41 protein-coding genes and 1 pseudogene (2 of these 42 only partly in view) are annotated in these 57,671 nt (G+C 42.8%); 13 read left to right on the forward strand and 29 right to left on the reverse strand.

The genetic code is table 11. The annotated features are described in order from the left end of the window. The 9 genes from OCW38_RS19560 to OCW38_RS19600 form a co-directional block, all read right to left on the reverse strand. Positions 1 to 740, reverse strand: partial view of a hypothetical protein gene (locus OCW38_RS19560; protein WP_261895826.1) — the 5' portion only. 151 nt of this gene lie to the left of the window's left edge; the window shows 740 of its 891 coding nt (coding positions 1–740); the start codon lies at positions 738 to 740; its stop codon lies off the left edge, out of view. Further along, a complete protein-coding gene (locus OCW38_RS19565; protein ID WP_261895828.1) occupies positions 740 to 2,206 on the reverse strand; it encodes an AAA family ATPase in 1,467 nt (488 codons plus the stop codon). Before OCW38_RS19565 ends, OCW38_RS19560 begins: the two co-directional genes overlap by 1 nt. A gap of 26 nt (positions 2,207 to 2,232) precedes the next feature. Beyond that, complete coding sequence (locus tag OCW38_RS19570; protein WP_261895830.1) at positions 2,233 to 8,556, reverse strand: DEAD/DEAH box helicase; 6,324 nt, start codon at positions 8,554 to 8,556, stop codon at positions 2,233 to 2,235. Further along, complete coding sequence (locus OCW38_RS19575) at positions 8,557 to 11,865, reverse strand: STY4851/ECs_5259 family protein (protein ID WP_136985371.1); 3,309 nt, start codon at positions 11,863 to 11,865, stop codon at positions 8,557 to 8,559. Between the two features lie 373 nt (positions 11,866 to 12,238). Further along, on the reverse strand, positions 12,239 to 13,435 hold the full coding sequence (locus tag OCW38_RS19580) for a restriction endonuclease subunit S (protein ID WP_261895833.1): 1,197 nt from the start codon (positions 13,433 to 13,435) through the stop codon (positions 12,239 to 12,241). Beyond that, entirely contained in the window at positions 13,432 to 15,027 is a 1,596-nt protein-coding gene (locus OCW38_RS19585) for a type I restriction-modification system subunit M (protein WP_261895835.1), read from the reverse strand. The genes OCW38_RS19580 and OCW38_RS19585 overlap by 4 nt, the downstream gene beginning before the upstream one ends. A 170-nt stretch (positions 15,028 to 15,197) precedes the next feature. Continuing rightward, a complete protein-coding gene (locus OCW38_RS19590) occupies positions 15,198 to 18,407 on the reverse strand; it encodes a type I restriction endonuclease subunit R (RefSeq protein ID WP_261895837.1) in 3,210 nt (1,069 codons plus the stop codon). After that, entirely contained in the window at positions 18,355 to 18,636 is a 282-nt protein-coding gene (locus OCW38_RS19595) for a hypothetical protein (protein ID WP_261895839.1), read from the reverse strand. Before OCW38_RS19595 ends, OCW38_RS19590 begins: the two co-directional genes overlap by 53 nt. Positions 18,637 to 18,712: 76 nt before the next feature. After that, a complete protein-coding gene (locus tag OCW38_RS19600) occupies positions 18,713 to 20,197 on the reverse strand; it encodes a sigma-54 interaction domain-containing protein (RefSeq protein ID WP_261895841.1) in 1,485 nt (494 codons plus the stop codon). Positions 20,198 to 20,385: 188 nt separating this feature from the next. Here OCW38_RS19600 and OCW38_RS19605 point away from each other — a divergent pair, with 188 nt between their 5' ends. The 5 genes from OCW38_RS19605 to OCW38_RS19625 all read left to right on the forward strand — a co-directional run bounded on the left by OCW38_RS19605 (position 20,386) and on the right by OCW38_RS19625 (position 26,441). After that, positions 20,386 to 21,570 (forward strand): TniQ family protein, encoded by a 1,185-nt coding sequence (locus OCW38_RS19605; RefSeq protein WP_261895843.1) that lies wholly within the window; start codon positions 20,386 to 20,388, stop codon positions 21,568 to 21,570. Further along, complete coding sequence (locus OCW38_RS19610) at positions 21,571 to 23,493, forward strand: type I-F CRISPR-associated protein Csy2 (protein ID WP_261895845.1); 1,923 nt, start codon at positions 21,571 to 21,573, stop codon at positions 23,491 to 23,493. After that, positions 23,477 to 24,538: a type I-F CRISPR-associated protein Csy3 gene (gene csy3, locus OCW38_RS19615; RefSeq protein WP_261895847.1), complete on the forward strand. Its 1,062-nt coding sequence runs from the start codon at positions 23,477 to 23,479 to the stop codon at positions 24,536 to 24,538. The genes OCW38_RS19610 and csy3 overlap by 17 nt, the downstream gene beginning before the upstream one ends. 2 nt (positions 24,539 to 24,540) lie before the next feature. Beyond that, positions 24,541 to 25,140 (forward strand): type I-F CRISPR-associated endoribonuclease Cas6/Csy4, encoded by a 600-nt coding sequence (gene cas6f, locus OCW38_RS19620; RefSeq protein ID WP_261895849.1) that lies wholly within the window; start codon positions 24,541 to 24,543, stop codon positions 25,138 to 25,140. Positions 25,141 to 26,198: 1,058 nt separating this feature from the next. Continuing rightward, a complete protein-coding gene (locus OCW38_RS19625) occupies positions 26,199 to 26,441 on the forward strand; it encodes a hypothetical protein (protein ID WP_261895851.1) in 243 nt (80 codons plus the stop codon). Positions 26,442 to 27,095: 654 nt separating this feature from the next. Here OCW38_RS19625 and OCW38_RS19630 read toward each other — a convergent pair. From OCW38_RS19630 to OCW38_RS19640, 3 genes are read right to left on the reverse strand one after another with little or no spacing between them, the layout of a single operon-like run. Further along, positions 27,096 to 28,085, reverse strand: a complete 990-nt coding sequence (locus tag OCW38_RS19630; RefSeq protein WP_102556634.1) for a TniB family NTP-binding protein — start codon at positions 28,083 to 28,085, stop codon at positions 27,096 to 27,098. Positions 28,086 to 28,096: 11 nt separating this feature from the next. Next, positions 28,097 to 29,908 (reverse strand): transposase family protein, encoded by a 1,812-nt coding sequence (locus OCW38_RS19635; protein ID WP_261895854.1) that lies wholly within the window; start codon positions 29,906 to 29,908, stop codon positions 28,097 to 28,099. Then, on the reverse strand, positions 29,901 to 30,266 hold the full coding sequence (locus tag OCW38_RS19640; RefSeq protein WP_261895856.1) for a hypothetical protein: 366 nt from the start codon (positions 30,264 to 30,266) through the stop codon (positions 29,901 to 29,903). The genes OCW38_RS19635 and OCW38_RS19640 overlap by 8 nt, the downstream gene beginning before the upstream one ends. A gap of 127 nt (positions 30,267 to 30,393) precedes the next feature. Here OCW38_RS19640 and OCW38_RS19645 point away from each other — a divergent pair. Further along, positions 30,394 to 31,928, forward strand: a protein-coding gene (locus OCW38_RS19645; RefSeq protein WP_391852436.1) for an IS3 family transposase whose coding sequence is annotated in 2 segments (ribosomal slippage) — positions 30,394 to 30,847 and positions 30,847 to 31,928 — 1,536 coding nt in all. Because the reading frame shifts where the segments join, the coding sequence is not laid out codon by codon here. A gap of 30 nt (positions 31,929 to 31,958) precedes the next feature. On the opposite strand, the pseudogene OCW38_RS23005 reads toward OCW38_RS19645, so the two are convergent. The 5 genes and pseudogenes from OCW38_RS23005 to OCW38_RS19665 form a co-directional block, all read right to left on the reverse strand. Beyond that, positions 31,959 to 32,231: pseudogene (locus tag OCW38_RS23005) on the reverse strand (TnsA endonuclease N-terminal domain-containing protein); the annotation flags it as partial. Between the two features lie 146 nt (positions 32,232 to 32,377). After that, complete coding sequence (locus OCW38_RS19650) at positions 32,378 to 33,421, reverse strand: GMP reductase (RefSeq protein WP_016786099.1); 1,044 nt, start codon at positions 33,419 to 33,421, stop codon at positions 32,378 to 32,380. Between the two features lie 867 nt (positions 33,422 to 34,288). Then, on the reverse strand, positions 34,289 to 34,726 hold the full coding sequence (locus OCW38_RS19655) for a PAS domain-containing protein (RefSeq protein ID WP_004731659.1): 438 nt from the start codon (positions 34,724 to 34,726) through the stop codon (positions 34,289 to 34,291). 1 nt (position 34,727) lies between these two features. Next, complete coding sequence (locus tag OCW38_RS19660; protein ID WP_010430576.1) at positions 34,728 to 35,732, reverse strand: response regulator; 1,005 nt, start codon at positions 35,730 to 35,732, stop codon at positions 34,728 to 34,730. A gap of 383 nt (positions 35,733 to 36,115) precedes the next feature. Then, positions 36,116 to 36,361, reverse strand: coding sequence for a hypothetical protein (locus OCW38_RS19665; protein ID WP_010430578.1), 246 nt, complete (start codon positions 36,359 to 36,361; stop codon positions 36,116 to 36,118). A gap of 201 nt (positions 36,362 to 36,562) precedes the next feature. On the opposite strand from OCW38_RS19665, the gene OCW38_RS19670 reads away from it, so the two are divergent. Next, complete coding sequence (locus tag OCW38_RS19670) at positions 36,563 to 37,000, forward strand: Spy/CpxP family protein refolding chaperone (RefSeq protein ID WP_010430581.1); 438 nt, start codon at positions 36,563 to 36,565, stop codon at positions 36,998 to 37,000. Positions 37,001 to 37,151: 151 nt separating this feature from the next. Here OCW38_RS19670 and OCW38_RS19675 read toward each other — a convergent pair whose 3' ends face one another. After that, positions 37,152 to 38,504 carry an MATE family efflux transporter gene (locus tag OCW38_RS19675; RefSeq protein ID WP_261895860.1) on the reverse strand — a complete coding sequence of 451 codons (1,353 nt, stop codon included), beginning with the start codon at positions 38,502 to 38,504 and terminating at the stop codon, positions 37,152 to 37,154. Positions 38,505 to 38,604: 100 nt separating this feature from the next. Here OCW38_RS19675 and OCW38_RS19680 point away from each other — a divergent pair, with 100 nt between their 5' ends. Continuing rightward, complete coding sequence (locus tag OCW38_RS19680; RefSeq protein ID WP_016767322.1) at positions 38,605 to 39,561, forward strand: LysR family transcriptional regulator; 957 nt, start codon at positions 38,605 to 38,607, stop codon at positions 39,559 to 39,561. 121 nt (positions 39,562 to 39,682) lie between these two features. Here the strand turns inward: OCW38_RS19680 and OCW38_RS19685 are convergent, their stop codons facing one another. Continuing rightward, positions 39,683 to 41,083 carry an alpha-amylase family protein gene (locus OCW38_RS19685; RefSeq protein WP_016792627.1) on the reverse strand — a complete coding sequence of 467 codons (1,401 nt, stop codon included), beginning with the start codon at positions 41,081 to 41,083 and terminating at the stop codon, positions 39,683 to 39,685. A 267-nt stretch (positions 41,084 to 41,350) separates the two neighbouring features. On the opposite strand from OCW38_RS19685, the gene OCW38_RS19690 reads away from it, so the two are divergent. Beyond that, entirely contained in the window at positions 41,351 to 42,250 is a 900-nt protein-coding gene (locus OCW38_RS19690; RefSeq protein WP_261895863.1) for a DMT family transporter, read from the forward strand. Positions 42,251 to 42,432: 182 nt separating this feature from the next. On the opposite strand, the gene OCW38_RS19695 is transcribed toward OCW38_RS19690, so the two are convergent. Together OCW38_RS19695 and OCW38_RS19700 are read right to left on the reverse strand one after the other, a co-directional pair. Then, positions 42,433 to 42,849, reverse strand: a complete 417-nt coding sequence (locus OCW38_RS19695; RefSeq protein ID WP_261895865.1) for a VOC family protein — start codon at positions 42,847 to 42,849, stop codon at positions 42,433 to 42,435. Between the two features lie 225 nt (positions 42,850 to 43,074). Continuing rightward, positions 43,075 to 43,998, reverse strand: a complete 924-nt coding sequence (locus tag OCW38_RS19700) for a LysR family transcriptional regulator (protein ID WP_261895867.1) — start codon at positions 43,996 to 43,998, stop codon at positions 43,075 to 43,077. Positions 43,999 to 44,119: 121 nt separating this feature from the next. On the opposite strand from OCW38_RS19700, the gene OCW38_RS19705 reads away from it, so the two are divergent. After that, positions 44,120 to 45,676, forward strand: coding sequence for a carboxylesterase/lipase family protein (locus tag OCW38_RS19705; protein WP_261896524.1), 1,557 nt, complete (start codon positions 44,120 to 44,122; stop codon positions 45,674 to 45,676). 103 nt (positions 45,677 to 45,779) lie between these two features. Here OCW38_RS19705 and OCW38_RS19710 read toward each other — a convergent pair whose 3' ends face one another. The 7 genes from OCW38_RS19710 to OCW38_RS19740 form a co-directional block, all read right to left on the reverse strand. Continuing rightward, the gene (locus OCW38_RS19710) at positions 45,780 to 46,673 is read right to left on the reverse strand and encodes a DMT family transporter (RefSeq protein WP_010430612.1); all 894 of its coding nucleotides are present in this window, start codon (positions 46,671 to 46,673) and stop codon (positions 45,780 to 45,782) included. 155 nt (positions 46,674 to 46,828) lie between these two features. Continuing rightward, positions 46,829 to 47,593 (reverse strand): Fe(3+) dicitrate ABC transporter ATP-binding protein FecE, encoded by a 765-nt coding sequence (fecE, locus tag OCW38_RS19715; RefSeq protein ID WP_016784219.1) that lies wholly within the window; start codon positions 47,591 to 47,593, stop codon positions 46,829 to 46,831. Between the two features lie 2 nt (positions 47,594 to 47,595). Beyond that, complete coding sequence (locus OCW38_RS19720; protein ID WP_261895870.1) at positions 47,596 to 48,567, reverse strand: FecCD family ABC transporter permease; 972 nt, start codon at positions 48,565 to 48,567, stop codon at positions 47,596 to 47,598. Further along, positions 48,567 to 49,601 carry a FecCD family ABC transporter permease gene (locus tag OCW38_RS19725; protein WP_016789638.1) on the reverse strand — a complete coding sequence of 345 codons (1,035 nt, stop codon included), beginning with the start codon at positions 49,599 to 49,601 and terminating at the stop codon, positions 48,567 to 48,569. Before OCW38_RS19725 ends, OCW38_RS19720 begins: the two co-directional genes overlap by 1 nt. Next, positions 49,598 to 50,575 carry a Fe(3+) dicitrate ABC transporter substrate-binding protein gene (locus tag OCW38_RS19730; protein ID WP_010430638.1) on the reverse strand — a complete coding sequence of 326 codons (978 nt, stop codon included), beginning with the start codon at positions 50,573 to 50,575 and terminating at the stop codon, positions 49,598 to 49,600. Before OCW38_RS19730 ends, OCW38_RS19725 begins: the two co-directional genes overlap by 4 nt. 87 nt (positions 50,576 to 50,662) lie before the next feature. Further along, entirely contained in the window at positions 50,663 to 52,792 is a 2,130-nt protein-coding gene (locus tag OCW38_RS19735; RefSeq protein ID WP_261895873.1) for a TonB-dependent receptor family protein, read from the reverse strand. A gap of 206 nt (positions 52,793 to 52,998) precedes the next feature. After that, the gene (locus OCW38_RS19740; protein ID WP_016791191.1) at positions 52,999 to 55,035 is read right to left on the reverse strand and encodes a TonB-dependent receptor; all 2,037 of its coding nucleotides are present in this window, start codon (positions 55,033 to 55,035) and stop codon (positions 52,999 to 53,001) included. Positions 55,036 to 55,244: 209 nt separating this feature from the next. On the opposite strand from OCW38_RS19740, the gene OCW38_RS23010 reads away from it, so the two are divergent. The 3 genes from OCW38_RS23010 (at position 55,245) to OCW38_RS19750 (ending at position 56,583) form a co-directional block, all read left to right on the forward strand. Then, complete coding sequence (locus OCW38_RS23010) at positions 55,245 to 55,451, forward strand: hypothetical protein (RefSeq protein WP_010430647.1); 207 nt, start codon at positions 55,245 to 55,247, stop codon at positions 55,449 to 55,451. Between the two features lie 182 nt (positions 55,452 to 55,633). Then, positions 55,634 to 55,900 carry a DUF3081 domain-containing protein gene (locus OCW38_RS19745; protein WP_010430650.1) on the forward strand — a complete coding sequence of 89 codons (267 nt, stop codon included), beginning with the start codon at positions 55,634 to 55,636 and terminating at the stop codon, positions 55,898 to 55,900. A gap of 47 nt (positions 55,901 to 55,947) precedes the next feature. Further along, on the forward strand, positions 55,948 to 56,583 hold the full coding sequence (locus OCW38_RS19750) for a CIA30 family protein (RefSeq protein WP_261895876.1): 636 nt from the start codon (positions 55,948 to 55,950) through the stop codon (positions 56,581 to 56,583). 99 nt (positions 56,584 to 56,682) lie between these two features. Here the strand turns inward: OCW38_RS19750 and OCW38_RS19755 are convergent, their stop codons facing one another. Further along, positions 56,683 to 57,671 carry the 3' portion of a zinc-binding alcohol dehydrogenase family protein gene (locus OCW38_RS19755; RefSeq protein WP_261895878.1) on the reverse strand. 37 nt of this gene lie beyond the right edge of the window, so the window shows 989 of its 1,026 coding nt (coding positions 38–1,026); its start codon lies off the right edge, out of view; its stop codon occupies positions 56,683 to 56,685.

Here is a 57,671-nt window from a genome sequence, read left to right on the forward strand (position 1 = left end):
GCAAACCCCCTGTCGTAGATCAAACCACCCTTGGCTGTGAATAAACCTCTAGAATGTAAAAAACCCGAACCATCATCATCTGCGCAATACCAGTACAACTTAATGTTCCCAGGCATAACAGCTTTTAGTTCCATTAGAGCTTGTTCTGTTTGCCCCCAAGCTGGTTTTCCGTCTTCTTCTGAAAAAATATGAAACTCGACTTCAGCCTTTTTACATAACTTCATAAGTTCAAGCAGCGTTTTACGATAACCCGACTTAGTAACACAAATAAATGGGTCGTAAATAGTAACTTTCTCCGCACCAAGTAAGAGTGCCGTGGCTGCTTTAGCTAGAGACAATGCATCTCGAGGAAATTGAGAGTTGTAATTAAAATCGGGATCTTCTAATTCAGTAATCGAAGAAACAAATATTGGCAACTGAGTAAATGATTGATCGACTAATCTATGAAACGGCACATTTCCATGACTTACTGTTGCTGCATTTGCCCAGCTACCTTCTCGATACGTTCGAGTAAACGTAACTGTCTTATTATTTTTGAAAGTTCTAAGTCGCTCTGTTGCTTTATCCAGCGAAGTTCCATTGTGCGTCTGCCTTAATTGGTCAGAGACATCTCTAAACCAAGCTTTCGGAAAACCAGACAACACAGCCCCACGGTCAAACCCTAGTCGCGCATCCAACAGAGCCAAGTCGGCCAAAGAGTTGACTTCAGTAGGCGCAACTGCAAATTCCAAATGTAGCATCAGAATAGCTCCTCTCTTCTTTCTTCAAAGAAGCCATTTGGCCAAGGTGCATCAAACTCACCCTCGTCAGTTGTTTTGATTGGAATTAAACGAGTTTTACCCTCGGATTGCTCGCAGAAAACTATCTGTACATCACTTTTCTTACAACCAAACGGTTCGTATTCGATCTCTTCATCTGCGGTTTGGCGGCGACGTTTTAACAGCCTCAATAGCAAATGTTCGCTGTGGGTCTCAACTAAAAACATACGGTCAGGATTTTTCTTAGTTGCCTCTAGCATCATGTCCCCTAAAGCCAACTGCCATTTAGGATGAATATGCAGTTCGGGTTGCTCGCACGATACGATAAGGTCTTGTTCAAGTGATGTGGCAACAACGAATGGGAATACTTGAGAAACGCCAACACCTACGCTTGATGGCAATAAATGTATGCTTGTGTGCGAGTCTTTGAGGATAACGGTTTTCTCAATCAAGCTTGCTTCACCGTGATTAGGTGCTTCAAAACAATAATTGGTGCCAAAGAAATCATTGTTTGTAAATTTCTCATTGGTCTTAGCTTTAACACTTTCATTCGAGTAAGCGAACGTCTCCCAACCCGCAGTCCCATCATACCAACGCTGTGGGCTGGTTTTACTGTTTAACACTATCGAACGATTTGGCACAACACGTAGTGGCCCGATATGAATGAAGTCTTCTAGCTTTTTCACCAACAATTTCATGGGCGCTAATATCGCTTGAGAAGATGTCGCTTCTGCAAATAACTTTGCAGCTAAAGGATGATCAGGAAAAACTTTATTCCAAGAGAATGGAGCATTAGATAGATCTAGACGAGTATAGATATTAGGTAATGCGTCCTGACCTTTCAGGAACATTTCTTCCCATTCTCCCGAATCAAATAAGTTGTTTAATGAGAACGATTCATCTACTTCCCAATGAGGTAACGGTTGATAATGAGTGATGCTACTTTGCTGTTTACCTGGTTGCGATTCTATACGACATAACTCATTTCCTTTACTGTTACACTCATAACGGCTGACGAATGTCTTCTGTTTAAGGTGATCCCATCTAATATCTAATTCGAAATTAAATTCATCCGCTTCTGAATCAGGAGTAAAGCCTAAATAAGATTCGAGTAACCAACGCTCAGAATCAGACAAGTACTCATCCCAAATATCCGATGCACCATCCCTAAAATCAAGAGTGGCACCTATAGTAATAGTGCCATTTAAGTCTTTGCCATGAACTAGGTTTTGAAATCCACCAAAATAGAGGGCCTCGCCCGCTATTGAACTATGTTGAGCATCAAAGTTCCGCTTCGCGACTACTTCGTACAAATATAACAACGCATGCAAAACAGTACTTTTACCCGTACTGTTCGCACCAAAGAAAAGCGTGATAGGTGCCAACGGAATGACAGCCTTTGTCTTTATTCCCTTAAACCCACCAACAGTCAGTGACGTTATTTTCATATTTTACCTTTTAACATTTGAAATGCTTACAACACGTTAACTGCAATCCAAGTAGACCAACTGGCACTATTAGACACCTTCGCCAATTTATAAACCTCAATTAGCCTCTTTATCTGATCGTGTGTATCTCTCATGAAATCAAATCGATGCATCCCGCCAGCGAGATCTAAACGCCAATATCCAAAACCTTGATCTAGAGTTACTTCAACGATATCACCAGTAGAAAAATGCAATTGTATTGCTCTTCGGTGCGGTACTTCGCGTTTGTTATCAATTATGTTGGTATTTACTTTTTTGCCTGCCATATGAGTCAACCACGCATTAAATATAGCGTCATAATCGTAGCGCTCGTTCCAATCATGATTAACAGCAAATGGGTTTCTATTTTGTTCATCAAAGCAGCTGTTGACTTCTATTCGGCAATCCGATGTTTCTCCTAGTACTTTGAGAACCTCAGCTAACAACAACAAAGAAACTGGACTTTGGAGATACCTATCTGAATATGAAACACTCTTCAAATCACCTTCTTTAAGCAGCTTTGCTAATCGCTCATCTTTGTTTTTCAATAACTTAATAAAGCCACTACCGAAGTTTGATAGCGGTCCATTTAATTCAGTCGTGAGATCAACATGAACAGCTCCTAACAAGTGAGTTGGCTCCATCGAGTCTAATTCGAAAGGAGTTGTCGCTATTTCTGGTTCACTATAAGAAATAATGGAAATATCTTCCGCTGTAAGCCAATACTCTCCAGGGGTGGTTGCTTTAATATCAAGGTTAGCTAGTGTTGACCAACCGCTACCGGTTAAGCCTTGAAAAACAATCGCCCCACACTCTTTTCCATATCTAAGTTGAACCCCGATTTTTTGTATTTCCCTTAAAAAACTCAGAATTTCTTCAGTAAAATCAACTTTCGGGACGACTATTGAAACAGCTATATTCTTCGCCAATAGTTCATGTAATTTTGATTTCATCAAGACAAGAGATGTATCCCAACTTTCGACTTCAGAAGAAAGAACAAACAAACATTCCGATACTTTCTCATTGAGTAAATCGGTTAGTTGCGCCTCAATAGTTTGAGGGCAGTATTTTCCATCATTGATAAGGTTTTGGTGCTTAGTAGCAAGTGATACGTAGTGCTTAAAATCATCTCCTAACCATTCTATTGCTAACATGCGATCGAGTTTATCGGTATCGTGTCTCGAATCCGACTCTAAAAGACATTCAGGACAAAACGCGTCACAATGCTTCCTACAATCAAGTTTTCCAACTAATCCATTTAATATCTTAGAGATATGAAATGGCGCGGAAGTCGAAAATCCGGCACCGCCGCCCACGCTGTCGAACAGTTGTAGCACTAATGCGTGTTGATTCTCACCAATAACTGTTGGCCTAACGCTATACTGAACCTCATTGGTAGACACTCCAAGTTGTTCGATTAGACACTTTCGTAATGCCACAGCTAATGTAGTCGCTACTTTCCGACCCTGCTCATTATCAGGTATGTATTCACCCGTTTTGGGATTTTTAATCACCAGCTCAAATACATCGGTTCGAGAGTTAATACCTAAATGAATTGAAGACATTATCTTGGCTGACCCATCACAATCAGCGTGTCGACCTACTTCATCTTTATCGAACTTACTAGGACGCGGGGGCTTATGTGTTTTTTCAAAGTTAAGCGCATTTGGCAACTCACCTTTCGCTGTCATCGACTCTGCGCGGCCACAAGCCATACATAACGCGTATCCTTTACCGGACAACCCAGAACTATGATGGAAGACCTTTCCATTAGTATCCGCCACCATATAACCAAGTGCAGGCATGGGTAATGGTGTCGCTGTACCGGATGCAATAACCCAAGAAGGTTGTACTGGAACATAATTATTATTCGAAATATTATTTGTTGGCTCTCGATAATAATCAGTGACAAAACCTGTAGGTTGAATCACTTTTTTTCTACAGTCAGTATTATCAGGGATACTTTGTCCACAAGCGATATTGGTACACACAAGAGAATTTGAATCAGATTGTATTTCCAGATCCGTTTCGTAACCTGTCTGGCCACAACCAGGACAACGCCAAGCTAAGTCAAATTTCTGTGAATCCTTCGCGCCATCAACGTGAATTTTCTGCCAGTTAAGAGAAATGCCTGCCGCCCGATGTACTCGCCCATCAAGAACTATTTCTGAACCTGGGGCGTATTCTCGAATTGCAACAGCTAGATTTCGGCTTGGTAACCCTCGATTGATAGAAACATTATCCTCTCGATCAAGTTTGCTTAGATTCCTAAATTGAAGCTGCCTTCTAAAATCGACGATATTATCGGTATCCAAGTTTACGACATCAGTAGGGAATCCATATCCAGGCAGGAACGCCCTTGTCGCTAAATCCCGTAGTAAGTACTCTCTACATAAACGGGACTTTTCACTATTTAGCTTAAAAGCATAAGGACCATCGGGATCAACACCGACCAGTTCATTTTCTATGTATTGATACTCTTTTAGCCAACGCGTGGTTATTTCCTCTATTTTCTTTGCCGAGCGCTTACAGATTTGTGTCAAAGGAATTTTTTTCAACTCAGTACCTTCAATTAGAGTAGATAAAGCTGATTCAAATCTCTTATCACACGTTTTTAGCCAATTAATATAACGTTCTGCTATAGATTTTTCACCGTTAAGCTTCGCATTAAACCACTCAAGATCTAAGTTAAATTTCTCTTTATTCGTTAATCCAACCTCTTCAATTAAGAAGCGTCCCATCAAAAATGAATTCACATGGCGCTGCACCAATTTCTCAGACGAAAATTCAACATGAGGAGCTGGTATAACGGTAGTAAATGGCCATTTTGGGTTATTAAAAACCAACGTATCATGAGGGTTACTTTTACACAGCGTATAACTTATCGCTCTAGATTCTTTAGAGCGTCCAGCGCGACCTGCTCGCTGAAGATAGTTCGCAGGGTGTGGCGGCACATTGTTCATCACTACCGCTGTAATACCCCCGATGTCAACGCCCATTTCCATTGTTGTTGAGCAATTGAGGACATTTTTCCTGCCAACTTTAAACTCATCCTCATAGATTTTAAGTCGCTCAGCGGATTGTTGCGCAGAGTGTTCTGCTGAAGCATAGTAAAAACCACCCTCTACTGTTCGGTCATTAATGTCCGTCCACAAATTCTGCTCTCTAAGTGATCTCACTTCCGATGATTTTTCAATATCCTTGCGCGTTAGAATCAATGAAAGTAAGAAGTCGTCACTTCCTTCAAAAGCCCATACCGCGGGAAGTTTCACTTTTTCACATAGGTTGCTATCTAACTGGCCTTTAAACGGAATATAAGGAGTGATCCCTTTAAACGTAGTGTCCAACAGCTTGTTCGTAATCGGGCATATATAAGCCGAATTCATCAAAGAAAAGCTGACATTAGTCAGGCTCAAACTATATTGTTTGTCTGCTGTTGAATCTTGTAAAATTTTTGATCCAGTTAATGCATTCCATGCAGAAATCAACCAACCATTAACCGTGTCTTCCCCTAATGTACTCGTAATATCAATTCCCGTGGCAACAGTGAGCAGAGTGATTATACGTTGTTGACGTTTACTGCCTTTTCGCACTAACGGCCAACTCTTCGCTCTGTTTTCATCGACATCACTAGCATCCGGCCCTAATAATGTTTTAGGTGAAAAGTGCATACCGATCCAACGAATCCATTCACGATCAATGGTTATATAAGAGTTTTCGCGGACAAAAAAATCCAAACAAACTTTAAGGTAATCACGCCAATCTTTTACCGTTAGGCCGTAATTCTCCCAAAGCTCCGGAACAACATCGATTTTATCCAATCCTGGGTAGACTATTTTGACCAACCCCTGAGTCTCTAGACTGTTTCTATTTTTTGGCCGTCTCGCAAACTCTCTCGTCAATAGCATTTGAGTGAGTCGTAAAGGTCCGGTCGAGTCATCGAAAATTTCTGGTGATAGCCGCTTGTTCTCTTTTAACATCGACTCTTTTAGATCGTTATCTTGCTTAATAACAGCTGCCAATTCAGACCAAGGAATCGTTTGAGGCAAAGGTATAGCAACCGAACTACTGACAACATCAATATATTCTTTTAGTGCCTTTGCATCTTCAGGCATGGATTGTTCGATGGATGGCAACATGACTCGTAATTTGTCGATAGGCATACTCAAGTAGTCCTTTACGCTGTCGAGTAACGCCTCATCTATAACGACTTTCTCTTCAACATGCCTGCGAAGCTCCTTAAATACTAAACCTCGCAATCGAGAGCGCTCTGCTTCTTGCTGCATTCGAATGGACATTTTTGCCGTTCCTTGTCGGCTATCGGTAAAAGTAATTAACCGACGCCCTCGACCCGGGACAGAATTAGGACCTATTTTGGATTCTTTATCGACTTCAATATCCGGACAGTATTCTAATACTGTTGGTACCGCATTTGCTGTATAAAATGGTGCACCCAACAACCCTCTTCGTAACGCTTTACTATACTGACCTCTACCTGAGTAACCACATTCGCAACATTGTAGTGATTCATTCATCGACTTCGATAAGTGAATTGAACTATTATCCAAAAACTCTTCTCGACCTGCATTATCAAAGCCTGTTAATAGGTAATCATCGTTCTGCTTTGAGCCAATAACGACTTGAGTATCACTTGCCGTTGTCTTTTTGGAAAACTGATCTGAGCGCTCCTCATCTACCTCTTTTTCTTCTTCATCAAGTAGCGAAAATTCATCGCTTATTTTCCCGGTACATTGTTGCAATTGACCATTTTGGTCTATGGCTAATAGGTGTGGTTCATTACAATCATTGCAAAATGTCAATTCAAGTACTGCAGACCCACAATGACATTTCTGACGATGTTCACTATAAACAAGACCAAATGGCCATGCGCCATTCAGTTTAGACTCTTTCTTATTCTCACAGTTTGGGTCAATACAGCACCACAAACCATGCAATGTACGCTGAAAATAATGAGCTCTAAGCTTTAAAAATGCCTCACTGCTATGAAACTGCTTGGTTCCGGTACAGATATCTAGCCATCGGCATAATTCTGCTTCGTTTAAATCATAAGGTTTTAATTTATCAAGCAATTCAGCGTAATGTACCGGACCTATATTGTCGCCAGCTAACAACTCTCGTATTCTAACGGCTAGTTTGGAACTCGCTAAAGCAGAGTATCGACGCTCTGATACTTCCGAGTTTTGACTTAGCTTCTTCTCTTTAGGTTGTTCACCTTCTGGATCTATCGCTTCTATTTCACTGATGGTTAGGTTTGCTGGTGTTACTTTGGGTAAGCCCGGAACAACGCGTCTCCCCCCAATGACGGCTACCTGCTCTACGCCGACATTAGCTAGCCTAGCGAGGTATTGTTTAAGTTGCGTTTCTGCTTCAGCGCCCGCAATTGTTGCGGACGTAGCAATAAATCGAATATCCTCTGGCTTAACATCAAAAGCTTGCATCACACGTCTTAGCTGCAAAGCAAGTTCAGCGGCTTGGGAACCAATATACGTATGCGCTTCATCTAATACGATCCAACGCAGCTTGCCCTGCGATTGCTGGATAATGGGAGCATCTGCTTGCCTCACCAACATATACTCCAACATGGTTCCGTTGGTGACCAAAATAGGAGCTGGGTTGTCTCGCATCAACTTTCTCGAAAGCACTTCCTGAGGCTGATTTTTTTGCCTTTGCCTATCTTGAGCTTTAAGGTCATTAGGCGTATTACCGTTATACAGACAAAAACGAATATCACCGTTAAAGTGTGTCGTCCAAGCATTCAGTCGTTCTTTCTGAGAGTTTATTAACGCATTCAAAGGGTACAAAAATAGCGCTCTCACCCCGGTTAGCGAACTGTTGGTCTGTTGTGTTTCTCGATACAAATCTTCGAGAACTGGTACCATGAAACACTCTGTTTTACCCGAACCTGTACCACTGGTGATAATTTGGGATTGGGGGCGAGGGTCAAGCAAACCTCTCCATGCTTCTAGTTGATGTTTGTACGGCTTTATCTCTCGATTCAGAACATACTTACACTTGCAGCTACTGTCTCTTTTACACCCCTCTTTATGCGGTGCGACATCTAGCGCGTCTAGTAGCTCTGGGCTGAGTAGGTTGTTATATTCAGGGGTAGAAAGGTCTTCTATCGTTATTTCGTCTGCTTCCCAAGAGAACATTTGCTCAAACACCGGACCGTGAACAAATTTTTCATCCGTTTCCATTCTCTCGCTTAAATGGTTTCTAAGCGCCGGGTTATTGATACCCAAAATACTTAAAGTTGACTCTTTTGCTCGGCTATTAGCTTGTTGTTTTAGCGTGGAAAAATATTGCTTCATTTAAGCTTCCTCTTGGGAAAATACGCACAATGCACTCTGAAATACGGGGTTAAACCAATGACGGTCAAACTCGACAATCTGTCGTAGATGGAAATAGTCTATGGGATAAAGTGACGGTGACAATTCTTCCAGTTGCACTTTTCCACACGCCACTGCAGCGGCAAAAATAGGGAAATAAAGCACACTTTTGTGTGAACTTCGGTTTACTTCAAAATGAATAAGCGATTCGCAGTGTTTCTGGCACCATGTTTCTAAGTCATAACCAAATGCTTTAGGCCATTCACGATCAGACAAGTGAACTCGCATCAAGTCTTGGCTCCATTCTGGTAAAAAGTATTGAAACACAACTGATAAATTGGTTGTTTGCTGAGTAAATTGCTCGTCAATTAGTGCTCGGCACTGCTTTTCAAACAATGGGGTAAATTCAGAAAGAGTTTCTAGCTTGCTCTTAACTTTGTTATCCACCACTTTTTCAGGCAGCCCTATATCTAGCAACATCTTGCGATATTTAACAGTATGTGACCGCCAAATACTCAGCGGTATAAGCTCCCAAATAACATTGAATTCAACTTTCAAACGTTCCATTAATTGCGAGGGTTTATCTGCTTTAAACGCAAGAGCCGATAAGCAAGTCGTATTTGTCACTATTGCTTTCCACACTTCAAAGGTCGCCATTGGAAGGTGCGAGTAATTAGCAAACAAATCGTTGATAAATCGCCAGCTACTGTGATTAAAGTCATTCGCTAACATTGGGAGCACATCGGCTATCGCATTAGGGTTAGTTACTGGATGAAATAACGCAACTGCCTTATTTAAAGTTTTAACATCACTAGAATGTTCAATAGGTTCACTACTCGGAACAAACTTCGCGCGAAAAGCCAACTGAGTATTGTTTGAAGGAACGATTAAAGCTGGCTGAGATAACCTTGTATTTAGCTCGAATACGCCTGTCGCTACGCCATTGGAATATCTTTGTTGAAGGGTGTGCGGTTTTTCTGCTGGGTCAGCCAAATTAATCAATTCAGGCTTAATAAAGAGCTCTTTCTCCAATTTTACATTAAAGCTCACAGTATCATTTAGCTGTTGAGCTTCTGTGGCATATCGCCCAATGATAGTTTGTTGTTCTCGACAACCCGACCCTCCAATAACCATTCGGATTTCATCATCAAGTTCACCAGATGCTGCCAATAGTTCGCGAATTCGATGGCGAAACTCATATAAGCTGACCTCTAAGACTTTATCTGCAACCTTGTACTCCCAATAATAAGACGCATCACGAGACCTCGCCGGCCCTTTTAATTCAATATGATAACTTGCCGCTACATCTACACGTGGGAAAAACTGAATACGCGCACCTAATAAATCATCGATGGTGATACGATTGGCTAGACGGTTACCATGTTTGTCAAAGGTTAACGCTCCTGATGCAGGAAAAGGTACCCGTATCTTTATTGGATCAGCCATCAAGTTAGCACTGATAGAGATAATAATATCAGCTGGCGGTGACCCTTCAGCTGTCACCGTTATTCTCTTGCCACCTTCTATACTGGTTTGTTTATAGGAGACCTGTTCGCCTTCTATGGATACAAATAAGTTCCTTTCACAACGAAGATCGACAAAACCACTATTAGCCTGCTTAGACGGCTTAAGTTCAATGCCGAATGATTGCGGAAGAATAGCGAGGCGTTTACGAAGCATTGTTCGATTACCACTCGCCTTTAAACGTACTGATTGGATACCAAACAAGCCAGCTTGATGCGTTTCTCCTAGTGGTTTATTACCTAACCATAATTCTGTATGCGCTTCTTGGCTGGTAATGGTTGGCAACCCCAGATAGATAGGTTGTCCAGTACTTGAGTCATATTGTAATTTGACACCTCGAACGCTCACTTGCTCTGCTAACACTGCAGACTGTCGCGTTGATATTACATAAGTATCATGCTCATCATCTTCAGTATAATAATCAACCTTAATTTCCCCACTAAAGTGGACAAACTGGCAGTGTTCTGTCGTTACTGATGTGCACAATTCTGGAAACTCGGCAGTGTACGTCGAACCTTTTGATAAGATAGCTTTCAGTTGATCTGCTTTAACATTTACACTTCCTTGTCCAAGGACCCAATCATGCTCACCGTCTGACTTAAGTACAATGGGCATCTCATTAATAGCGAGATCAGAATTAGCGATTTCTTCACGATGAAGCTCAACACCGGCTTGCAATACGACTAAGTACAGATCTTGCTCTATGGCTTGGCGACGAAATTCACAAGCAGGGGTTCGTAAAATAACCTTCGTCGTTTCTCCTTCAAAGGTTGTATGACCAATGCCTAGCTCTGCAATTACTTTATTGCCTTCTTGTATGAACAACTCAACTCGACTGTTAATCAATGCTTCACGTTTAAAAGGCATAGGTATCGCCTTCATCAATTTAATTTGAGCAACAAAGCTCAAATCACCATTGTTGGAAAGCCTTTGTCTGCAAATAATTCGTTTTGTTTGTTTTGATTTGTCTTTTCGCTGAACGGAGGCTGAAGTCAGCAAGCCAGTGAGAAATTCACTTCCGGTGTCTACATCAAGCGGGATTGGAAATAGATCTCGCCAATTGGGTAATTGGGTGTCTAAATGATTGGCTGGTTGCTCTTGTTGTTGCAGGTTGTATTCGTCAGTTAAACGCAGCAATAGCTCCGCCATATTAGTGATTAGATCAACCGTCGTTTCTTGTCTAAATGCCTCAGGTAAATGTTCAAGGCCCTCCGACACTAACTGAAAAGGCGATTGACCAAATTCCTGAGCGTCGTCAAAAACCCTAAGAATACGTTTAAAGATTGTTTGGAAACGGCCGCCTTCACTCGCTAGCAGCCCATAGGGCAAACCGCCCTCTCGAAATACTGAACCAAGAAAACTATGCCTTTCATCGTTATATTGGCTAACCGTACGCTGCCAATATTTAAAACCTGTTTTTATTACTTTACTACGTTGGTTAGCATCTAACTCAAACTCTAAGCTGCTTGATATACCACTCCAGCTCCATCCACCTTGATATTGGCGTCGATACCATTCAGCACTAAAAAGGCAAAAAGCGGCACACCAGCTACTATCTCCGTGCAATCTTGTTGGCAATTTTTGGTTTTTTAAACTGGTTCGTAAGTGATGATATTCGGATTCTGATAGCTGATAGGTAAAGAGCGGCTGACCTGTTGGCTGAGATAGTTCTCGCTTCGTCAAAATGGCTCGTAGGCAACCATTAACCGAAGTAGAGCCGAGTATCGCACTTGTAGGTTCAAGTGCACTGGGGGACGTAGTATCCATTAATAACCTAACCTTATTTACTTAACCTTAACTGTAAGCCGGCCAAATACTTCGCACTTAGCCATTTTTATACAAGCCAATGCATTGCAACAAACATTCCAATTAGTAACAAGTTGATTTATCAAGGAATAAGTCGGTAATCACACTTTAACTTTGGAAGTTAAATTACCAATGTGTAATTAATTTTACGGTTAAGTTTAGGGAGAAGACGTTATTTCAATAGGCACGAATGTGATGGTTGCTAACAGAGTCTAGGCTTTATTTTTAATTCCTCTGAGACCACCAATGATAAGTGATGTGATTTCCCGTTGTTTAAAAGAGAAAGAACCTAACCTTTGATCAAAAAAGAGGTATCCGAAGATACCTCTGAAATTTATAGTTGGCCTGAGAAAGCTTTTTGGGAAAGGCTATCGAACAAAGGAAAAGCGACTTGTTTATTAGTTTTAGTATCTATATCTAAGACTTTATCAACAATATCGCAAAATTTCTTTTGTAGTTCCATCGGAGGAACTATTAAAGTTAAATTTTCAACCTGCTGTTTTGTTAAAGCCTCTCGTGTAGCGCCTCCAGATGTAGCGATTCGCATCAACATTTGCTTAAAACTCGTCGAGGTTATTAGCCTCTTCGCAAATTCTGGTAAAAGTAACGCCCTATCAACACGTATTATACAAACGTGTTGGTTTACTCGAGCGGGTAATACGTTGCTTGGAACCATTGTACAACGACATACGGATGCGCCTGTAATATTCAAAAGAATATCTTGCTCTTGAACGACTACATTTTTAAGCTTTTCAGCCTGTTCGTTTGATATAAATGCAAGATCTTTATAGATAAAGGTATTATCATGCACATTAAGGCTTCTTATGAGAGAAATCCCGGCGCTCAGATAAGCTTCCTTCCCTCCGCGTGGAGTTGACCCACTACCAAGTTTTGATGTTAAATCTTGAAGCTTACGAACACCCCACCCCTTCGGATTCGTTACCGGATCACCAAACATATCCAAAAACACGCTACGTAAGAACTCATCGGCAAGGTCAATGGCTTGCTTGCGTTTCTGGCGGATGGCATCGGCTTTATCCAAAATGGCAGCGATGCGTTTTTGTTCTTCTAGTGGGGGGAGTGGGATCTGAAAAATTTTCAAATCAGTTGCTGATAGATTCGGTTGAGCAGCGCCATTTTCATATAATTGAATCTCTCTTTCGCAAAGAAAGCTACCTAAGTAGTGCTTCAAATAGTCGATGTGTATTTTCTCATTCACGCGAATGATCACAAGAGATGAAGCTATTGCCCCTTTCATATCTGAGTCAACCAATGCGAACTTACCTAGAGAGCCTCGCAAACAAAAAAGGATATCCCCTTTTTCGATTTTCCCGCTGTTCAATGAATTGAACTTATCCTCAGTTATGTAATTGAGCGCATCTGCATAAATAGTATGAACAAGGCTTAGATTACCAGCATTAATAAATGGGATACCCTCATCAACAAAAGAGCCTTTTGATGGGTAGTTTTTCCCTCTATCACCATTAATAAACTGGGCTACGTCTCCAAAGCTTACGACGGGCCAACTCATAGCATCAACTCCAACTCATTTAGGTCAGCTAGAATGTCATTCTCGAGGGCTTTGAGTTTGCTCAGAATCACTTTCGGTTCTTCATAGCTTTCTTGCTCGTACACCACTTCTTTATAACGGTTGATCGACAGGTCATATTTGTTCGACTTAATATCCTCTTTATCAACCAAGAAGGCTTTTTGAGTTTTGTCTGCCCATTGTTCGGTTGACTCACCTGCCATTACCGCCGCTTGATACGCTTTGTACTGAGTAACAAGATCAGGTAAGTCGTTATCTTTGATTGGGGTACGCTTATCGTCTAACGAACGGCCATCGGCTTGCACGTCGTAGAACCAAACCTTGTTTGTGCTGCCACCTTTGGTGAAGATTAAAATTGCGGTAGACACACCAGCGTATGGCTTGAACACACCGCTTGGTAGCGAGATAACAGCTTCTAACTGGTTATCTTCAATTAGGTGTGCACGAAGCGCTTGGTGCGCTTTAGAACTGCCGAATAGAACACCGTCAGGCACAACTGTTGCGCTACGACCACCGACTTTCAGCATGCGTTGAATCAACGCAACAAACAGCAGCTCGGTCTTTTTAGTTTTCACAACTTTTAGAATCGCAGGATCGACGTCTTCTTCATCTAGGCTACCCTTGAACGGTGGGTTGGCAAGGATGATATCGAAGCCATTTTTAGCCTCATCGGGGAAGCGTTCAATAAAGCTTTGGCTTAATGTATCTTGGTAGTGGATATCCGGCTGTTTTACACCGTGCATCACCAAGTTCATTGCCGCAACACGCAGCATGGTAGAGTCAAAATCAAAGCCGTGGAACATGTCGTAATCGATATGGGCGCGGTTTTCAAGCTTGTCACCTGCGTACAAACAATTAAATACCGGATTACCGTCAATATCTAATACTGGCTTGCCTTCTTCGTCAAACGCTTGCTCTTTCTCGGTGCCTTCTGGTGAAGAATATTTCTCTAACAAGTATTCGTACGTCGATGAAAGAAAGCCGCCAGTACCACAAGCAGGGTCACAAATGCGGTGTGTTTCTTCTACATCGAGCATTTCGATCATGGCTCGAATGATATGGCGCGGTGTACGGAACTGACCGTTAATACCAGCGGTGGTCAATTTTGAAAGTAGGTACTCGTACAAATCGCCTTTTACGTCTTTGTTTTCTAGCGGTAGCTCACTCACCAACTCAACCGCCTTCACCAATAGCGATTGCTTTTGAATCATTAGCTGAGCATCTTTCATAAACTCAGCAAACAAGGTGTCATCGCTGGTCAGCTCTTTAAAGAAGGGAAATAGCTCGTCTTTAACCAATGGGTAAAGCTTTTCCGCACCTAAATGACGGAAATTTCCCCAGCGGATATGTTGCTTGTCCTTCTCTTTATCTTCACTAACAGGAAAGCGGCGATTAAATGGCTTACCAGTACGAGCGCTACGCTTCTCATCGTTACGCTCATTCATGTCTAACATACGGGCATACATCAAGTAAGTAATTTGCTCAACGACGGTTAAAGGGTTGGTGATACCACCGGTCCAGAACTCTTCCCATAGCTTATCGATTTGGCTTTTTAGTGCACCTGATGTAATCATTATTCATTCTCTTAATTTTTCGCTTGACTGCTTGCTTAATTCTTCAGCAAAGCTAGTTCGGGAGCAACCGACGGCGTATTCGGAGCCTTAATTCAAGGCCCTAATTCAAGGTAGTAGCCGCTGGTTTTTAATGGTTGTAGTGTAATCAGCTTGCTGGCTTAACCAAAGGGCTAATTCACTGCTTTCTCGACGCTTGATTGTTTATTACCCAAATGCACGCTAAAGCGACGCACAAATTGCTCAACTACATCTGCTTGAGCTGGGTTCGGGAACACGCCGTCTAATCCCGCATCGTCAATTTGATTAAATGGTGCGTCATAAAGAGCTTCAATATCAACGCTGCCATAACGACATAAGTGATTCTTGAGCATGCCGATAAAACGCTGCTGTCTTGCGTTCAAGTGAGTATGAACTTGTTGAACGAATGCGGTAAATTCATGCTCAATTTGTTGTTCATCCATCCCTACAATCGTTCGTAAAATTTGGTCTAATTCGGCGGTTGATTCAGGGAAGAACTCTTTGAGTGTATGTAAATCCACATTTGGGTTTTGTGTATGCACCAGTGCATTCAGTGTTGATAAATCGGCTTCTGTCACCGCTTGCCCGCCACGTATTTTCTGTAGCACAGTGTTAGATTCAAACAGTGGCGTAAGTGTCTTTTCAACTTCTTGACGATAGATCTCGTAATCCACAGTGATAATGTCGGTTTTAATCTCATCTGTTTCATAGAGCGTTGGATCTTCACGTAGGTCAATAATAGGCGTTTGCGGCGCAGGAGGAGCTATGCCTTTATCACGCAAGTGGATAACCGTGCGTAAATTATGGCGACACGCTTCTACCGCAAAATAATCGGCATCACTCAAATAGTTGGGTTGTTGAATCTGCTTGATCGTTGCCGCTTTACTACGCACTTCATTTAGATGCATCGACAGACTGATGACCTTGTCTAAGATCGGCGGTGCCTCTAACTCAACTTTACTTGGCTGCTGCAGTTTGGTGAGTTGCAATTGTAAGAATTGCAGGTCTAAACGCAGCGCTTCACTTTCACCAGTAGTCTTCTTCCACTGCATCAGAGGTGCCATTTCATCAAAGAGTAACGCTTTAGTATCTGGCGCCATCTGCATTAAACGTTTTTCTTCACTCAGCTGTGCTTTTAGTTTCCATTTCTCTCGTACCGCGATGGTTTGATCATTTAGAGAATCAATGTCTGCCTTAATCTGCGGTATAACGTCGGCAAAGATTTCCATCTCCGCTTTCTTAAGCGCTTCGACGGCAAGCACTAATTTGGCTTCAAATACTTTTTGCGCCAAAGATTTACTTTGCGTTCCTTCATCCTCATCTGGGTTCATTTTGAAATGCTCAAAGTTGCCCCAGTGGTCGAAGATGAGAAAGTGCTTTTTATCTAACCCTGGTCCGTACAAGTTTTCACATAAACGAGTACCACGCCCTACCATTTGCCAAAATTTCACTTTTGATTTGATAGGCTTAGCAAAGACCAAGTTAACACATTCAGGTACATCTATACCGGTGTCTAACATATCAACTGAGACGGCAATGGTAACTTCATCATCGTTACCTTCAGTACTTTTGAAGTTGTCGATAAGTTCTTCTGCTCTCTCATATTTTGAGTGGATAACTCGGCAGAAATTTCCACCCATATCTGGGTACATTTCACTAAACAACTCAGCTAGCAGTTCGGCGTGAGCTATGTTTCTTGCAAAGATAATCGATTTACCAGGAAGTTGGTCATCCACATCTTTTAAACCCTTTTCCATTAGGTTGCGGATGATTGCTCGGTTGGTATCTTTATTGAATATAGCTTTATCAACCTGCTTCGCATCGAAATCCAGAGTGTTTGGATCAATACCTTGGTCTTCTAGTTCTGCAATCTGCTCATCCGTCAGTTCGCTTGCCTTAATGCCATCACGTAAGAATTGAGTTGTGTGAGTGACGACTTTAAATGGAACTAAGTTTTTCTCTTCAATCGCTTGCTCAAGTGGGTAGTTCGCCGTGGGCATTTTGTAGTCGCAGCCGAACAACTGACTGGTTGAGCGCGAAATCATCTCAACAGGTGTCGCGGTTAAACCTACTTGTAATGCATCGAAATATTTGAATAGCTCGCCGTACTTGTTGTAAATCGAACGATGCGATTCATCCGCAACAATTAGGTCAAAGTGACCAACATCATACTCTTCATAATTTTGGATCATGCCCGGATAGGTCGCGATAACAATACGCGCTTTTGAAGCTAGTTCTTTCTTACTTTTACCTTTGATGAATAGCGGCTCTTTAGTGTGTTCATTAAACGCATTACCTGCCTGTTTACGTAGCTCTTTTCGGTCACATAAGAACAGAATACGTTTCGCCCAACCTGCATCTAACAAGCGCTTAGCTAAAGCAATAGAGACTCGCGTTTTACCCGTCCCTGTTGCCTGTACAATAAGAGCCTTTCGATGTTTGTCTGAAAAGCGCTCACAAATACGGCTGATGCTTTCCATTTGATACAAACGGCCCGCAACTTTTGTATCAATGGGTGTGCTGTTTAAATCTTTCTTTATTTCTCGTTGAAGAATCAGATACTGAAGACTGTCTTTTGAGTAGTAGCCAAAAATTAACCTAGGAGCGTAACCTTGAGCATCATCCCAAATATAGATTTCGTAGCCGTTAGTGTAGAAAATGACTGGGCGCTGGCCGGTATTTGCTTCTAGAGCGTCTGCATATAATTTTGCTTGCTCACGACCTGCATTAGCATCTTTTCGAGTTCGTTTAGCTTCAATGACAGCCAGTGGCTTTCCATTGTCATCCCACAGAACATAGTCGCAAAAACCTTTACCTGTTGTAGTAGGCTGCCCATCGACTTCATACTCTTTTGACACCTGTTCCGTGCTTTCATTATCAAGAGCGACATCCCAACCTTCACTGCGTAATTCAGCATCAATGAGACGCTTACGAGTTTCGGCTTCATTAAAGTCAAAACTGCTTTTTAGTGACAGGGTATTAGTGCGAATTTTATCGGCTTTAACGTGGTCAGTTTGCTGCTTCAGCTGAGCGGCTTGTTTCTGAGCTTCTAACTGCGCTTGCTTTACTTCTTCTAATTCTTTTAGCGCTTTCTTAAGAAGGTCATCATTTTGGTTAAGCTTCTGCTGCAACAGTTTGTTCTTTCTCTTGAACTCAGCTTTAGACTCTTCACCCGTTGGTGCATTGTCTGGAACAGTAAATTTAGGGCAACCTTCTATATCACCGTCGCCATAGGCCATATAGAGCCAGCAACCAATAAAGTAAGACTCTTTCAACAACCAAATCGAATCATGTTGTGAGACTTTCCCTTCATGAGCAGCTTTGTTGCCCCCCCTTGCGAACAGCGTGAAACTTATCAGCAATGGTTTTGTCAACAACCGAGGTAAAAGCGCCACTGACAAGTTTGTCGTGCATTGAAGCATTGGGAGCAACAGGTAGGTGAAGTTCTTGGTATAGGTAACCAACAATTTTTTCAACATAACAACGTAGCTTAACGAGAGCACTTTGCGGATCAACAACGGCATACGTTTCAGCAAAAGCACCAAGCTCAGCTAACTCGGGCCACTGTTCTCTTAAATGTTCAAAATTCATAGACTTCTTCACCTTTCTGCCTCCTAAGATGAGTGATACTTTGCAACGTTTACGCCAATTTCAAACTTGGTTGTTTTTATGATTCTAAATTGAGCGTTTTCAGCCAGTTATTTAGCGTTTGATGATTATTTAAACCTAACGATTTTGCAGCTTTAGATTTGTTTCCAGCAGCATAATCCATCGCAGACTCAATTGCACTTTTCTTTATATTATCAATATGTTGCTGAAGGTCACCAGGAACCCTAAATTCACCATTGTTCGCCGGATTTAGGTCACGACTTATTATCGCAACGTCCAAATCTTGTTTAGTGATCTCTTTACCTTCCGACCATAATACGGCTCGGTTTAATGTGTTCCATAGCTCACGAATATTACCCGGCCAGCTGTATATTTCTGCAAATTCTATTGCAGACTTGGAAATATTCTTACTCTCAAATAAGGGATGAGTCTTCATCTGCTGGTTTATCTCGATCATCAACTCTTCGATCAGGAAAGGGATCTCTTCTGAACGCGCCCTTAGCGAAGGCAACTCAATCACTCCAACGGCTAGCCGATAGAAAAGGTCTTCACGAAAAGACTCGTCAGAAACCATTTTAAAAAGGTCACGGTGTGTCGCAGCGATAATCCTCACATCAACACTTTTCGTGGCAACGTCTCCCACCTTTGTAATTTCCTGCTGCTGCAATGCCCTAAGTAATTTCACTTGAACGGCTAAAGGGAGTTCACCAACTTCATCAAGAAACAATGTTCCACCATTTGCTTGTTCAAATAGACCTGCATGATCTTGGTGTGCCCCTGTAAACGCACCTTTTACATGACCAAACAAAATGGAATCAACCAAATTTTCAGGTAAAGCACCACAGTTAACAGCTTTAAATGGCTTATCAGCACGAGGACTGGCTTTATGAATACCTTTTGCCATCACTTCTTTACCGGTACCACTTTCTCCGAGTAGCAAAGCCGGTAGATCAGCATAAGCCAATCGTTGCGCTTTCTTGATGACGTTCTGCATGACAGTAGATTTGGCCGTAATCGAATCAAAAGCACTATTGAGAGACGGTGTTTTTGAAGCAAGTTGAGCAATAGCTGTTGACGAAGATTTTTGATACTCAGCAGAAAAGTCTACAGGTACATCAACTTCGATTAACTGACCTTGAGGGGTAGTTTGAACTAACTGACATTTCGCAATACTCTTTCCAAGTAGAACAGAAACGACTGTCATTGCAGGCGTACCAGAGGTCAGGTTTAGAAAAACACCATCAGCCTGATCAGAGACATAAGCCAGTTGCTTGTGCATGACTTTGGTAATTGCAGTGTAATCAATTGGAGATGACAACCTGATACGTTGAATCTTTACTGAAGTATTGGAACGCCCGGCACAAGCAAGTTTTTTTTCAAGCCACTCTTTGTAATCATGCCATTCATCTTCCCATGTACTAGCCAGAATCACGACATCATCAATTGCTGACGCTTTTAACGCAATAGTCGCAATTGAAGCTGTTTTATCTAGCTTCATCTGATCAAGGTCTGTTCTTCCAAGCCAACTAAGCAAGGTTGCCATTCTATCTTCCGTAATTATCTTTACTTATTGATAAATACTTTACAGCAATAGTCTCTTAGTTGATATTCAATTAAGTGAAATGCAGATCCAGATTACACAAAATGGAAACTTGTCTATAGCGTCTCAATCTGAAGTAAAACTCGGTTAATCATGTTGGTAACTCCTATATTTGGATTAGGAGGAGCTTAATGCTTTTACAAAGACCCAAACCACACAGTAACGAAAGCTTGGAGAGCTTCTTTATCCGAGTTGCAAATAAAAATGGCTATGAAGATGTGAACCGTTTTCTTATGGCCACGAAACGTTACCTTCAAGATATCGACTTCTCAGGGTTCCAGACCTTCCCTACTAACATCTGCAAGATGAATCCTGCGTCAGCCAAAAGCAGTTCCAGTGCCCGTACAGCCTCACTCCTGAAACTCGCTCAATTAACGTTTAACGAACCTACCGAGTTACTTGGATTAGCAGTTAACAGAACAAACTTAAAATATTCTCCATCAACTAGTGCCGTGATCCGTGGCTCAGAAGTTTTTCCTCGCAGTTTACTCCGGACAAAGTCCATACCCTGCTGCCCATTATGCTTACAAGAAAATGGTTACGCTTCTTACCTTTGGCATTTTGAGGGTTACGATCACTGCCATATCCATAATGTACCTTTACTCAACAGCTGTCGCTGTGGTGCTGAGTACGACTATCGAGTGTCTGGTTTAAGTGGAATGTGCGGCAGTTGTGAAGCACCTATCGCCATAAAGAGTCGAGAAAAAAGTCATAACGCAACACTCTCTGTTGCGAATTGGCTAGCGGGTAATGAATCAAAAGATCTGCCAGATCTCCCTCCAAGCTACCGTTGGGGCTTAGTACATTGGTGGATTCATATCAGCAATGATCCGTTCGAGCACCTTTCGTTCGTCCAATTTTTCTCGAACTGGCCAAGTTCGTTTCACTCCATAATTGATAGTGAGATCGAGTTCAATCTAGAGCACGCCATTGTTGGAAGAAGTGAATTACGGATAAAAGATCTCCTAGGGCGGATATTGTTTAGTTCTGTTCGGTTACCTGATCGCAATCTTAAACACAATATCGTTCTAGGAGAGCTTCTAAGGCACATAGAGACTTGTTTATGGAATAGCAATGGTTTGATCGCTAATCTTCGCATAAACGCTTTGGAGATTGCGGTATTCCTTAATTGCAGTATTGATGAAGTAGCCTCAATGGTAGAGCAACGCATCTTAAAGCCAAATCGTAAAACTAAACCAAACGCACCTCTTGAGGTTAATGATTACCTGTTTTATTTCGGTGACATCTACTGCCTTTGGCTGGCTGAGTTTCAAACTGATGAGTTCAACCGATCTTTCTATGTATCGAGGTGGTAAATGGATAGTTTGAAAGAGTTGATACGATCGAATCCAGATGATTTGAACAAAGAATTAAAGCGAGCATTCCGGCCTCTTACTCCACATATCAAGATCGATGGAAGGGAATTAGATGCTCTCACTGTATTAGTGAACTTAACCGACAAAACAGCCGTTCAAAAAGATCTACTTGATAGGGTTAAATGCAAGCAAAAGCTTAGAGACGAAAAATGGTGGGCTCGCTGTCTAAAAACGGTTGAGTATAGACAAAGCCACAACCTAAAGTTTCCAGACATACGCTCTGAAGGTGTTATTCGCGCGACTCCTTTGGGGCAGTTACCTGAATTTTTACTCTCATCTTCTAAATTAAAACCACACCACTGGGCGTACAGCCATGATTCCAGCGATGTTAACAAAAGCGCCTTATTAACCAATGAATTTAGTTGGAATTGTGTGATTTCATGCCTTGGGGATTTACTTAAAGATGTAGAACACCCGTTGTGGCAAAAACTCAATACGCTTGGCTGCTACCAGAAAACACGTAAGGCTATCGCTAAAAAATTGGCTCCGATTTCTCAAACAACGATTAACGTCAGTCTCGCTCCAAATTACTTAACTCAACTATCTTTGCCTGATAACGACAGTTCTTATATTTCACTCTCGCCAGTGGCTTCTCAATCGATGCAAAGTCACTGTTATCAAGCGCTAGAAAATGAGTATCGCTATACAGCGTTAACCCGTTACAGCCGCAGTACTAACATGGGAGTATTACCTATGACATGTGGTGGTACTTTGAAGATGTTGAAAGCTGTCCCTAACTTTTCCCTTACACCTCATTATCAGATAAACATTGGAAAATCTTGGTTGACCTCAAGTCATATTCAATCGTTAAAACAGTACCAAACGCATACTCAATATTTAATGCCAAAAAACAAGCGAGTGGCTTACCACAGAACAGTCAAAAACGAGATACAAGAGATGGTTAAGGCTTGGTTGCTTATACAGGACAGGACCATGGATATGAATACTCTTGTCCAACATCTAAACCATGATCTATCCCGCTTCAAATCAGCTAAGTGTTTCGCATACGAGCCGAGCATTACTAAACTACTGCTTGGGCTTATCAAGCGTGAACTAACCGAACCTACAGCCGCTTCAACTAATATTTGCCGCAGTGAAGAAAAGGATTCATTTTTCGCTATTCCAAATATAAGAGTTTGCGGGGCAAGCGCATTGAGTTCACCTATCACGGTCGGCCTTCCATCACTCACTGCTTTTTTGGGGTTTAATCACGCGTTTGAGCGGAATTTAAAGGGCTATTTTCCTATGCTCACAATCGATTCGTTTGCCATCTGTATCCATCAACTACATATTGAAAAACGTGGTTTAACAAAAGAGTATGTGCAAAAGGCAAACCACACCATATCGCCACCCGCTACACACGATGACTGGCAGTGTGATTTGGTATTTAGTTTAGTGATTAAATTTGATCGTAGCTTGAGCATTGATGAAAGTACGATTGTTCGAGCTCTGCCGAGGCGGTTTGCCAGAGGTTCCGCTAAAATAACCATTGCAGATTTCAAATACATCCGTTCATTTTCAACGTTAGAAAAGACGATTCAATCCTTTCCTCAGAAAACCGGAAAATGGCTATCGATGCATACTGAACCTATCGAAAACATGAGTGATATTTTATCGGAAGTTAAAGAGAACCGAAAATTAACCCCAAGCTGTGTTGGGTATCATTTTCTTGAAGAGCCGACCGACAAACCTAACTCTCTTCGAGGTTATAAACATGCTTTTTCTGAGTGCATCATTGGTCTGATTGAGCCAATCACTTTTGATCAAAACACCGACATAAACACTATTTTGTGGCATCACAAGTGCTATCAAAACTACCTTTCTGTGCAGCCAAGGAGTACCTATCATGGAACTACCGACTAACCTAGCCTATGAACGCTCTATTGATCCTTCTGATGTGTGCTTTCTAGTTGTGTGGCCAGATGGGCGAAAGACCCCCTTAACCTACACTTCTCGTACTGTACTAGGACAAATGGAAACCGCAGCCTTAGCTTATGAGCCGTCGGGGCGGACCAAAGAGAGTGCAACCGCTGAAAAACTGGCTCAAGGTAACCCACATCAAGTCGATTTTTGTCATGCTCCTTTCGGTGCGAGCCACATTGAATGCTACTTTTCGGTCTCTTTTTCTTCTGAGCTACGCAAACCTTACAAGTGTAATTCGTCTACGGTTAAACACACACTAATGCAGCTAATCAAAGCGTATGAAGAAAATATTGGTTGGAATGAATTGGTTTCTCGATATCTAGTCAATATATGTAATGGTTCATGGCTGTGGAAAAATACTAAAAAAGCCTATTGCTGGGATATAGAGTTAACTCCTTGGCCCTGGGCGGGAGGTGCTGTCAAATTTCAAGACATAAGGGCTAACTACCTTGAAAGAAGTGACTTTGAGAACCATAAAGATTGGGAAGCTATTGCTCAAATGACCAGAAATGCTTTTTCTCACTCTAATGGTTTGGCCATATTTGAAGTAAAAGCCACCTTGCGGCTACCAACCAATAAACAGGTTTTCCCGAGCCAAGCATTCACCGAAAATGAAAGTAACAACACTAATAAATCAAAGAAACAAAGCAAGGGACGAATTTTTCAAAGCACAACGGTTGACGGTGAACGGAGCCCAATATTGGGTATTTATAAAACTGGTGCCGCCATTGCGACCATAGACGACTGGTACCCCGATGCAACTGAGGCACTACGTGTCGGTCGGTTTGGGGTTCATAAAGAAGATGTCACTTGCTACCGTCACCCTTCTACGCAAAAGGATTTCTTTTCTATCCTTCAGCAAACAGAGTCTTATATTAAAGCACTCACGTCTTCAGATAAACCAAGTCAAGAGACCATAAACGACCTGCATTTTTTGGTCGCAAACATCATCAAGGGTGGAATGTTCCAACATAAGGGGGATTAAGTATGAAATGGTACTACAAAACTGTCACTTTTCTGCCAGCGCGTTGTAACAATGAATCATTAGCCGCTAAGTGCCTTCGGATTCTTCATGGCTTTAACTATGAGTATGAAACAAGAAATATAGGCGTTTCATTTCCTCTTTGGAGTGACGATACCATCGGAAATAAAATTTCTTTTGTGAGCACAAATAAAATCGAGCTCGATTTGCTACTCAAACAGCACTACTTCACCCAAATGAAAGAGCTGCACTATTTTGATATATCAAATACAAAGGTTGTCCCTGACGGTTGCGAGTATGTTTCATTTAAGCGTTGCCAGTCGATAGACAAAGCAACACCTGCAGGACAAGCTAGAAAAGCGAAAAGATTAAAAAAACGTGCGGAAGAAAGAGGTGAAGAGTTTGACTTATCCTCGTTCAAACAACACGAAGTTGTTGCACTCCATCACTACCACTCGCTTGAGGAAGACAGCAAAAGTCGTGGCGGTAGCTTTCGACTCAATATAAGAATATTCAAAGAAGCTCGCTTAGACGGAGATGCACTATTTAGCAGCTATGGGCTTGCGAATACTGAAAACACATCTCAATCAGTACCTTTAATTTGACCCTTTTTTACTGCAAGAATGTAAAGTATTGAAATAGCGTTATTTTTATCTAGCATCTAAAAATAGGGGCAAAATGCCTTTTATGAATTAACTATCTGATAAAACTGTACTATTCTTTATTTAGCTACAGTGTACTGCCGAATAGGTAGCTGATTAGTGGTGAGGTACTTGAGTTATATCGTGGTCAAGTGTACTGCCGAATAGGTAGCTAGCTAAAACCACATCAATAATGTAACTTTAATCACAAGTAGCCAAATGGCTGTTTGTGCTGCCCACCAATGAAGACCATAATCCTCATTACTACTGAAATAGTAGCTGATAATAAACGAACCACATTTATTCGAGTTCAAGATCAATATACTGCTGAATAAGTAGATTTTTAGGGCGACGCTGATTTTACGGTAATAGCTCTAGTTTAGCCGACGACAACAGGTGCCAACCTAACTCCCCCCTCAGTAAACCAAAATCCTGGGGGCAATCAAAAAACGCCTACTAAACAACGGCAGTTGGAAAAAACACCACCTAAAAAACTATAAGTAGTTTTATCTCGGAGACCATGTACTGCCTGGTTGAAACTGGAATGCCCTAAGTATAAGTATTTTTAGAGCCGAGGTTACTCTGACAACCTGCTGCATTAGTGATAACGTGAAGGTGAGCAACCTTCAAATTGACACTATTTCGGTTTAAAACGTCTCTTCAAAGTTAATCGAAGGCTAACAAGATGCTAGTCGATCATGGTTTAACTTTGTTCGTTACCTTAATGGTAGGCAAATTGGGGCTTGAGGCGTTTTTTTGCAAGGCCTGTTACTATATGGTTAGGAATTTCAGGTTTTAGGTTCGGTATTAGTACATTTCACAACAGTTAAATCAATACGACAAGAGCTGAGATTCCGAGTAAACAGCAGCTTACAATAGGTTTAAATTTAACTTAAAACCAATAAAAATGCTAGATATGCTGACGATAGTACTTGCGTGTGACCGATTCTTAATTGATGGAGTCAATGAGAGTGCTTTGATAGTTTTTGGGAAATATATTTAAAGGATAGTTGAGGTGATAGATGATTACATTAAATGTTTATTTTGATTCTGTTAACGCCCCGTATATTTCAACATCCGAGCTTTTGAGCAGCGTTAAGGACAAATACCCTACACTCTATCTTGAGTTTTTAAAGGATGAAGGGGTGCTAGAGGCAACAACAGTAAGAATTATCGATAAAGAGTATGTTTTTTACCCATCAGATATAGAAAAAATCGCCCTCCGGTTCGGTATTAATATTGAACTTAAGCAAGTAGTCCTATGACTTATAAAAAGGGACTGGCCCAAAGTCATATTAATGATCAGAAAGAATCGAAGCCGTAAATACTACTGTAATAATGAAACCTGACTATTCGTAACCTCCCTCAAGTTTCATATCAATGTACTGCAGTAATGCTGAAGCACCATATTTGGTTATAATGTCTTGAGGCGTTATATGCCCGTAACTGGCCACCAAATGGGAGGTATACCAAGTTACATAATCTTCACCTAGATGACACAGCCTGTCCATAATTAACTCAGTATCTACGCTAGAAACAACCAGTCTAATGTTTTCCAATGGACTTTCAATGTCCTGCCCTTTAGATTCATTGCTTCTCATAGTAAAGGCCTTCTTCAGTGATTGAGGGGGGGTGAATCATCTCTAACTTATCTATGCTCAACTTCAATTTTGTGTAGCAATACTATGAAAAGTCAAATCTAAAATTGTCCAACTTGACCATCCAATTTAATGTCTCTGATTTTTACCTATTACGGAGTGACTGCTTCAGTTATATTAGACACTCCCGTAAGTAACTTTTTCCATACTTTAAATCATCCACGCTTCGCCAAATTAGCGATCTTTCTAAAACGGAATTGTCCAAAACCTTCTTAGAAAGTGAACTCTTTTCATGTGATCACCAAGCGATTCTGTAGTACCTTACTCAAACATGTTCCCCCCATTGCGTTTCGCATTCAGGGAGGTAACGTGATGATAGTAGTCCTCCCAACCAATATCTTTAGGCGGTGATCTCAACATGCCTTCCGTCACTTTAACACCCTTCTCAAATGGGTTTTCCCAACGATCACTTTTGTCCCCCGAGGTCAACTTAGATGCAAAAATGAGATCTTGTTCAGTGATCGTTTCATGCTGCTTATCAATTGCCTCAACAGATGCTTGGTAAATGAGATTTCTCAGAGAGCGCATATTGCCCTGAGAAAAAGCATATAATTTCTTCTGAAGGCCTTGTTCAACCAAGCCAACTTCCTTTTCAAAGGGTAACGCTTTATCTAAGTGTTCCAAGAATGTCTTGAACACACCTTCCCCATTTTGGTAACTAAACGGTCGCAGTTCAAACTGAATTGAGAATCGTCCATGTAATTGTGAGTTTGCTTTCAATACAACCTTCGAATATGGCATGCCGAAAAGAACGATTGGGCACTTAGTTTTATTGAGTATCATTTTGATCCAATTGGCTACCTGCGTGAGGACACGATTTGACCTCTCTTCAACTAGATGCTGAAATTCATCGATAATGATCAACTTAACACCAATCACGGGTATTAGATCAGTTAACCTTTTCGTCAATCTTGCCAAATCAGTCTCATAAAGCGCTAGTGGATCTCTCATTTCAAGCAACAGCTCTCGTGCTGCATCAACAGGCTTCGCGTTGTCTGGTAGCTCGATATGCAAGACAGGAACTACGTCTCCCCGAGCTTCTGAATCTCGCTTGTTTTGACTTAAATATTTTTTGATAATTGTCGTCTTACCCACTCCAGATGCTCCAAAGACCATCATACATGTAGGCTCGGATTCAAAGTCAGATAATTCTCTACACCTATCCATATAGCCCAAAATTTTCGTAACACTTGGCGTTGATACAAATGCTCTTTTGGCTTTTGAGATGCGTGTTTCTCGATCTTCATCCATCTGATGATTTCTCAAACATAATCAATATCCCAATCTTCATTATCTACAATTACAATTTCTTCTTCGTCTTTCTGGGGTGGGACAAACTTAGTATTGCTGATGCTCTTTGCTCTTGCGCTATTTTCTTGATGCCTAGCTCCACGCCTACGAGATCTAATTTTCTTTGTTTCAAGAATTGAACGGTCAGCAATTTCTTCAATTTTAATCTCCGCATCGATTTCCTTATCTTCGTCATATTCTGCTGAGTTTAATTCTGCTTGATATTTCATATTGTATTTATGCTGCCATAGAGAGACTCTACGAGCAGATTCATAATCTATAGCATTAACCGTAAAGTATTCGTTCACATCTTCATCTAACACCCAAATGACCGCCATACACTCTGGATTATATTTGAACTGCACTTTATGATTCCCTTTTTTACCCATATACCCAGCTAAACGTTCACTGCTATATGTCAGCCCTTTAGAGACGGTTATACCTGCTTTGGTTAGTTGTTTATGATCTTCAATAGCAAACTTAAAGTCCAACTCATCTCTAGAACCCAAAAACTCCTCAGGCTCCCAATTTTGACAACCTTGTCTCCAAGCAACATTAGGACAATTAGTCCCCCTTTGATTAGGCTTTCGATGATATATGTCTACCAACCAAATCAAGTAGATCTCTTTAATTTCATCTAATGTAAGAGTTGCTTCACTTACTGAGTCGTAACCTTCTCTCTGAAGGTACTGACTGAAAGCTTTACCAGGTAGATCATCTAACAGCGAAGTATTGATAGTGCCGTAATTACGTTCGACATGCGGTTTATTATCGGGCGTTTCTACTTTGTTTTGATGTACATTGATCAACAGAGATTCACACGCTTTATCAAAAGCTTTTGACAAAAACTCTTTGCCATTGTCAGTCACTAATAAATCAGGAATCCCGTAGCAAAGCCATTCATTTTCAATTGATGGATATGAGGATAAAAGAGTGTCTTTACGTTGTATCGCATTTTTTAGAGCTAAAGAAACCGACATATAGCTTGGAGGTTCAAAACCTAAATAAAAGCCAATAACAGCCTTACTATAACAATCTACTAACTGAGTAAGCCAAGGTCTACCCAAAGGGATTCGATGCTCTTCGTGTACTGCAAAAAGATCCAAGACAGTGTGGTCTATCTCAACTCTCTCTAGTACGCTAGACGTAATGATCTTTCTCCCCATTCGACGAAATTCTCTTTTAGCGACTCGCTCGCCTTTCTTTGCAGCTAATATTTCGAAAGGTGTTTTCTTTTTGACCCGTATCCGCACAGACTCATATTCGGGATATTTATATTTCGTACTGTGCGTTAAGTTATATTGTCGGACTTTGCGCTTAACCCGTCTATACGCCGAGTTAATATTGATTTTTCGACCAGAAATAACGCTTTCAACCGCTTGTTTCATAATAGCATCAACAATAGGTGCAACTTTCGGGTCTCTGTTACCTCGACTCTTGAAGTCGGGAGCTAAACTAACTGGATTATAATCTGATTCTCGGAAAGTAAGCCACCATCTGTAAATTGTAATTGCACTTGGAATTTTTCTATCATGGCTCCGTTGTAGGTCTACGCGATGTGGTTCAATTGATTTGGGGACAATCTTTTCACATTTCCGCCCTAATAAACGAAGAATGCTTAACCTAAAAGTAATCTCTACAACAATTTTCTCAGGAAATGCTGATATATCTTTATATGTTGCTTCAGCGACATCGTTGATATCAACAACCCTATCATTCTGCTCAAGCTTTTCTTGATGAAGTACTGACTTCCTATGAAAACTCGAAAATGATTTCTTAGTCATAACAAACCAATTCAAATTCAGACTCGAGTGATAGTGGGGTCTCTAAGTTCGTTTGGAGGAGATTTCGAGAGAGCAAATCACACAGGATTGGTAATATTTTTCTTCCACTTAGGCCAAGATGGTGCCCTAAACTCCTGGCTGTTTGGGTACCATTCGGTTTTAAAGTAGAGAGGAGAGTTTGATGGAAGTCGTTCAAGTGATCTCTTGAGGCATATCTATGCAAAAGCTTCAGGTTGCTAAATATGACCTCATTCAGTATTTCTTCCTCTGTAACCAGTTCTAGATCTAACCCTATGCCAAACGCACCTTGAACTTTTGCTTCCCATTCACAATGAAACTCCTCTTTTGAGCTTTCCATATCGGACTTTACCTCGTACAACTTATAATCACCGGTATCAAATTGAACTAGAAAGTCTGGAACGCCCTATCTGGCAGGGTAGTTGTCACTGTTAAAATTTAACCAGTCTGGGCGATAAAGAGTAATTGTGTCTCGTATCTCAATAGAAAGAAAAGAAGCTATATTGAAGAAGCTATTACCTCCCTATTCGATGTCAGTTAAAGAAGTGTCGGAAGAGGAAGGAATCAGTACTGCGACCCTGTATCATTGGCGCCAGCAACTCAGACGTTCAGGAGCCGCCGTGCCAAATAGTAACACTTCATCAGAGCAGTGGTCTGCTCAAACTAAACTAGCCATTGTCGCTGAAACCTACTCAATGACAGAAAGTGAACTCAGCCAATATTGTCGTGAAAAAGGCCTTTTCCCAGAACAAATCCAAAGCTGGCGCAGCGAATGTATGCAAGGGTTTAAGTCGAGTAAAGAGCACGAAGCTGAAGCAAAGAAGCAGGCTAAAGCTGACAAACTTGAAATCAAAGAGTTGAAGAAAGATTTACGACTCAAAGAAAAAGCACTCGCTGAAACGGCCGCCCTCTTGGTACTAAGAAAAAAGCTGAGAGCCTTTTACGGGGAAGAGCCAGAGGACGACTAACCTCAACCGATGAAAGGCAGACCATAGTGACTCTTATCCTTGAAGCGAAGCAATGTGGATGTCGTTTAGAGCCAGCTTGCCATGAAGTTCAAATCGACTTGAGAACATATCGTCGCTGGTATCAGCAAGGAGAAGTACAAGCTGACAAAAGGCCAATATGCCTCAGGCCTGAGCCTGCTAATAAGCTGTCGCAGGAAGAGCGTGATGCGATAATCGAGGTGTGTAACCGCTCAGAGTTCGCAAGCTTGCCTCCAACTCAAATCGTCCCGACATTGCTTGATAGAGGTGAGTACATCGCCTCTGAGTCGAGCTACTACCGAGTGTTGAGTACGCAGGGGCAACTTCACAAGCGAGGTCGTCAGCGGAGCAGACAGAAGCAAGCGAAGCCAACCAGTTACACAGCGACGGACTCGAACCAAGTCTATACTTGGGATATCACTTACTTACCCTCAAAGGTTCGAGGTCAACATTATTACCTGTATGTCATTGAGGACATCTACAGTCGAAAAATTGTTGGTTATGAAGTGTATGAGCATGAATGCGGTGAGCTGGCGTCACAACTTCTGCAAAGGACGTTGATGCGAGAGCAGTGCTTTAATCAAGCGCTGGTTCTTCACTCGGATAATGGTGCGCCAATGAAGTCGTTGACGTTCAAAGCTAAAATGGAAGAGTTAGGTATTACCTCGTCATATAGTCGCCCAAGAGTCAGTGATGATAACCCTTATGTCGAGTCATTGTTCCGTACAGTTAAGTACATGCCAAACTGGCCAACAAAGGGCTTTGAAAGTCTCGATAGTAGCCGAAGTTGGGTTGAAGCCTTCGTACTCTGGTACAACACCGAGCACAAGCACAGTAAGCTAAATTACGTCACGCCTTCAGAGCGTCACAATGGAAAAGATAAAGAGATCTTGAAGCGTCGTGTAGAGGTATTGTTCGCTGCAAAACAGCGAAAGCCTGAGCGGTGGTCTGGTGATATCAGGAACTGTGCGCCTGTTGGTGACGTTCATCTGAATCCAGAAAGAGAAGCTGCTTAATAAGCAAGCAAATGATGACAACTACCTTGAAAAACACCGAACGTAAGTATGGGTTTTGCCGTTTAGGCAGTATGAAAATCTTATCGGCTGAGAACAAAAGCGAACGATACTAGGTTCGAAATCAAAATGATAACAAGCAGCACATTCTAAAAAAGACTCTACCGTAACTCTTTTTCCCATCTTAGCACTGACGTAACGGTGTATGTTTTTACCTCGTGACTTGGTTAGGCTTCGGGCAGGAGTATAAAACGCACTTTCAAGCGCTATTAGGGTGGCTGTAGAAAGGGAGGGGAGAGCAGACATAATATTGCCTCTTCACGATTTTGTCGTAAACTTACATAAGTTTAGACCATGAAAAGGCAATATCAAATTATGGTTGTACCAAATATCAATATATGATTGTAAATATCAATTTATGGTTGTATCAACACTATTCGAATTTGTTCAGATTACTCTTTACCGAATACGTTGTTCTCTTGCTCTTGTACACGGATGAAAGTTGTACGCTTAGTTAGCTCTTTTAGCTTCGCTGCGCCGACGTATGTACAAGTTGAACGTACACCACCAAGGATGTCAGAAATTGTGTTGTGAACAGAACCACGGTATGGAAGTAAAACAGTTTTACCTTCTGCCGCGCGGTACTTAGCAACACCACCTGAGTGCTTGTCCATAGCCGACTGAGACGACATGCCGTAAAATTTCATGTATTGCTTACCGTCTTGCTCTACAACTTCACCGCCTGACTCAGAGTGACCAGCTAGCATGCCGCCTAGCATTACGAAGTCAGCACCACCGCCGAACGCTTTAGATACGTCACCCGCACATGAACAGCCACCGTCACCGATGATCATGCCGCCAAGGCCGTGTGCTGCGTCGCCACACTCGATGATTGCAGAAAGTTGAGGGTAGCCTACGCCTGTTTTAACACGTGTAGTACAAACTGAACCTGGGCCGATACCAACCTTAACGATGTCTGCACCCGCTAGGATTAGCTCTTCAACCATATCACCTGTTACAACGTTACCTGCAGAGATCACTTTGTCTGGGAATTCAGCACGTACTTTTTGTACGTACTCAACTAGGTGCTCTGAGTAGCCGTTAGCGATATCAATACAGATAAATACGAAATCTTCGCTAAGAGTCATGATTTGCTTAACTTTTTCGAATTCAGCTTCAGACGTACCCGTTGATACAAATACGTTGCTCAGTGTTTTCTTGTCTGCTGTTTTAGCGAACTCAGCCCACTGCTCTACTGTGTAGTGCTTGTGTACTGCAGTCATAACACCGTGCTCTGCTAGAGCAGCTGCCATTTCAAAGCTTGCTACCGAATCCATGTTAGCTGCAATTACTGGAGTACCAGACCATTGACGACCGCTATGCTTGAATGTAAAATCGCGGGTTAATTCAACTTGAGAACGGCTTTTAAGGGTAGAACGCTTCGGACGGAAGAGTACATCTTTGAAACCTAACTTAAGTTCTTGTTCGATACGCATGGTGTTTTCCTTGATTCATAAAATTATGTGTCTCTCGCGAAATGCGTAGTAAAACCGTTGGCAGACGAGTTTACTTTTCTTCGGACACAAAAAAACCGGAGCGTTGGCAGACGCTCCGGTTTTCAGCATTATAGGTCGTGATTTAGTAACAGCAAGTCTGATATTTCACTTTTTTTTATGCTATCCTCTCAAAGATTCCATACCTGCTTCAAACCCCTCAGCTTTACTTTTCCACTAAATTCTTATTAATTAATAACTTAGCGAACTATTCACGCAAACGCTGTCGATTTATTGCGCAATCGTTTTCCTCCCTATTTCACTCAATATCACCCTCATTAAGCAAATATGTGAAGAAAGTGCCTCGAAATCACATAAAAATCACACTTTTCTCCAACAAAAAATTGTCTTTTTTCTTAAATAAATTCGATTTTTTCCCAAATTTTCTTTGCTCTCGACCAAATTAGGTAATCTCATCACCTTGCCAACTAGCCCCAATTTGGAAAAGCACTGTGCAATGGGTTCGATTTTGAGGTCGAGATTCATTTGGGTTTGAGAATCCAGCCCTCGCACTCCATTAAATAATGCTTTCAAGCTCAAGCTTTATAAATCTAATTTCTATTAACCCGTAGCATTACCGTTCCAAAAGCACATTTCGTGGCTGCCCTTTCGTTCATTTAACCTGGAAGACTCTGCAAAGCGCACAGAAAAAGAAGATTGGTTGACGTGTAAAACTGGGGGGAAAGACAAGATTTAAAGAATAGAAAGCAAAAAAATGGCTAAAGTGGTTAACCTTAGCCATTTTTATTCGCTGATCAGACTGATGCTAATACGCACATAGAAAATTGCTGTTTAGTGAATAGAGCAGTGCTAGTTCTTTTGAGAAACTAACGCTTCAGCGGTCGCATCTTGAATAGATAAGAACAATGAGCTGACTTGCCCTGTTGGTGAGCGCATTGGGTTCAGGGTCACGTTCTGATACATGAAATCGGCTTGTTGGGTTACTGGCCTAACGTTACGACACTTAAACAGATAAGGCCTTTGTTGCCATGTAATGAAGCTGCGGCAACCTAGGTCATAGACTGGCTTGGTTTTCAGCCTAAACCACTCTTCAGGGATCTCAGGGAATAACTCAAAGATCGACTTACCGATCGCATCATGCGATTGCTTACCGCTATGGTGCGTCATGAAGCCATTCCAAACTTGTACCTGAAAGTCACGATTAATGACCACCAGCCCCATATCGACGTTTTGAACCATGTCCACCATCCAGTGGAACTGTTCAAATTCAGCAGGAAGATTCAGCATATTAAAACTCCTCCATTAGGTAGGCCAATTTGTTGTCTAGAAGAGGCAGAGACTCATCGACAAACATAAACAGAAGGTCACAACGGATAGAAGTGCCATCAATGTTGTAGCTGACTTCGAAAGTCATGGTCTTCTTAAATGAGCCACTGGTATTTTCGATGACCGAATCGATCGAGATGTGTTGCCCGAGCAGTACAGGAGAGCTCTGGAAGAAACGAACTTCAGATTGCTCCCCTAGTCCATTCAAGAATGAGCCTACAAGGATGTTAGATACATCCATCAGTAGCTCTAATTCTTCCAACTGTTCGCTTTCGGTTGGCACTTTCATGAGCTTTTTAAGGTCGCTCACACTGGAATCGCTCAACAAGACTAATGCTTCGCCTGCGATGCCTTCTCCGCTGAAACCTTGGCAAACACCCGATACTTGGTCGTTGTCTGCTAGGTCACGAAGTGCCATGTGCAATTCACTCACTTCGAAGATGTTAACGTTCGGCAGTGGTAAATGAACAAACACATTGAAGTGACGAGCCAATGCATCCGCTGCACGACCAATCGCTACGTTCGCAACTTCCATGTAGATGTCACGTCGGCGAAGAATTGGGAGTTCTAAAGGCGAAGGCGTAATGAGTTGAGGCTGTTTTGGTGGCTCAACATGCTCACGTAAAATGGCTTTTAACGCTTCTTTATCGATCGGCTTTTGCAAAAACGCTTTAGCACCAAGGTCCATTACCTTCTGTTGCGCTTTTGGCTGGATATCACCAGAAACAACCACAACAGGCGTGGTATCACCTAAACGTTGCATCTCTTCCAATGTGCCATAGCCGTCTAATTCCGGCATGGTGAGGTCGAGGAACATAAGTTTGAACTGGTTTTGAGCTAACTCTTCAAGTGCATTAAGCCCATGAACAGCAAAAGTTATATCTGCATTTAGAGAACTAGGCAGTGACCGAGCCATTTGCTTCCTTGCTAACGCAGAATCATCACATATAAGAACTGGGAACGACATAAATGCACCACCGACAAATTAAAGCTAACTGGCACGAGTGTAACAGATCATTATGGTATCAGGTACGGGGTGAATAGATTTATATGTAGATTATTAGTAAGAATGATGAAACAGGCAGGTAAGCTATTATTTGACATTATTCTTTATGAAAAACAATATGCTACAAAGGTAATAACAAACTGTAATTATAGAGTAATAGCACTTTTTTGGGTGAAACAACGCGGCGAATTTATGAAATGCCAGCCTTAATAAGTGGGTTTATTATGGCTCGAACGACTCATACATTTATCGCCTTTATAGGTCCAACAAACAAGCGCAAACAAAGTAGCACTGACCCACAAGGCGAGTATCCAAAAGTTAATGTAAACGCTATGGGAAAAAAGCTAGAACTGATAGGACGGCCATAGAATCAGTAACGCAAAACGTATGATCACGGCAAAAACCAATAGAGCGATCCCTAAACGGTACCATTTATATTCAGCTATATTCATTGGGATACGCTTGTAAAACATCGTAATCACCCCTTTCCAATCGCTACTGCGCCTTCCATATTGCATCATGCTTGTTAAAACAAACAGTGCACCAAGCACCAACATTCCTTTTTCAGCCCAGAACAATCCAACTTCCATTTGTGCATTCCTTGATAAAACATTAAGCAACTCGAATCATTCTAGTCACCTTTTAGCTCGGTTTCTGTAAGACCAAGGTCTAACTCGTTTTCTGCTTATCTAAACATAGTACTGAATTGAACGCAGTTAACTGAACGGCGTGTTCATCTCGAGTTCAGCTTGGCTACCTATACTCATGTTTCCATTAACAGGAGAAACTCAATGAAATCACTGAAAAAGTCGCTTTGTGTCTTAACTGCTTCAGCTTTACTCGTTACCGCTCCGTTTGTGAGTGCTTCATCACCACAACAACTGCCTCAGCCAGTATTGAGCCCGCTACAAATGGTCATTGCTTCTTTAAACCTAACCGAAGAGCAACAAGCAGAAGTGTTCTCTTTTGTAGAAGACTATCAATCCGATAGAACAGAGATTGATATGGATAAAGCAATAGAGCTTAAGAAGAAACAGATCAGCCTTGTGACTCAACCGGATTTTGATGAAGCTGAAATGGAAAAGGTCATCGACACGGTTCAAGCAACCGAGAAGTCGATGGTGATGCAAGAAATGCGTCTTAAGAACAACATCTATAACGTGTTGACTGAAGAGCAGAAAGAGCAATTCAAAACAATGATGAAGTCCGTGTTGTCTGGTAACAAATAGACGCCACTCTTTGCCTTGATAGCGATAGGTTAATCCTTGCCCGTAGATACATATCGCATGCAACATAAGACCGAATCAGAAAAATGAGAACAGAAAAAGCCGCAGTCGTTACGATGACTGAGGCTTCTGTGTTTAATGTGTAACTAGCGGCTCACGAATAAACATGATTCGATAGATCCGGGAACTTGCTGTTCTTTTGAATGACACGCATCAGTTGGATGAGCAGCAGAATACCTGTCACACCCAAACCAACACCGATTCCGCCCCAAATTCCTGCTAATTCGAACTTAGGCATCAAATACCAAGCAGCAGGTAGTCCAAATACCCAGTAACCAATGGCAGTCATTACGGTTGGCATCGAGACAATCTTCATGCCTCTTAACAGATTAATCGCCAACAGTTGCCAAGCATCAACAATAAAACACAGAGCGACGACCCAAATAACAGAAGCCAGCAATGAAGTCATCGCCCCTGTACCATCATCCAATTTGAAGATAGAAGCGATCATTTCCGGCCACAGGATAAACACGGCAGATAACACCACGCTCAATACCGATACTAAAATAAAGCTCTGAATTGACGTTCGTTTAATTCCTTCAAAATTACCCGCACCATAATCGCGTCCCACCAAAATTGCGGCTGCTTGCGAGAAACCGAAATTGAAGTTCCAGGTAAAGCTTAAACATTGAAGCAAGATTTGATGCAGCGCCAACGAGGCAATACTGATCGTCCCCGCCATTAAGGTGCCGCCGTAAATAAGCCCATGCTCAAGCAACGCCGCCAAGCCGATAGGTAAACCCATTAACAACAACGGGCTCATCAACTTGATTGAGTACTCTTCTGTGTTTAACCAAGGGGCGAACTGCTTGAATTCATGACGCTTAAATACCCAAACCGTGTATCCAACCATCACGATAAATGCCGCGATAGCGGTTCCTAAGCCTAAACCCGTTAAGCCCATATCTAACTGGAACGTAAGTAAATAACTCACCGGCACATTTAAAATTACGGTGATAATAGACATCACAAGAATAGAGCGCACGTTACCAAACGCACTGGTTAAGCCACGAAGAACCAACAATATAAGGGAAGGCAGCATCACCCATTTCAGAGCGTGTACATATTCCATGGCTAAAGTGATCACTTCTGGTGGTTGCTTGGCCGCTTCTAATACCAGTGGCGCAAACCAGAAGCTGGCCATTAAGGTCACACTGAGCACGAATGCCAACATGGTTGCGCCTTTCACCGCTAATCTGATTTGAGTATTACCAAACTCTGGGCGAGCGACTCGCTGACCATAAGCAATAGCAATCAAGTTCGCGACACAGCCTACCGTACTGCTCGCAATAATGAAGATGAAGAAGTAGATAGAGGCCCCTAATCCACCAGCCGCAAGCGCCGACACACTGATGCGTGACATCATCCAAACATCAGTAAGGACTAGAGCCATGGATATCAGCTGTGAAATGATCAAAGGGAATGCAAGAGTGAGTATTTTTTTCATGAGCGCCTCAGTTAATTTCGCCCAAAATACGATCGATGGGGCTAGCGTTCAATTGATAAATTTGCGACTCTAACATTCCATAAACTCATGCGAACGAATTATGACCCCATATCCGAGCTTGCCATCATCACATAATGGTTTGAAAGCCTTTGAAGCTGCAGCAAGGCTGATGAGCTTTACGTTAGCTGCCGATGAGCTTCACGTAACACAGAGTGCGATCAGCCGTCAGATCAAACAGCTTGAAGATGAGCTCAGCACATCACTGGTTGTTCGCAAACACAGAGCAATTGAACTCACACCTCAAGGGCATGATTTGTATAGAGTATTGCGTGAGAGCTATGGAAATATCGAAGCGGTAATGGCGTCTTGGAAAGATCCCAAGCAAAAACGAATCGTGATTAAAGCCACCTTGAGCTTTGCAACCCGTGTGCTGATATCCAAAGTGCGCGAGTTGAATGAACGCTACCCCGACTATGAGATAGTGATTGTTCCAGTAATAGAAGAAGATGAGGCAATCAATAGTAGTGAGTATGATTTATTGATCTTTCACACTCGCTTCAAAAAACGTTACGACAACGCACCAGATATTACCTTCTTACGTGAAGAGTTTATGGCTCCGGTTTGTTCCACGAACGTTATTACTGAGGACACCGATTTAACTTCCATTTTAACGATGCCTCGTATTCACCCAACACTCGATCACCACGACTGGAAAGTGTGGTTGGCTGATGTCGAATCCCCTCCAAAGAAGCCTGTCAGAAATACCAGTTTCTTATCGTTAGATATGGCACTCAGTGCCTGTTTATCGGGTGAAGGTGTCACGGTAACGGATCTCCTTTTGGTCTTAAAGGAACTGCAACGTGGCTTTTTATATTGTCCGGAGCACGCCAAACTACAACACAGTGCTTGGACGTATTACATTCACCAGCGCACTCATACTCCTGTGATAGACGATATTATTGACTGGCTCAGAGAAGAAACAGCAAAAGAGATTGAGTTACTCAAGCAATTGGCACTGCAATACCATTGGTCTGGCGTAATTAAAGCGCAAGATTAACTCAAAAATAGTAAGCAAAAACCTCAAAACCAGACACAAATAAGCCGCAACTCTTACTGCGGCTCATGCTTTCTGAACAGTCATGTTTAGCTTTTATTCTGGCTTTCCAGATAACTGAACACTACAACTTAAACATACGTGCGCTGCGTGGTGGCAAATTGAAAGTGTGATAACGAGAAGTAACCGTTTCTGTTGCAGTGCTCAACACATCTTGGTATTGAACATTCCAGTTAAATTCATGCTGGTAGGTATCTACAGTAACTCCACGAGTTTCACCACACTTGTTGATACCCACAACCCCTTCTTTACCACGCTTGAATAACAAGGTGCACTGATCGCTCGAAAGCATAGTCATGGTTTTGCCCTGCATCGCATTATGGAAGCTCAACATGCTCTTCATCGTTGAGCTATTCCAAACATTGCCCCAGCGACCGTTATCCTTATCTTCAGAATCAGGAAGATCATCACTGTAGATCAACGGCGTACCGCCATCTTTGCCAAGAATGTAAGCGTAAGCAAGCTGCTCATCTTGTGGATCCATAATTTGGTAACGGAAACCATCATTAGTTGGAATATCGTGCGTGATCGCAAAAGTAATCGAACGATTGTCATCGAGCGCTTGCCCATAAGCTTTTGGATCATGCAGTTGGTTTAAACTTCCGTTCATAGAGAAGGCCGAGCGAATCGAAGCAAACAGCGGGAAATCGTACGCGGAGTGATTAGTATTGTTTAAATAAGGTGCTAAGAAGGACTCATAGCCACTGTTGCCTGCCCCACCGCTGGTAATCACCTCACCAAACACATGAATGTTCGAGGTAATATCAGACGTGAACACTTGATCGATCTGGTACTGACTCATGTGCTTTACGGCATCAATACGGAACCCTTTGACTCCCATATCTTTTAGAGCTTTTAGGTATAGACGTTGCTGTGAAACCACCCAATTGTTTGGATCCAAATCAGGAAGACCAACATCACCATCTGCGCCACACAAACGCCAATACTGAACGTGACCAGGGTCGTTCCAATCCGAAATACAGCCTGCTGGGTGGAAATCGTTAGCCGAGACAAAACCTTGCGCTAAGTTGCCAAACAAAGTCTGGTCAGCATAGTAGCTTGAGCGGCCGGCATAGTCGTTTAGCACTTCTGTGCCTGGGTAATCCAAGTCACTTCGCTTCCAGCTTTCATTCGCCATGTGGTTGAGTACAACATCAGCGTAAACATCAACACCCACACCTTTGAGTGCAGTGATCATTGCGGCTAAATCTTGCTTGTTCCCCAACGGAGAATCAATGGTGCGCAGATCTTGTGGTTGATAACGTGCCCACCATTGGCTGCCACTGGATTTCATTGCCGGTGCAACCAACACTTTCTTATAGCCAGCTCCGGCTATTTGGTTGGCGTTGGCCGTTACGTCTGAGTACTTCCAGTTGAAAGCGTGCAAAATGGTATCAGCGTAAGTAGCTGAACTGAAAGAACAAGCGGCAAGTGTGGATATGAGTAAGGTATTTATTGGTTTCATAGAACATATCTCTCATTATAAATTCACAAGAATGATATGAGTGGGTGTAATAATTAAAACGTTCGATAAATCAGAGTTGAATTAACGTCACTTTCTGTTGGTGTGGATTTTATAAAATTGAGCGATGGACGATATTATGTGAGATAAAGGCACGTATAACTGAAATGAGAATTAATTGAGTCAAGTTGACTATTACAAGACAAAGACTTTGGTCGGCGCTTCTAAACTAAGTTATGATTCCTTCTCCCTCAACCGATTGATATTTTTATGCCTTCTTTCTCTTTTTCTCAAATCCCTGTTGGGGTTCGATTCATGATTCTCTCCGCTTTTGGATTCGCACTGATGTCAGCTTGTGTGAAATACATTAGCAACTATGGCATACCCGTATTCGAAATCGTTGCAGCTAGGGCGCTGGTGTCGTTGATCATCAGTTATGTCGATGTGAAGCGCAAACGTATTTCGATTTGGGGCAACAACAAACCACTCTTGTTCGTGCGTGGTACTGTCGGTACTGCGGCGCTAATGTGCGTTTACTATGCCGTAACCACCTTACCATTAGCAGAGGCGACCATTTTACAATACGTGCACCCCGTATTTACCGCACTACTGGGCGTGTTATTCCTCAAAGAACGCATCCAAAAATCGACCATGATCTGCATTGCATTCTGCCTAGTGGGATTATTGGTAATGGTACAACCGAGCATGAACATCGGAGCGAGCAGCGAGTTGCCATTATTCAGTATTATGCTGGCATTATGTGGTGCGTTTGGCAGCTCAATCGCCTATGTAATTGTGAGAAAGCTTAGCCAAACTGAAGACAGCTCGGTGATCATCTTCTACTTCCCACTGGTTGCTCTACCAATCTCAACCGTTCTTATCTGGAACGATTTTGTGTGGCCGAGCGTGTTCTTAACATTGATGTTGATTTTAGTAGGGATTTTCACACAGATAGGCCAATACGGCTTAACCAAGGCGATGCAAACCCAAGCAGCAGGCAAGGCTTCGGCTTACTCTTACGTTCAGATCGTATTCTCGGCACTGTTAGGCGTGTGGATATTTAATGAAATTCCATCAGTTTGGACTTACCTAGGTGGTGGGCTGATCGTGACAGGCGCACTAATCAATGTATTTGGTAAACAGTTATTGGTGCCATTTAAAGCTAAATAGCTAGCTGTTTAGCGTTAGACTTATACGCCGTTAGGCAAACAGACAAACAAGTAAAGATTGAAAAAGGGCATTGCGGAGTATTCCACAATGCCCTTTTCTGTAAGTCTTTCCTAGCACCCTTTATTAGACGTTTTATTTTGAACAAACTCGCTCTAACAAACCAAGACAATTAACGAGTTTTATTACGTGGCATTGCGCAGTTTGGGATCATCGCTCAAGTATTCTACGAACTCGATTTCAAAACCAGCTGGATCCACAAAGTAGACGTTTTTGCGATAAGGTTCTTCCGCTCCGGGTTTGGCTATTGGGAAGCCCGCATCGATAAGGCGTTCAATCACACTCTCAATATTATGGGTCACATAAGCGAAGTGAGCGAGACCAACGGAGTGTCCGGCTAAGTCTCTATTTTCAACCTCACCATGGTCACTCAATGCAATATATTGATACTCATCGCCAAAGTGCAACCAGTTACGTGGCTTACCTGACCACTCCCCTTTTCCCTCATCACGGACATACCAATGAGGGAATGCCGCTTTATAGAAAACCAGCATTTCTGGGATGTCTTTTACCACTAAGTTCACATGTTCAAGTTGGATCATTCTTCTCTCCTTAAAGTATTCTCGTAAGCAACGTTGTATATCCTAATACCTCAAGTTAAGTTGAGGTAAAGCACTAGTTTGCATTTATTTCGAGAACGTTTTTAGAGCCCAAATTGCCGTACTTCGATAACATACAGACCCTAAGTTTAGACGACCTTCTCTAAGGTGACTTCTTTGGCACCGAGCTTACTAATTCACATGCTTTAAGCTAAGCGACAAACAACCTCATAAATAAATAGAGTCGACTTGTTCGTGCTTCAACGATAAGTCTTGTTGTAGAAAATCCAACAAGTATCGATGTAACTTAGGCTGGTATTGTCTTGAGGGATACAGCGCCCATATGCCAACAGAGTTCACTTGACAGTCTGTTAGCAGAATAGTGAGAGCTCCAGTTTGTGCTTCATTGTCAATAAAAGGCAGAGGTAAACACGCTATACCTTTGCCATTAATCGCTGCATTAAGAAGTATGGAACTATCATTTACAGAGTAGTTACTTGTGACCGTTACATTAATAGGCTGAGCAGATTTAGAACCGGCTTTAGAAACAAACAGCCAATCATTGCCTATTCGTTTGTGGATCAAGCAATTGTGATCGAGTAAATCTTTGGGAGATAAAGGAGCCCCATGTTCCGCTAGGTATTGAGGGGAAGCGCAAACCACCGATGGACAATCAGCCAATTTCTTTCCAATTAAAGATTCGGGCAGGTCATTACTCAACTCGATTGCCATATCAACCCCATGTTTTATCAAATCCAGTGACTGATTCGACAGCGTGAGATCAACTTCTATGTCAGGGTACTTAAGCATGAATTGTTCGATAGCTTGGGCAAGATAACCCTGACCAAACGAAATGCTAGTAACCAGTGAAATTCTTCCTTTAGGTTGAGAGTGCTGTTCTTGGGCTAAGCTATATAGTTGGGCATTCTGCTCTAAAATATTCTGGCAGAAAGGCAATAAATCACGACCGGCGTTAGTGATACCTAAGCTTCTTGTTGAGCGATATAGTAAACATACACCTAAAGACTTTTCCAACGCGGTTATATGCCTAGTCGCCATGGATCGTGACATTCCTAAAGCCTCAGATGCTGCCGTCAGACTTCCTAGACCGACAGTAGAAACGAAAACTTCCATTGAAATAATTCTATCCATACACCCTCAATAGTTCGATTTATGCAACAATCTATTGACGTATAGCATATATATCAACTTCAAACTAGGTTTTATACTGACCTTCTATTCCAATACCGAGCCCAATGAAATGAAAAAAACAATGGTACTAGTCGCATGCCTCAGTGCAGGTTTAATTCAAAGTAATACACTATTTGCCCACACTCAAAATGCTGAAACCTCAACGGTAGCAATCATTGAGTCTGGTAAACTTATGGGAAGCAACCATGATGGTGTGACTACATTTTATGACGTTCCATATGCGCAAAACCCTTTTACGGCAGAGCGCCGTTTTCAAGCTCCGCAAGCCTACGAAACTTGGAGTGGAATATTAGATGCAACAAAAGCAGGTCAACCCGTTCCACAACCAAGTCGAGGTAAAAACATCACCTTGGTGGGGGCTCCCGGACATCTTACTCTGAACATATGGACACCGACTAACGCCATTGCTGCCAACAACAAGGCATCAAATAAAAAGCTGCCTGTCATGGTGTGGATCCCAGGCGGTGCTTTTATCCGAGAAGACGCTGCAGAGTTGGCTTATGATGGTACAAGCTTTGCGAAGAACAACGTGATCGTTGTAACGATCAATTATCGCGTAGGCGTTGATGGCTTCATGCACCTTGGAGGCAAACCGGATAATCGCGGCATTCTTGATCAAATCATGGCTCTTAAATGGGTACAAAATAACATCGAAGATTTTGGTGGCGACCCTAGCCAAGTGACGGTCGCAGGTCAATCAGCCGGGGCAGAAAGTGTTGCCATTTTATTAGGTACCGAAAAAGCCGAAGGCCTATTCCAAAAAGCCATTATGCAAAGCCCTCCAATGGCATTTTTAACCCAAAAAGAAGCTGATAAAATCACACAAAGCTATACTGAAAAACTGAATATCCCAGCCACCATTGAAGGTTTATCTACAGTCCCATTTCCTGAATTAGTTAAGAACGTTATTGATATGGGCCATACCATACAAGATCGTGACAAATGGGGAATGCTGTCGTGGGGAGGCACCGCATTCTTGCCCGTCGTTGATGGGGATATCATTGTTGAGTCTCCAATGAAAGATCTCGCCAAAGCTTCACCTTCTATTCCCGTCATCGTTGGTAGCACAGATCAAGAATCACGACTCTACTTGGTACCAAGTGGTGCCGTTAACAACACGACCGAAGAAACGAAGTCACTATTATTATCTGACTTGTCATTGGAGGGTTGGCCTGCGGATGTGTATTCAACAGAAGGCAATAGCAAGTCTATTGGAGACACGTTTGCCGACATTCAATCTGATTTTACGTTTAGAATGCCAGCACTGCACATTGCTCAACAGTTAACTAAAAACGACAACAATGTTTGGCATTATAATTTTTCTTGGATGTCACCTGCGTTTGATGGTCACTTAGGAGCCGCGCACTTTGTTGGCGTACCGTTTGTGTTTAATACCACTAACAACGAACAAACAAAAACATTTGTCGGCTCACAGCCTCCAGTTGAACTTGTTAATGCCATGCACAATCAATGGCTAACGTTCATCAAGACAAGTAAAGCTGATTGGTCTCATTATAACTTATCAGAACGACCAACAATGCAATTTGATGTTACATCGAAACAGGTCAATGACCCCGAAGACTCCGTACGGAAGTTATGGAAAAACTATCAGTTTTAAGCGGAAAGATCGGATAAAAAACAAAAAGCGAACCACTTAGGTTCGCTTTTCTTTCATCTAGCACGTTTCGTCTTTGCAATACGCGGCGGTTAAGCCACAGATATTATGACTTTGGCTGATTCACCTCTACATCGAGAGATGCTCTGTTCCCTAAACTAAAGAACTTCTTCCATCTAATCGGCATCATTGGAATAACGATGAGGCTGATACCAACCAGTGTCAGAATGTCGGGGATCTCGTCAAACCACATCACGCCAAACAAGGTTACAAACACTAACCCCGAGTATTCTGCGAGCGCAATTTGGTTTGCTGGAGCCTTTTTATACGCCACCACCACCAATGCATGATAACCAAGAACAAATAGATTGATTGCCATGATCCACCCTACATGACGCCATTCAATCGCGGCCCATGCCGGCAATGCAAACGCCAGTGCAAGTGGCAGAGTCATAACACTAGTCCAAAATAAGGTAGAGATAATGTGTTGTTCGGCGTTCAAACGCTTGATCAAAATATTACCAACCCCCATTGCAAGCGCACTGCCTAGCCCTGCAATCGCCGCCCAGTGAAATTGCTCTGGACGCAACACAATTAGCACACCCACGAAGCCTATTAGTGTCGCGGTCACTTTTGATGATGTCGGCCTTTCTTTCAACAACACAATAGACAGAGGAAGCATCAGGATTGGCCCAACATAGAACATCGCGTTCGCTGTCGCCAAGGTAAGGTGTGTAATGGCAATCATCGCACAACCACTACCCACTAATATAAATTGAGCCCGTAAAAAATTGATGCGGCAACCGCCTTGCATGCGAGTTTCTTTAGGGAGCTTTAGCCAAAAAGGAAGCAGTAAAATCACGCTCAATAGCTGGCGGATAAACACATACTGAAATGTGGGAACTTCACCATTAAGTATTTTTAGTGAGACATCGGAAAAAGACGCCAATAAGTTTGCAAATACCAAAAGCAAGATGGCGTGGTTGGTGACTTTATTCATACGGAAACAGAATTACACATTTGTCATACAATTATGGGCGCACATAATACATGAGAATGGAAAATAAGTAAGAACAAAGTTTTCGGATACTTACTACCAAAAACCAAAGGTATTAAACAATAAGTATCCATCCTTTCCAGTTGACTGATAGTCTCCTAAATAGCAACACACATTGGCGTATTTGAAATAGGGTCACGAAACACGCTCGCTTTGAGATCAAAGACGTTACTGAGCATAGTTTCAGTCATCACCTCATCAGGCGACCCTTCTGCGATTAAGCACCCTTTTTCCAAAACCACTAAATGATCGCAGTAACGACTGGCTTGGTTCAGGTCATGCAACACAACAACTACCGTTTTTCCTTTGGCATTCATCTGTTGCATCAGGTTCATTAACTCCACTTGATGAGACATATCAAGGTATGTAGTCGGTTCATCCAACATCACTACGTCCGTATCTTGTGCAATTACCATCGCAATCCATGCTCTTTGACGCTGGCCACCAGACAAAGACTCAACTGGCTTATCAGCAAACTCAAGTACACCTGTATCACGCATAGCTTGTTCGACAATCCTTTGATCGTCCTGCCCTAGCCTTCCCCAATGAGAGACATAAGGCGAACGGCCATATTCGACCAATTTTCTTACCGTGATCCCCTCAGGACTAACCAAGATTTGCGGAAGAAGTGACAACGAACGAGCAAGCGCTTTATCGCCATAACTCGACAGTGGTTTGTCTTCAAACAACACCTCTCCAGCCACTGGCTTGTTAATTCTGACTAACGTCTTTAACAAGGTAGATTTACCGCACCCGTTAGGTCCTATCAATGCGGTGATTTTTCCCTTAGGGATAGAAACAGACAGGTTCGGTATGATCGTTTGTTTGCCGTACGCGACGGAAAGATTCTGCGTTTTAAGCATGGTTACCAACCTCGATAACGATAGAGAAGAAAGATGAAATATGGCGCGCCAATCAAAGACGTGAGAACCCCTGCTGGCAATTCAATGGGTGGTTGTAGACCTCTGGCCAACCCATCAGCGCTGGTAACCAGAATTGCCCCCACCAGTGCAGATGCTGGGATTAACAACTTATGATTATGCCCAAACAACAAGCGGGCTAAGTGAGGTGCCAATAAACCCACAAAACTGATCGTTCCTGCAACAGAAACGCTAACACTGGCAAGCAATACAGCAGCCAATAACGCAAGAGCCTGAATCTGTTTTGGCTTAGTACCCAATGTGGTCGCACTTTCCTCGCCAAGCCCCATCACATCTAATCGCCAAGCAAGCCACAATGCCATAGGTAACAACAAGAGCAGCACACTCCAAATAAAGGGAACTTGCTGCCAGTTTCGTCCCCAAAGGCTGCCAGTTAACCACACCATGGCCGTGTTGATCTCGATCGGATTGGTGACCAGCAAGAAGTCGATACAACTGGCCAGAAACGCACTCACCGCAATACCAATCAGCGCCAATTTGGCGGGTGTTGGTCTTGACCACCATGCCAATACCGCAATCAGCCCAGCAGCCAATACCCCACCGAACATCGCCACAACCGGAAGCACACTGACTGGTGCATTGGGGAACCAAACTAAACTCGCTGTCGCAGCAAGGCCAGCCCCAGCGCTAATACCCATAAGGTCAGGCGATGCTAACGGATTACGTATCACGCCTTGCACCAATACCCCAGAAAGCCCTAACCCTGCGCCCACGCTTATCGCGAGCAGCATACGTGGTAGCCGATACTGATGGATAACAAAGTCGTCACTGGAAAACGCGACCAAATGTTCGATGACTTGAGGAATAGAAAGTGACGCTGCACCGACAAACAAACCCGCAGATGCCACTAATATGAGAATCCCAGATAACAAAACTATCTTAGTGTGATGGTGCATTAAGATCTCCTCGTCGCAATCAAAATAAAACAAGGTGTCCCGAGCAAAGCAGTAATAACACCAACGGGTGTTTCAGTCGGGAAAGCAATCGCTCGTGATAATGCATCCGACCAAGAGACTAATGCTGCGCCTGCCAATGCGGAAATAGGAATCAGTAAATGGTAATTGTGACCAACCATAGGTCGAACCAAATGAGGCACTAACAAACCAACAAAGCCAATTGGCCCTGCGATAGCGACACTTGCTCCGGCAAGCAACACAATCGTCAATCCACTAATCAGGCGAGTAAACCTGATGTTACTGCCAAGCCCCACGGCAACCTCTTCACCAAGCGCCAATAAGTTGAGGTTGCGAGCAAGACTCATTGCTAACACCAAACCAATCACTACAGGCGGCCAAAGCTGTTGCCATTGCCCATCATCCACACTAGACAGTGAACCAGTAAGCCAATGCAAGACGCTATAAGCCATGTCGTCAGCAAGAATCAGCGCCGCTCGTGTCAGTCCGAGCAATAACGCAGTAATGGCGATACCCGCGAGAACCAAACGTAACGGATGAGAACGTTCGGAGAAAAAGCCGCCCAGAAGCATCACAGCACCGCCGCTTAGCAACGCACCAAGAACCGCATTAAGGATTGGACTTAGCTCGCTAACCACAGGTATACCTATTGCAGCTAACGCCATAAAACAGGCTGCGCCAGCGTTAATGCCAAGAATCGACGGAGACGCGAGTGGATTGCGCGTCAAGCCTTGCATCAATAACCCAGCGACGGCCAAACTCGCACCAATCAATAGCCCCGCATAAGCTCTTGGCGCTCTTAGCGTCGCCAATATTTGATGAGTCATGTTGCTTTCATCAAACGCAAACCGATAGTGAATCAAGTCACTCAATGTTAAAGAGAAATTAGACCACCCGGTCATAGAGGCCGCGTAACCAGAAAGTGCCAAACACGACACTAATCCGGTAAATAACGTGACTCGCCACGACAATATTGGCCAGAATCGCTTACTTTTAGAGAACAACATCGTACTCATGATGGATCCAAGATCTGCTCAAGATTTTTCGCCATTTTTTCTGCCGCTAACATGCCTCGATTCAGTGACCAAAGTGCTGGTGACACTTCTACAACTTGCTTACTTTTTACAGAGGTTAGTACATTGAATAACGGATTTTCCTGCCAATCATCAACAATATTTGGATGAGAGTAAGCACCAAGGAGCAACCAATCCGGATTGGTTTTCAACAACAACTCAAAGCTGGTTGGTAAATATGCCTTCTCTGTTGGTTTCACAATAGGGCTCGCAATGCCTAATGTGGTCAGCACGCCCCCTGCGTAAGATGCGGGGCTATGTAACCACATACCTTTATCCGACACGACAGCGAATTGGACGGTTTGTTTGAGCGAGAAATGACTTTTGAATTCAGCCATGGCGTGTTGATGCTGTTGAATTCGTTGTTCCATTGACGATTGTTTATCGAGAGCGATGCCAATCTTGAGCGCAGACTCCAAATTCTCTTGATAAGTCTCACCACGGCTTTTAAGCAGTAGAGTTGGTGCGATGCGTTGTAGATCTTGATAGACCGTACGATGACGCTCTGCATCGGCAATGATCAGATCTGGCTTTAATACCGCAATGGCTTCTAGGCTAGGCTGAGAACGCATGCCAACCGATTCCCAAGGTTGAACCAATTCACGTACCGCCGGAATCACTCTTGAAGCATCATTGTCATCGGCAACACCAACAGGAGAAACACCCACCGCAGCGAGTGCATCTACAAATGAAAACTCCAACACCACAATACGTTGCGGGGTAGTCGCTATCTCAAACTGGCCTTGCTCATCTTGGATCGTTCTCGTTTTTGCCGAGCTTGAAAATGAGAACAAGCTTAAAATCAGCAAAGCTAAGGTTATCGCTATCCTGCTGCATAAAAACGGCCTATTAAATGACAGCAGCCCGTTCGACAGCATCAATTGATTCGAAAACAAAAGGCGAGAGCTGTTTTCCATATTTAATTTTCCTTAAACTCTAGAACCGTGAAAGCCGCCAAGAGTATTGACGACTTTTATTCGTTATTACTTTCAATAAATTACGTATTAGAACTGATAATTCAGATCCAAAGTGTAAGAACGTCCTGGGGCTGGATAACGACCAACTGGGCTGGTATCAATACCGCGGAAGTAATAGTCCTCATCAAACAAGTTGTTCACCGCAAGGTTCATGCGCAGCTTACTGTTTTCATCCTTGTACAAGTCCGAACCTAGGTTAAAGTTCCAGACCATGTAGGCAGGCACTTTACCTGTCGCGCCCGTTGCATCTTCGGCACTTGTATTCGCATTATCAGAATAAGATTCGCTAAAGTAGTAACCAGATAAAGTAGTATCTACCTTGCTAAAGGCGTAAGTCGCATCCCAACTAAATTGATGTTTAGACGTATAAGGAACTTGATTACCTTTGTTTGCGCCCTCTTCCTCGATAGTTGCATCTAAGTAGTTATAACCAGCGCCCAAACTCAACGCTTGCATCGCTTGAGGCACGTAACGACCTGAAAGTTCAACACCTTGGTGAAGGGTTTTACCAATGTTGTCGAAAGTTTGAGTAGCACTTTGCCATTGCAGCTGATCTTCAAAATCAATGCGGTAGAGTGCGATGTTAAAGCTGGTTGAATCTTGGTTGTAGCGCGCACCCAACTCATAGCTCCATGCTAGTTCACTGCCCTCTTCTCCTAGACCTCGAATGTAAGCAATCTGTGGTGCACGCAAAGATTTCTGCGCATTGGTGTAAACCACCCACTGTTCTGTCAAGTGGTATGCTACAGTTAAGCCCGGTAGCCATTCCGTCACTTTGTTGTCTGTGCTCTGTGCTGTACCCAGGTCATCAAACGTCATATCAATCGATTCGTAACGAATACCCGGAGTGACTTTCAGTACATCATTGAACAGGCCGATTTCGTTACTGATGTAACCAGCAAAAGCGTCAGTATCAAGATGCCAGTCGCGTGGGATTGTGGTTACTCCACTAGAAATTGATGTTTGAGTGAGCTTGTAATCGATATCTTCGTTGACGTAGCGTGCCCCAACAATCACGTTTTGCGTTACCGTATTTCCGTCAAAGTACATCGCGAGTTTAGGTTCAACACCATAAACAGCAAATTCACGTGGTGACGTACGAATATCGGTTGACGGTAATGCCGGATCCGCCCAGTGACCACCAGCACTGTTAAAGCCCCATTGGAAGAAACGCTCAGAACGGTGGCCAAACGTCAGTATTTCTAATTCAGCACTATCTGCAAGATTCAAGTCATGTAAATACTTCAGGCTCCAACGCGTTGAAGTGCCTTGATATTCATCGTACGGGCGCTTCGACTGAGTACGATCTTTGTCATAATCATCTGGCGATAAAGCACCGGGCATTTGCGTATCTGCATCATAACGCTGCACTAAAGCTTGCAGCTCTTGAGTATCACTCAGTAACCACTGCAACTTCGCTTGGAAGTTTTTGACATCGGTGTCGGAGTGTTCACGGAAGCTTTCACCTTTTAAGAAGTTCCCCTCAACTTGAAGTGCTAGCGTATCGGTTAACCAACCGCCCGTGCGCAGATAAAAGTCGTTGAGCGGCGTATCGCCATCCTCGAATACAGTAAAGCGATTACTTATTTCCGTTTGCCATTCGTGTGGAATAGGCTTAGTCACCAAGTTGATCACACCACCCACGTTGTTTGGCCCGTACTGCACAGCAGCACCACCACGTACGATATCAATTCGGTCAAGCATCGACAGAGTGGCAGGAAAAATAGATTGTCCGGTATGACCATAAGGTGCAAGAGTCAGTGGTACACCGTCCATTAGAAATTGAGCATGCCCACTGCGACTCGTATTCAAACCACGTACTGACACGTTAGGTAGAACACCTGTACCCGTTTCGTCTTGAACTTTCACCCCAGGAACGCTTTGAAAAGCAGAATCGATCGATAGTGCTGCAGTCTTTTTAATTTGCTTATCGGTAAGAACGGTACGAGCTCCCGGATACTCTTTCACATCCTCAAGTTCTGAATTACCTATCAAGCTGCCAGTCACGACAACCGTTTCCATGGTCGTCGTTTGCGGATCTGATGCAGCAAACACGCTCATGGAAGTCACTGAAGCGATGGCCATTGCAAGGGCACTTAGACGCAACTTTTTATGTGGTTGAGTACAGGATTTACCATCCAAATTCTGGTAACGCATGAAAATCTCCTAAGTAGGCAGGTTAAGATCAAAGGCCGTGTTTTCAGTTATATCGACGCTTTGATCCTATGGGCTAAACGGCCCCAAAATGAGGCCAACTGTTCACTCATTCGTAGCGAGTAAATCAATCGTTTTTAGAGTCGAAATAGCTCTTAGAAATGAACTAACTCCTAGAAATGAATTCGCTCTTAGAACTGAATTGGCTTTTAAAACTGATAGCCATAGCTGAGCATAAATTCGGCTGGCGCTCCGTAACCAATCTGGTTAGTACCTGACGTACCGTTAGTTGCGCCCAGAATGTATTCCTCATTAAGCACGTTGTAAGCGTTCGCTTGAACTTTGTGACGACCCGTGGTGTACGCAGCCATCAAGTCAACCGTGGTGTAGTCACCCAGCGCTACAGCTTCATCATTACCTGCGTATCGGTCACCTACGTATTTCACGCCACCACCTAAACGCCAGTTATCGTCTAGCTGATAAGTGCTCCAAAGAGAAAACAGGTGATCAGACACATCGTTCGGCTTTTTGCCTGTCTCTTTGTTTTCTGCATCGAGGTAGCTATAGCCCACCGAAATATCCCACTGCTCAGTAAATTGACCGCGAGCTTCTAGCTCAATACCTTGGTGGCGAGCTTCGATCTTGTTAACAACGTCTCCGTCTATATTCGTTTCTGGTTGCTCTTGATCAATTTGGAAGACCGCGGCATTTAGCATCAAGGCGCTATCTAACAAGTAAGCTTTTGCACCCACTTCTTTTAGATCGGTATGGAAGAATTCAGCCAATTTAGGATTGATATAAATACCGGAGTAAGGCAATTGCCATGAACGAGCTAAGCTCGCGTACACTGACATATCATTGTTGAGACGGTAGACCAAACCACCGCGGTAGCTCACTTTGTCATCGTTTAGATTCTCTTTTACTGAGCCCGCTTTTTGCTGTTCAAGCTCCATCGAGTCGTAACGCACATTGCCGATCACAGAAAGGTCACCAAAGGTATAAACGTCTTGAATATAAACGCCAGTGGTCGTTGTCGTGTTATCACGGAAAGGTTTGAAGCCCGGATCAGGTGTTGGGCCTGTTACAGGGTTATAGATGTCTTGTGAAGGTAGGGTTTGATCGCTAGCTAGAGTGAGATCGATATTGATCTGGTTGTAATCGGCACCAATCATCATTTGGTTAGAGTTAGTTTCCCAAACCAACTCAGACTGTAGTGTTGTCGTGGTACGAGGATCATAGCCGAAGTTGTTCACGGTTTGAGATACTTGGTCCCCTGTTACCGTGCCTTGACGCGTACCTTTTTGTTCAAGCTCAATATGGTTGTATGCTGCGCGGTTTGTCCATGCCCATTCACTGTTCAAAAGCCATTCATAATTAACACCAACACGAATACTGTCTGACTCCTGATAGTCATTCCTACCGCCATAAAACGTGCTTTCAGAGACATCGACAGGCTTACCATTTTTAGATGGAACCCCACGATATGGCACTAGCTCTTGGTGAGCATATTCGACATCAAGATCTATGGTATGCCCCTCAGCAGGTAATACACGAATGGTGGGTGCGATAAAGAAATCACTAGAATCGACATGGTCTACATAAGAATCCGACTGTCGACTTTCCACGTTGATACGACCACTGACTTTGTCAGTAAACGCCATCGAGCTGTCGACCTGACCAACAAACAGATTATTGCTGCCGACACTGCCATTGACGTGTGTGAAATTATCACCGTTAGCACGCTTGGTGACCAAGTTGATGATACCGCCTGCTGAGCCTCGGCCATAAAGTGCGCCTGCAGGGCCTTTTACCACTTCGACACGTTCTATATTCGCTAGACTTCGGTACGATTGCAGAGTCCCGTCATCACGCATACCATCACGGTACATGTCGTTGAGTGCATCAAAACCACGAATCACAAATTGGTCTCGGCTCCCCTCACCCAAGGTATTGTTAACCCCGGCAACACCATCAAGAGCATCCACCAAACGTACAGCACCGCGGTCTTGCATTTCCGTCTTTGTGACCACCGATACTGCTTGCGGTACATCCAACCATTCGACATCGGTTTTGGTACCCGATTGCGGCATGTGCTCCGCGTAACCTTCGTACTGATGACCAATAACTTGTAGGGTTTCATCCGTCATTATTTCTTCTGCAGCCATTACATTCGACACGGTAACTACTGCGGTTAATGCACCTCCAATAGCCAAAGCGAGAGGGGACAAGGCCAATCTAATGTTCATCATCTAATTCCGTTTTAGTTTATAAAATCACAACAGATGCGAATAAAAACAAATATCATTTATATTTGCAATATATATTTTTTGATCTATATTTGCTTTGCAATATGCAACGCCACTAATGATAAAAGAGTAAATAAAAACAATAAGATAGAAAGCTCCCTTTCTTGTAATCTCGAAAGAAAGCACTTCGTCAGCGTCAGGAATTCGGTGTGGAGTTTGGTGTCTGCCATAGCAAGTTCATCATCACAGAATCAGAGCCGGTACTGGTCAAGATCAACTATCGGAGTATCGGTGATGGCCGGGAATTTTTGCTTGATAACTTCAGTGGTGGGAATTGGTTCAATACCATCTTAAATCTTTTCTTGGGTCACAAGCTTGATCCTACACTTCGCATTGCTGGCAGCGCAAAGTCATGACCACCCACTTGCGATCGTGGAAGTTAATCAGCAACTCACTATTTCACTTCCGATAAACCATGCCGCACCACATTGATTGAATACTCAATTCCCGACTGTGATCGCAATGCAGAGCCAAACCGTAGTTAATTCAAATACAAGCACTTAACGTTTTTTCATCGGCTACTCAGCGGGAGCAACACATGGACAACAGAATCACCATCAAAGAATTTCTTAGAGTGTTCGATTACATTCGTTCATCTGGCGAGCAATTAGAGAACAAATATCAATTTGGCGAGATGTTTGCGTGGCACGATTACGACGGCTACACCTGTTGGCTAAGCTACAGAGACGTTACAGTAACACTGATGTTCCATGGTTCATTGAAGATCGAATACGACAAGGCACCGAACTATGAAGGCTTCATCAACCGTTGTTTAGCTATGCTTGAAACTGAACTTTCTCCGTAAGCTGTCCTTAGCTATTGAGTCAATAAGGCAGAGTCTAAGGAGAAGCAGTGGAGAAAATCATGAACGGGGCCACTTATAAAACACGGTTACCATTTAGGCTAACCACATCTTTATTTTTTCTACTCAGCCTAAACTCGTTAAGTCTAAAAGCGGATGCAACAGGGACAAACATGATCGACTTTACACAAGCTAGTGAGCATCAAAACTGGACAGTGACTAACGACGATGTAATGGGCGGCATCTCAACAGGCGAGCTCATTTATCTTAATAACATGAGTCGATTTAGGGGAGAGCTCTCGTTAGAAAATAATGGTGGTTTCAGTTCTGTAAAGCGCTCCATTGAATCACCTGCCCATGAAAAAGATAGTGCAGAGCTAATATTCGTTGGTGATGGTCGCACCTACCAACTGAGGTTCACCACTTGGAAGGAAGGTAGTCGAGTTCAATACAAACACGATTTCGATACCATAAAGGGAGAGCAGCTAAACAAGATCTTCCACTTCAATGATTTTCAAGCGGTGTTCAGAGGTCGGCTACTGAGCGATGCCCTGGAACTTAAGGCACAAGACATCAAGCAAATTGGCTTTTTGATTGCAGACAAACAGCCCTCGCCTTTTGAGCTAGACCTAATACAGCTTCAATTCAAAACATCGCAACCTATCACATCACCAGAAACGGACTAAACCGCAAACAAATAAAAACCCCTGATACCTTTTGACGAGCAATTAGATATCAGGGGGGCTTGTTCTATTTAAATCGTCGACTATTCAAATCATCAGTACTTAGTATTTGATGGCTGTTTTACCTATCGAGGAGCTGCTTTCAATACGTTGGTGTGCATCTTTCAGAGTCTCAACACTAAAGCCATTCAATGTGGTAGTAAGCGTAGACTTAATGCGGCCAGCATCGATCAGGTTCGCTGCTTGGAACAAAATATCTTGTTGTTTCTGAATATCGTCTGTGTTGAACAGTGAACGTGTGAACATCAGCTCCCACACAAAACCTGCAGACTTACCTTGAAGCGCAGAAAGATCAATTCCACCATCGAACTCAACAATAGAACTGATCATGCCTTGCGGTGCAATCAGCTCCACCATCGATTCCCAATGTCCTTTGGTGTCTGCGACATTGAAAATGTAATCGACATGCTGAATACCTTGATCTCGTACAGATTCAACCAAGTTACGGTGATTCACCACATGGTCTGCCCCCATATCCCTTACCCACTGTTCAGTTTCAGGTCTTGAAGCCGTCGCAATAACCGTCAGGTTAGTCAACTGGCTCGCCAATTGAATCGTGATTGAACCGACACCACCAGCACCACCAATGATCAGAATGGACTTTTTCTCTTCTGAACGAACACGTAGGCGATCAAACAACGCTTCCCACGCTGTAAGTGTTGCTAGCGGCATAACTGCAGCCGCTTCATCAGAAAGGCTCGTTGGTGCTTTCGCCGTAATACGGTAGTCAACGGCTTGGTATTCAGCATTAGCGCCCACACGAGTTACGTCACCTGCATAGTAAACACGGTCGCCTAGTTCAAAGCCTTCAACGTCTGTACCTTTACCGACAACTTCACCGACTGCGTCATAACCAAGGACTTTTGGTTGCTCGAGAGTTTTATCTTGAGCACTACGAATTCGAATTTTCGCATCTGCTGGATTGATAGACGTCGCGCTCACTTTTACCAGTAGATCATGTTCTTTTAGTTCTGGAAGGTTTGTTTCAAACTCAACTAGGCTGTCTTGCTCTGCAATCGCAAGTGACTGAG

Source organism: Vibrio cyclitrophicus (assembly GCF_024347435.1).
Lineage (GTDB): Bacteria > Pseudomonadota > Gammaproteobacteria > Enterobacterales > Vibrionaceae > Vibrio > Vibrio cyclitrophicus.

Excerpts from the sequence above, each read along its gene's own strand:
- OCW38_RS19570 (WP_261895830.1), bottom strand. The coding sequence starts at position 8,556 with ATGAAGCAATATTTTTCCACGCTAAAACAACAAGCTAATAGCCGAGCA.
- OCW38_RS19685 (WP_016792627.1), bottom strand. The coding sequence starts at position 41,083 with ATGAAACCAATAAATACCTTACTCATATCCACACTTGCCGCTTGTTCT.
- OCW38_RS19610 (WP_261895845.1), top strand. The coding sequence starts at position 21,571 with ATGGATAGTTTGAAAGAGTTGATACGATCGAATCCAGATGATTTGAAC.
- OCW38_RS19660 (WP_010430576.1), bottom strand. The coding sequence starts at position 35,732 with ATGTCGTTCCCAGTTCTTATATGTGATGATTCTGCGTTAGCAAGGAAG.
- OCW38_RS19720 (WP_261895870.1), bottom strand. The coding sequence starts at position 48,567 with ATGCACCATCACACTAAGATAGTTTTGTTATCTGGGATTCTCATATTA.
- OCW38_RS19585 (WP_261895835.1), bottom strand. The coding sequence starts at position 15,027 with ATGATTACATCAGGTGCACTAAAAAGCCAAATCGATAAGCTATGGGAA.
- OCW38_RS19745 (WP_010430650.1), top strand. The coding sequence starts at position 55,634 with ATGGACAACAGAATCACCATCAAAGAATTTCTTAGAGTGTTCGATTAC.
- OCW38_RS19600 (WP_261895841.1), bottom strand. The coding sequence starts at position 20,197 with ATGGCAACCTTGCTTAGTTGGCTTGGAAGAACAGACCTTGATCAGATG.
- OCW38_RS19710 (WP_010430612.1), bottom strand. The coding sequence starts at position 46,673 with ATGAATAAAGTCACCAACCACGCCATCTTGCTTTTGGTATTTGCAAAC.
- OCW38_RS19650 (WP_016786099.1), bottom strand. The coding sequence starts at position 33,421 with ATGCGTATCGAACAAGAACTTAAGTTAGGTTTCAAAGATGTACTCTTC.
- OCW38_RS19670 (WP_010430581.1), top strand. The coding sequence starts at position 36,563 with ATGAAATCACTGAAAAAGTCGCTTTGTGTCTTAACTGCTTCAGCTTTA.
- OCW38_RS19605 (WP_261895843.1), top strand. The coding sequence starts at position 20,386 with ATGCTTTTACAAAGACCCAAACCACACAGTAACGAAAGCTTGGAGAGC.
- OCW38_RS19595 (WP_261895839.1), bottom strand. The coding sequence starts at position 18,636 with ATGAATTTTGAACATTTAAGAGAACAGTGGCCCGAGTTAGCTGAGCTT.
- fecE (WP_016784219.1), bottom strand. The coding sequence starts at position 47,593 with ATGCTTAAAACGCAGAATCTTTCCGTCGCGTACGGCAAACAAACGATC.
- OCW38_RS19565 (WP_261895828.1), bottom strand. The coding sequence starts at position 2,206 with ATGAAAATAACGTCACTGACTGTTGGTGGGTTTAAGGGAATAAAGACA.
- OCW38_RS19695 (WP_261895865.1), bottom strand. The coding sequence starts at position 42,849 with ATGATCCAACTTGAACATGTGAACTTAGTGGTAAAAGACATCCCAGAA.
- OCW38_RS19725 (WP_016789638.1), bottom strand. The coding sequence starts at position 49,601 with ATGAGTACGATGTTGTTCTCTAAAAGTAAGCGATTCTGGCCAATATTG.
- OCW38_RS19580 (WP_261895833.1), bottom strand. The coding sequence starts at position 13,435 with ATGAGTTGGCCCGTCGTAAGCTTTGGAGACGTAGCCCAGTTTATTAAT.
- OCW38_RS19690 (WP_261895863.1), top strand. The coding sequence starts at position 41,351 with ATGCCTTCTTTCTCTTTTTCTCAAATCCCTGTTGGGGTTCGATTCATG.
- OCW38_RS19700 (WP_261895867.1), bottom strand. The coding sequence starts at position 43,998 with ATGGATAGAATTATTTCAATGGAAGTTTTCGTTTCTACTGTCGGTCTA.
- OCW38_RS19625 (WP_261895851.1), top strand. The coding sequence starts at position 26,199 with ATGATTACATTAAATGTTTATTTTGATTCTGTTAACGCCCCGTATATT.
- OCW38_RS19635 (WP_261895854.1), bottom strand. The coding sequence starts at position 29,908 with ATGACTAAGAAATCATTTTCGAGTTTTCATAGGAAGTCAGTACTTCAT.
- OCW38_RS19630 (WP_102556634.1), bottom strand. The coding sequence starts at position 28,085 with ATGGATGAAGATCGAGAAACACGCATCTCAAAAGCCAAAAGAGCATTT.
- csy3 (WP_261895847.1), top strand. The coding sequence starts at position 23,477 with ATGGAACTACCGACTAACCTAGCCTATGAACGCTCTATTGATCCTTCT.
- OCW38_RS19705 (WP_261896524.1), top strand. The coding sequence starts at position 44,120 with ATGGTACTAGTCGCATGCCTCAGTGCAGGTTTAATTCAAAGTAATACA.
- OCW38_RS19730 (WP_010430638.1), bottom strand. The coding sequence starts at position 50,575 with ATGGAAAACAGCTCTCGCCTTTTGTTTTCGAATCAATTGATGCTGTCG.
- OCW38_RS19655 (WP_004731659.1), bottom strand. The coding sequence starts at position 34,726 with ATGCTGAATCTTCCTGCTGAATTTGAACAGTTCCACTGGATGGTGGAC.
- OCW38_RS19740 (WP_016791191.1), bottom strand. The coding sequence starts at position 55,035 with ATGAACATTAGATTGGCCTTGTCCCCTCTCGCTTTGGCTATTGGAGGT.
- OCW38_RS19575 (WP_136985371.1), bottom strand. The coding sequence starts at position 11,865 with ATGGATACTACGTCCCCCAGTGCACTTGAACCTACAAGTGCGATACTC.
- OCW38_RS19665 (WP_010430578.1), bottom strand. The coding sequence starts at position 36,361 with ATGGAAGTTGGATTGTTCTGGGCTGAAAAAGGAATGTTGGTGCTTGGT.
- OCW38_RS19640 (WP_261895856.1), bottom strand. The coding sequence starts at position 30,266 with ATGGAAAGCTCAAAAGAGGAGTTTCATTGTGAATGGGAAGCAAAAGTT.
- cas6f (WP_261895849.1), top strand. The coding sequence starts at position 24,541 with ATGAAATGGTACTACAAAACTGTCACTTTTCTGCCAGCGCGTTGTAAC.
- OCW38_RS19675 (WP_261895860.1), bottom strand. The coding sequence starts at position 38,504 with ATGAAAAAAATACTCACTCTTGCATTCCCTTTGATCATTTCACAGCTG.
- OCW38_RS19680 (WP_016767322.1), top strand. The coding sequence starts at position 38,605 with ATGACCCCATATCCGAGCTTGCCATCATCACATAATGGTTTGAAAGCC.
- OCW38_RS19735 (WP_261895873.1), bottom strand. The coding sequence starts at position 52,792 with ATGCGTTACCAGAATTTGGATGGTAAATCCTGTACTCAACCACATAAA.